The sequence below is a fragment of the Pseudomonas sp. ANT_J12 genome (assembly GCF_008370045.1).
Classification (GTDB): Bacteria; Pseudomonadota; Gammaproteobacteria; order Pseudomonadales; family Pseudomonadaceae; genus Aquipseudomonas.
This window is the reverse complement of sequence record NZ_VOBN01000015.1, coordinates 1-56559: the sequence shown is the minus strand read 5'-3', so window position 1 is coordinate 56559 and position 56559 is coordinate 1. Positions and strand designations below refer to the sequence as shown.

The 56559-nt window shown below is 60.4% G+C and carries 54 protein-coding genes (1 of these 54 only partly in view); 31 read left to right on the top strand and 23 right to left on the bottom strand.

Annotation, left to right across the window (positions count from 1 at the left end; translation table 11 throughout):
* Together FQ192_RS24785 and FQ192_RS24780 are read right to left on the bottom strand one after the other, a co-directional pair.
* On the bottom strand, positions 1–205 hold the start of the coding sequence (locus FQ192_RS24785) for a C13 family peptidase (RefSeq protein WP_149660902.1). It extends 1514 nt beyond the left edge of the window; only the first 205 of its 1719 coding nucleotides appear in the window; it begins with the start codon at positions 203–205; the stop codon falls past the left edge of the window.
* Between the two features lie 102 nt (positions 206–307).
* Positions 308–763, bottom strand: a complete 456-nt coding sequence (locus FQ192_RS24780; RefSeq protein WP_149660901.1) for a MaoC family dehydratase — start codon at positions 761–763, stop codon at positions 308–310.
* 198 nt (positions 764–961) lie between these two features.
* Between FQ192_RS24780 and FQ192_RS24775 the strand changes: the two genes are divergently transcribed.
* The 5 genes from FQ192_RS24775 to FQ192_RS24755 all read left to right on the top strand — a co-directional run bounded on the left by FQ192_RS24775 (position 962) and on the right by FQ192_RS24755 (position 3642).
* Complete coding sequence (locus tag FQ192_RS24775; RefSeq protein WP_149660900.1) at positions 962–1324, top strand: CidA/LrgA family protein; 363 nt, start codon at positions 962–964, stop codon at positions 1322–1324.
* Positions 1321–2037: an LrgB family protein gene (locus FQ192_RS24770; protein WP_149660899.1), complete on the top strand. Its 717-nt coding sequence runs from the start codon at positions 1321–1323 to the stop codon at positions 2035–2037. Before FQ192_RS24775 ends, FQ192_RS24770 begins: the two co-directional genes overlap by 4 nt.
* 10 nt (positions 2038–2047) lie before the next feature.
* Entirely contained in the window at positions 2048–2638 is a 591-nt protein-coding gene (locus FQ192_RS24765; protein WP_149660898.1) for an LON peptidase substrate-binding domain-containing protein, read from the top strand.
* Positions 2639–2751: 113 nt separating this feature from the next.
* On the top strand, positions 2752–2967 hold the full coding sequence (locus FQ192_RS24760) for a hypothetical protein (RefSeq protein ID WP_149660897.1): 216 nt from the start codon (positions 2752–2754) through the stop codon (positions 2965–2967).
* A 96-nt stretch (positions 2968–3063) separates the two neighbouring features.
* Positions 3064–3642, top strand: coding sequence for a hypothetical protein (locus FQ192_RS24755; protein WP_149660896.1), 579 nt, complete (start codon positions 3064–3066; stop codon positions 3640–3642).
* Between the two features lie 166 nt (positions 3643–3808).
* On the opposite strand, the gene FQ192_RS24750 is transcribed toward FQ192_RS24755, so the two are convergent.
* The 3 genes from FQ192_RS24750 to FQ192_RS24740 form a co-directional block, all read right to left on the bottom strand.
* Entirely contained in the window at positions 3809–4375 is a 567-nt protein-coding gene (locus FQ192_RS24750; protein ID WP_149660895.1) for a hypothetical protein, read from the bottom strand.
* 432 nt (positions 4376–4807) lie between these two features.
* The gene (locus FQ192_RS24745; protein WP_149660894.1) at positions 4808–6124 is read right to left on the bottom strand and encodes a bifunctional DedA family/phosphatase PAP2 family protein; all 1317 of its coding nucleotides are present in this window, start codon (positions 6122–6124) and stop codon (positions 4808–4810) included.
* Positions 6125–6193: 69 nt separating this feature from the next.
* Entirely contained in the window at positions 6194–6889 is a 696-nt protein-coding gene (locus tag FQ192_RS24740; RefSeq protein ID WP_149660893.1) for a DNA-3-methyladenine glycosylase, read from the bottom strand.
* A 176-nt stretch (positions 6890–7065) separates the two neighbouring features.
* On the opposite strand from FQ192_RS24740, the gene FQ192_RS24735 reads away from it, so the two are divergent.
* The 13 genes from FQ192_RS24735 to FQ192_RS24675 all read left to right on the top strand — a co-directional run bounded on the left by FQ192_RS24735 (position 7066) and on the right by FQ192_RS24675 (position 19646).
* Complete coding sequence (locus FQ192_RS24735) at positions 7066–8337, top strand: glutamate-5-semialdehyde dehydrogenase (protein WP_149660892.1); 1272 nt, start codon at positions 7066–7068, stop codon at positions 8335–8337.
* A 1-nt stretch (position 8338) separates the two neighbouring features.
* Complete coding sequence (gene nadD / locus FQ192_RS24730; protein ID WP_149660891.1) at positions 8339–9028, top strand: nicotinate-nucleotide adenylyltransferase; 690 nt, start codon at positions 8339–8341, stop codon at positions 9026–9028.
* Positions 9029–9102: 74 nt separating this feature from the next.
* Positions 9103–9597 carry a ribosome silencing factor gene (gene rsfS, locus FQ192_RS24725; RefSeq protein ID WP_149660890.1) on the top strand — a complete coding sequence of 165 codons (495 nt, stop codon included), beginning with the start codon at positions 9103–9105 and terminating at the stop codon, positions 9595–9597.
* Between the two features lie 9 nt (positions 9598–9606).
* Positions 9607–10074 (top strand): 23S rRNA (pseudouridine(1915)-N(3))-methyltransferase RlmH, encoded by a 468-nt coding sequence (rlmH, locus tag FQ192_RS24720; protein WP_007937439.1) that lies wholly within the window; start codon positions 9607–9609, stop codon positions 10072–10074.
* A gap of 10 nt (positions 10075–10084) precedes the next feature.
* Positions 10085–11980 (top strand): penicillin-binding protein 2, encoded by a 1896-nt coding sequence (gene mrdA, locus FQ192_RS24715; RefSeq protein WP_149660889.1) that lies wholly within the window; start codon positions 10085–10087, stop codon positions 11978–11980.
* A 31-nt stretch (positions 11981–12011) separates the two neighbouring features.
* Positions 12012–13115, top strand: coding sequence for a rod shape-determining protein RodA (gene rodA / locus FQ192_RS24710; protein ID WP_166656017.1), 1104 nt, complete (start codon positions 12012–12014; stop codon positions 13113–13115).
* A gap of 17 nt (positions 13116–13132) precedes the next feature.
* Positions 13133–14140 carry a lytic murein transglycosylase B gene (gene mltB, locus FQ192_RS24705; RefSeq protein WP_149660888.1) on the top strand — a complete coding sequence of 336 codons (1008 nt, stop codon included), beginning with the start codon at positions 13133–13135 and terminating at the stop codon, positions 14138–14140.
* On the top strand, positions 14140–15153 hold the full coding sequence (locus FQ192_RS24700; RefSeq protein WP_149660887.1) for a septal ring lytic transglycosylase RlpA family protein: 1014 nt from the start codon (positions 14140–14142) through the stop codon (positions 15151–15153). Before mltB ends, FQ192_RS24700 begins: the two co-directional genes overlap by 1 nt.
* Positions 15154–15334: 181 nt before the next feature.
* Positions 15335–16492 carry a D-alanyl-D-alanine carboxypeptidase family protein gene (locus FQ192_RS24695; RefSeq protein WP_149660886.1) on the top strand — a complete coding sequence of 386 codons (1158 nt, stop codon included), beginning with the start codon at positions 15335–15337 and terminating at the stop codon, positions 16490–16492.
* Between the two features lie 80 nt (positions 16493–16572).
* Positions 16573–16848: a DUF493 domain-containing protein gene (locus FQ192_RS24690; protein ID WP_133837585.1), complete on the top strand. Its 276-nt coding sequence runs from the start codon at positions 16573–16575 to the stop codon at positions 16846–16848.
* The gene (gene lipB / locus FQ192_RS24685; RefSeq protein ID WP_149660885.1) at positions 16848–17495 is read left to right on the top strand and encodes a lipoyl(octanoyl) transferase LipB; all 648 of its coding nucleotides are present in this window, start codon (positions 16848–16850) and stop codon (positions 17493–17495) included. The genes FQ192_RS24690 and lipB overlap by 1 nt, the downstream gene beginning before the upstream one ends.
* 1 nt (position 17496) lies before the next feature.
* Positions 17497–18522, top strand: a complete 1026-nt coding sequence (lipA, locus tag FQ192_RS24680) for a lipoyl synthase (protein WP_123404565.1) — start codon at positions 17497–17499, stop codon at positions 18520–18522.
* A 173-nt stretch (positions 18523–18695) separates the two neighbouring features.
* Positions 18696–19646 carry an LD-carboxypeptidase gene (locus FQ192_RS24675; protein WP_149660884.1) on the top strand — a complete coding sequence of 317 codons (951 nt, stop codon included), beginning with the start codon at positions 18696–18698 and terminating at the stop codon, positions 19644–19646.
* 89 nt (positions 19647–19735) lie between these two features.
* Here FQ192_RS24675 and FQ192_RS24670 read toward each other — a convergent pair whose 3' ends face one another.
* From FQ192_RS24670 to leuS, 5 genes are all read right to left on the bottom strand, one after another.
* Positions 19736–21058, bottom strand: coding sequence for a lytic murein transglycosylase (locus FQ192_RS24670; protein WP_149660883.1), 1323 nt, complete (start codon positions 21056–21058; stop codon positions 19736–19738).
* A gap of 61 nt (positions 21059–21119) precedes the next feature.
* Positions 21120–21284, bottom strand: coding sequence for an alternative ribosome rescue factor ArfA (arfA, locus tag FQ192_RS24665; RefSeq protein ID WP_094470475.1), 165 nt, complete (start codon positions 21282–21284; stop codon positions 21120–21122).
* Positions 21285–21496: 212 nt separating this feature from the next.
* Positions 21497–22534: a DNA polymerase III subunit delta gene (gene holA / locus FQ192_RS24660; protein ID WP_149660977.1), complete on the bottom strand. Its 1038-nt coding sequence runs from the start codon at positions 22532–22534 to the stop codon at positions 21497–21499.
* 39 nt (positions 22535–22573) lie between these two features.
* Complete coding sequence (gene lptE / locus FQ192_RS24655) at positions 22574–23179, bottom strand: LPS assembly lipoprotein LptE (RefSeq protein WP_149660882.1); 606 nt, start codon at positions 23177–23179, stop codon at positions 22574–22576.
* 87 nt (positions 23180–23266) lie between these two features.
* The gene (gene leuS / locus FQ192_RS24650; protein ID WP_149660881.1) at positions 23267–25873 is read right to left on the bottom strand and encodes a leucine--tRNA ligase; all 2607 of its coding nucleotides are present in this window, start codon (positions 25871–25873) and stop codon (positions 23267–23269) included.
* A 281-nt stretch (positions 25874–26154) separates the two neighbouring features.
* Here leuS and FQ192_RS24645 point away from each other — a divergent pair, with 281 nt between their 5' ends.
* Together FQ192_RS24645 and FQ192_RS24640 are read left to right on the top strand one after the other, a co-directional pair.
* A complete protein-coding gene (locus FQ192_RS24645) occupies positions 26155–26475 on the top strand; it encodes a hypothetical protein (RefSeq protein ID WP_149660880.1) in 321 nt (106 codons plus the stop codon).
* A gap of 105 nt (positions 26476–26580) precedes the next feature.
* Complete coding sequence (locus FQ192_RS24640) at positions 26581–27342, top strand: YdcF family protein (protein ID WP_149660879.1); 762 nt, start codon at positions 26581–26583, stop codon at positions 27340–27342.
* A 142-nt stretch (positions 27343–27484) separates the two neighbouring features.
* On the opposite strand, the gene lnt is transcribed toward FQ192_RS24640, so the two are convergent.
* The 5 genes from lnt to miaB all read right to left on the bottom strand — a co-directional run bounded on the left by lnt (position 27485) and on the right by miaB (position 32939).
* A complete protein-coding gene (lnt, locus tag FQ192_RS24630; RefSeq protein WP_149660877.1) occupies positions 27485–29008 on the bottom strand; it encodes an apolipoprotein N-acyltransferase in 1524 nt (507 codons plus the stop codon).
* An 8-nt stretch (positions 29009–29016) separates the two neighbouring features.
* Positions 29017–29856 (bottom strand): HlyC/CorC family transporter, encoded by an 840-nt coding sequence (locus tag FQ192_RS24625; protein WP_133837594.1) that lies wholly within the window; start codon positions 29854–29856, stop codon positions 29017–29019.
* A 5-nt stretch (positions 29857–29861) separates the two neighbouring features.
* A complete protein-coding gene (ybeY, locus tag FQ192_RS24620) occupies positions 29862–30356 on the bottom strand; it encodes an rRNA maturation RNase YbeY (RefSeq protein ID WP_149660876.1) in 495 nt (164 codons plus the stop codon).
* Positions 30349–31353: a PhoH family protein gene (locus FQ192_RS24615; RefSeq protein ID WP_133837596.1), complete on the bottom strand. Its 1005-nt coding sequence runs from the start codon at positions 31351–31353 to the stop codon at positions 30349–30351. Before FQ192_RS24615 ends, ybeY begins: the two co-directional genes overlap by 8 nt.
* Before the next feature lie 257 nt (positions 31354–31610).
* The gene (miaB, locus tag FQ192_RS24610) at positions 31611–32939 is read right to left on the bottom strand and encodes a tRNA (N6-isopentenyl adenosine(37)-C2)-methylthiotransferase MiaB (RefSeq protein ID WP_178129224.1); all 1329 of its coding nucleotides are present in this window, start codon (positions 32937–32939) and stop codon (positions 31611–31613) included.
* Between the two features lie 135 nt (positions 32940–33074).
* Here miaB and FQ192_RS24605 point away from each other — a divergent pair, with 135 nt between their 5' ends.
* From FQ192_RS24605 to FQ192_RS24590, 4 genes are all read left to right on the top strand, one after another.
* Entirely contained in the window at positions 33075–33404 is a 330-nt protein-coding gene (locus tag FQ192_RS24605; RefSeq protein WP_007894425.1) for a DUF1820 family protein, read from the top strand.
* A gap of 292 nt (positions 33405–33696) precedes the next feature.
* Positions 33697–35754, top strand: coding sequence for an FAD-dependent oxidoreductase (locus FQ192_RS24600; RefSeq protein WP_149660874.1), 2058 nt, complete (start codon positions 33697–33699; stop codon positions 35752–35754).
* 36 nt (positions 35755–35790) lie between these two features.
* Complete coding sequence (locus FQ192_RS24595; protein ID WP_149660873.1) at positions 35791–36561, top strand: transporter substrate-binding domain-containing protein; 771 nt, start codon at positions 35791–35793, stop codon at positions 36559–36561.
* A gap of 67 nt (positions 36562–36628) precedes the next feature.
* A complete protein-coding gene (locus FQ192_RS24590) occupies positions 36629–37741 on the top strand; it encodes a succinylglutamate desuccinylase/aspartoacylase family protein (protein ID WP_149660872.1) in 1113 nt (370 codons plus the stop codon).
* Positions 37742–37748: 7 nt separating this feature from the next.
* Here the strand turns inward: FQ192_RS24590 and FQ192_RS24585 are convergent, their stop codons facing one another.
* From FQ192_RS24585 to FQ192_RS24570, 4 genes are all read right to left on the bottom strand, one after another.
* Positions 37749–38303 (bottom strand): tetratricopeptide repeat protein, encoded by a 555-nt coding sequence (locus tag FQ192_RS24585; protein WP_133837601.1) that lies wholly within the window; start codon positions 38301–38303, stop codon positions 37749–37751.
* 224 nt (positions 38304–38527) lie between these two features.
* Complete coding sequence (hemL, locus tag FQ192_RS24580; protein WP_149660871.1) at positions 38528–39811, bottom strand: glutamate-1-semialdehyde 2,1-aminomutase; 1284 nt, start codon at positions 39809–39811, stop codon at positions 38528–38530.
* 15 nt (positions 39812–39826) lie between these two features.
* The gene (gene thiE / locus FQ192_RS24575; protein WP_149660870.1) at positions 39827–40450 is read right to left on the bottom strand and encodes a thiamine phosphate synthase; all 624 of its coding nucleotides are present in this window, start codon (positions 40448–40450) and stop codon (positions 39827–39829) included.
* A 32-nt stretch (positions 40451–40482) separates the two neighbouring features.
* Positions 40483–41280, bottom strand: a complete 798-nt coding sequence (locus tag FQ192_RS24570; RefSeq protein WP_054052463.1) for a hydroxymethylpyrimidine/phosphomethylpyrimidine kinase — start codon at positions 41278–41280, stop codon at positions 40483–40485.
* A 428-nt stretch (positions 41281–41708) separates the two neighbouring features.
* Between FQ192_RS24570 and FQ192_RS24560 the strand changes: the two genes are divergently transcribed.
* The 4 genes from FQ192_RS24560 to FQ192_RS24545 all read left to right on the top strand — a co-directional run bounded on the left by FQ192_RS24560 (position 41709) and on the right by FQ192_RS24545 (position 48168).
* A complete protein-coding gene (locus FQ192_RS24560; RefSeq protein ID WP_149660868.1) occupies positions 41709–44078 on the top strand; it encodes a hybrid sensor histidine kinase/response regulator in 2370 nt (789 codons plus the stop codon).
* An 88-nt stretch (positions 44079–44166) separates the two neighbouring features.
* Positions 44167–45816: an acyl-CoA dehydrogenase family protein gene (locus FQ192_RS24555; RefSeq protein WP_149660867.1), complete on the top strand. Its 1650-nt coding sequence runs from the start codon at positions 44167–44169 to the stop codon at positions 45814–45816.
* A gap of 94 nt (positions 45817–45910) precedes the next feature.
* Complete coding sequence (gene amn, locus FQ192_RS24550; RefSeq protein ID WP_178129222.1) at positions 45911–47410, top strand: AMP nucleosidase; 1500 nt, start codon at positions 45911–45913, stop codon at positions 47408–47410.
* Positions 47411–47532: 122 nt separating this feature from the next.
* Positions 47533–48168, top strand: coding sequence for a pseudouridine synthase (locus tag FQ192_RS24545; RefSeq protein WP_149660866.1), 636 nt, complete (start codon positions 47533–47535; stop codon positions 48166–48168).
* Here the strand turns inward: FQ192_RS24545 and FQ192_RS24540 are convergent.
* Together FQ192_RS24540 and FQ192_RS24530 are read right to left on the bottom strand one after the other, a co-directional pair.
* Complete coding sequence (locus FQ192_RS24540) at positions 48163–48369, bottom strand: DUF2788 domain-containing protein (protein WP_133837610.1); 207 nt, start codon at positions 48367–48369, stop codon at positions 48163–48165. The genes FQ192_RS24545 and FQ192_RS24540 overlap by 6 nt on opposite strands.
* Before the next feature lie 238 nt (positions 48370–48607).
* Positions 48608–49087, bottom strand: coding sequence for an Lrp/AsnC family transcriptional regulator (locus FQ192_RS24530; RefSeq protein WP_007937367.1), 480 nt, complete (start codon positions 49085–49087; stop codon positions 48608–48610).
* A gap of 415 nt (positions 49088–49502) precedes the next feature.
* Here FQ192_RS24530 and FQ192_RS24525 point away from each other — a divergent pair, with 415 nt between their 5' ends.
* Entirely contained in the window at positions 49503–50561 is a 1059-nt protein-coding gene (locus tag FQ192_RS24525; RefSeq protein ID WP_149660864.1) for a DUF6515 family protein, read from the top strand.
* A gap of 84 nt (positions 50562–50645) precedes the next feature.
* Here FQ192_RS24525 and FQ192_RS24520 read toward each other — a convergent pair whose 3' ends face one another.
* Complete coding sequence (locus FQ192_RS24520; protein WP_149660863.1) at positions 50646–51539, bottom strand: cation diffusion facilitator family transporter; 894 nt, start codon at positions 51537–51539, stop codon at positions 50646–50648.
* Between the two features lie 15 nt (positions 51540–51554).
* Entirely contained in the window at positions 51555–51974 is a 420-nt protein-coding gene (locus FQ192_RS24515; protein WP_092277683.1) for a polyribonucleotide nucleotidyltransferase, read from the bottom strand.
* 109 nt (positions 51975–52083) lie between these two features.
* On the opposite strand from FQ192_RS24515, the gene hrpB reads away from it, so the two are divergent.
* On the top strand, positions 52084–54585 hold the full coding sequence (gene hrpB, locus FQ192_RS24510; protein ID WP_149660862.1) for an ATP-dependent helicase HrpB: 2502 nt from the start codon (positions 52084–52086) through the stop codon (positions 54583–54585).
* 194 nt (positions 54586–54779) lie between these two features.
* Positions 54780–56249, top strand: coding sequence for a site-specific integrase (locus FQ192_RS24505; protein WP_149660861.1), 1470 nt, complete (start codon positions 54780–54782; stop codon positions 56247–56249).
* The last annotated feature ends 310 nt before the right edge of the window (positions 56250–56559 follow it).

The window sequence follows — 56559 nt, the reverse complement described above, 5'->3', positions numbered from 1 at the left end:
CATGCCACTGGCCTTTGTCGAACTGGCCGGCGTACCAACTGCCGCTCGGGTAGTCGATGCGACCCTGGCCCTGCAACAACCCGTTGACCAGATCCCCCCGATAGCGTCCGCCGTCCGGCAGGCGGGCGTCAGGGGACAACAGCGATTCACCATCGCCGCAAGCGGTGAGCATCAGGGTCAAAGCAAGGAGTGCAAGTGAGCGCATAGCGGGATCCGGGCAATTAGGCGACCGAGTATGCCGCAGCTATGTGTCGTATATATAGAGAAGGTCGCGAAACAGCGTGTGCTGCTTCGCATCCGGGATGGTTTACACGAAACAGAGGGACAGCGGTTCGGCGATGTACGCCGGTTTGTCCGAGCCTTCTATCTCAAGGGTAGCGGTGGCCTTGAGCAGCCATTGACCGGGTTTTTTCTCGGTGACTTCGTTCATGTCGACCTTGAGTCGGACCCGTGAATTGACTTTCACCGGCTGGATGAAACGCACGCTGTCCAGGCCATAGTTGACCACCATCTTCGCGCCTTGCGGCAGGATCAGGATGTCTTCCATCAGTTTGGGAATCAGCGACAGCGACAGGAAACCGTGGGCAATGGTGCTGCCAAATGGCGTTTGCGCGGCTTTGACCGGGTCGACGTGAATGAACTGATAATCCCCGGTGGCTTCAGCGAACAGGTTGATGCGCTCCTGATCGATGGTGAGCCATTCGGAACGTCCAAGTTCCTTGCCGACATAATCTTTGAGCTCTGCAACGGGAACATAGGGCATTGAGACTCTCCTTGGGTTCATCGGTTTTATTGGTTTTGAGTTGGGGGGATTTGACCTCCCTGCGAACCACTTTAGATCAACATGGCAAATTGCTCCGGTCAACTGACCATGCTTTTGGCGAATGCCGGTCTATAGCGTCGGCGTGCTTATAATGCCCGGCCCCTTTTTGCAGGGGACAACGCGTGGGGAGATTGCGGGATGTTGTTACGTGGCCTGACCTGGCTGGTGCTGTTCCAATTGCTGGGCACAGCCATCAACCACCTGATGTTGCCGGTGCTGCCGGGGCCGATTATTGGCCTGTTGCTGATGCTGGTGTTTTTGATTTGTCGTGGCGAGGTCGGTGAACCGCTGAACCTGGCCGCCAGCAGTTTGCTGCGTTATCTACCGTTGCTGCTGGTGCCGCCGGCGGTGGGCGTGATGGTGTATGCCAAGGACATTGCCGCCGACTTCTGGGCCATCGCCGGCGCGCTGGTGTTGTCGTTGGTGCTGTCGATGGCCTTCGTCGGGGTGCTGATGCAGCGCCTGCTCAAGCGCCATGCCCATCGCGGAGACCGCCCATGATCCTCGATTGGCAGGGCGCCCTCGATTCGGTGATCCACCACCCGTTGTTCGGTATAGGCATCACCCTGGGCGCCTATCAACTGGTACTCGCGGCGTTCGAGAAAACCCGCTGGATCTTCCTGCAGCCGGTGCTGGTTTCGATGCTGCTGGTGATCGGCATTCTGGTGGGCTGCGGCCTGACCTACGCCGAGTACCGCAAGAGCACCGAGATCCTCAGCATTCTGCTCGGTCCCGCCACCGTTGCTCTGGCGGTGCCGCTGTACCTGAATCTGCGACGGATTCGGCAGTTATTCTGGCCGATATTTACTACGCTGGTGATAGGCGGCGTGGTCGCCACGGGCATGGGCGTGTTGCTGGGCTGGTGGTTCGGCGCCGAACACATGATCCTGATGACCATGGCGCCCAAATCCGTGACCTCGCCGATCGCCATGCTGGTGGCCGAGCAGATCGGTGGTGTCGCGGCGCTGGCGGCGGTGTTCGTGTTGATTACTGGCGTGATCGGTGCGATTTTCGGCCCGGGTCTTTTGACGAGGCTCGGTGTCCATAGCCCTGAAGCCCGGGGCATGGCCTTGGGGCTGACCGCCCACGCGGTCGGTACGTCGGTGGCGTTGCAGGAAAGTGAAGAATGCGGCGCCTTCGCGGCGCTGGCGATGAGTCTGATGGGCGTGGCCACGGCGGTGTTCCTGCCGTTGGCGGTGTCGATGGTGGTGTAAGGAAATGTCTATGAGCTTGCCGCTTTTTCCGCTGAACACGGTGCTGTTCCCTGGTTGCATCCTCGACTTGCAGATTTTCGAGGCGCGCTACCTGGACATGATCAGCCGCTGCATGAAACAGGGCAGTGGCTTCGGCGTGGTGTGCATCCTCGACGGCGAGGAGGTTGGCATCGCCCCGGCGGGTTATGCGCTGGTGGGCTGCGAAGCCTTGATCACCGACTTCAAGCAGCAGGACAACGGCCTGTTGGGCATTCGCGTGCAGGGTGGCCGGCGGTTCCACGTCTTGCGCTCGGAAGTGCAGCGCGATCACCTGACTCTTGCCGAGGTCGAGTGGCTGGAAGACGAGCCGGAACAACCGTTGCAGGACGAAGATGCCGACCTCGTCGCATTGCTCAAAGCCCTGGCCGAGCACCCGATGGTCGAGGCGCTGAATATGGGCACCGAAGCCACCGGCCAGCAATCACTGGCCAATCAGTTGGCGTATTTGCTGCCGTTTGCCGAAGTGGACAAGATCGACCTGTTGCAACTCGACGATCCGCAACAACGCCTGGATGCGATTCAGGCGTTGCTGGATGAGTTGCAGGGCGAGTTGTTCGCCTAGTGGTATTTTGTATTAACTTGAATGCTTTGCCAGTATTGTTCACGCGTCATCCTTCCCTTAGTTTGAACTCACTCACAGGGAGTGAGTAACTCATTAATAACAAGGAAGTGGTGATGATTATTTATGAAGATGAATGGGCGTTCTGGGATGATATCGCAGGTCGCTACTTGTTAAAGCATGCGGCGAGTGATCACAACTCCAAACATATTATTGAAGGCGCCGGCTTTTATGCCGACTCGATGGTGCTGGAACGCCGCAAGCGCAAACGTGCCAAGTTGCCAGTCGTAAGCCTGAACGATGATGCAGGTTCTATAACGGTTGCGGGTTAAAACACTTCGATTCTAATTTGAGCCTATGTCCCCTTGGCTTCGGCGATGCGCGGCAAGAGCAAGGTGGCGTCAAAATTAATATGTGTGGGTGGTTGTATGTCGTTGGAAAACAGTAACAGTGCTTTCATGGCTAATCTTTATGTCGACGGATTGCCGTTAGTCCTTAATCAGCAGCGTCTGAAGCGGAGACTGCGGGACCCCCGCATCACCCGGCGTGAACGCCTGGACGTTGAAGTGGCGTTGACAGACCGCAGTGGTACCAGTTTTGTGACATTGGCTGATCATGAAGATGACAAACCTTTGTTGTTCAAGTTTTCTTTGCAGGACGACAAGTACATCGTGACGGCCGTGTTGCGAGGAATGTTTGACGGGTGGCGTTTAAAGATTGAGGCCGGCACCTTTCATTTGTCAGTGAGCGATAACGCGGCAGCTGATTTGTTTTCAATACGCAAGCATGGTGTGGAAAGAGCGAAGTTTGAACACCTCAGCGCGGGCCCCTCTTATGTGCAAATCGTCAGTGAGCGGAGGGGGCGACCCTTGTATAAGGCTGACGAGGCGGGGAAAAAATACTTCATGGATGTGGACCCCAATGCCACGGTGCATGACGCGTTGAACAATACGCCCGTCGCGTTTGTTCTCAAGATTGTCGATAAAACCGTGCCCATTACAGAGTGAATGTACGCCATCGGCTGTGACGGTCGATGGCTTTTTTGACGGGGCCTTTCGTTCTAAAACGCGGAAAGAAATGACAGTGGCCGACCGTTTTTGGTCGGCCTGGTCTTGCCATCCAATACCAATGGATCACAGCGCCATTTCTGTCAGCGCTGTGATCCGGACCGCCTTATTGGATTTCGTCACGCAGTGGGGCGACATTGCGCTCGATAATGCTGAGTACAAATTCCGCCTCTTTGCCGTCGATGCGCGAAGGCAGATCGGTGAAATGCTCAAGTACTGGAGTATTGAGTACGGCCTTGATGTTGACTTCCTTGGAATGGCTGAACAACTCAATCGGTGCTGCGTCTTTGATCAAATCCGTCAGCAGTACTTTCCGTCGGCCCTGCCTCAAATGAAAGCGGGTTGGCGAATCGCTGCTGTAGGCGATCAGGCTGCGGGCGGCATATTCCATGCTGAAGGCATTACCGCGGAAGCTGATCGGGTCGCGAATGAAGATAGTGTAGTTTTCGCTTCCACGGCGAAAATAGAGTTCCAGTGGTTCGACGGTGCCGTAGTCTGCAGTAGTAATCATTTTACGGATATCTTCTCGGCCCAGATAATCCGTCAATTCGGCGCGACGTTCAGGTGTGAGCGTCTTATCGGTCAGAAGATATTCCAGCTTGTGTTGCATGAGAACCAGCGGTTTTCCTGCCAGGGAAAGTGTCGCCAGAAAAGAGTTCTTGATATCAGCCATATTGCAATCCTTGCATTGGGTTGGTGGGGTGTCTGATTGACGGCGGGAAGTTTGGTTGTGGTCGTGGTTTATGGCAACTAGATGTCTGTTTTAAAGTGTTTCTATGTGGATTAAATGTTTGGCAGTTTTATTTTGTATTAAGCCAGTACTGGGTGGGGCAGGAGGGCGATATGTCAACGGGTCTTTGTTTGCTCACAGGAGGGGAGTATGCCTGATGACGAAATTTGGAAGTTGTGATGACAGAGTGTGGCGATACTTAAATAAAGTTTTTGGGGGGCATATCTGCAACTTTCACGTGCAGGAAGCGGCTATAAAATGAACGTTATGAGCGGCAGGCGTGGATGAGTTTCGAATCGGCATTGTGCGGCGATATCGACAGCCTGGCACCCACGCACAAATAACGGCGCAGTGCCAAGCCGTTCGCGCTATATGTTAATACGCATACCGCAACATCATATGCGGCAGATGCCGCAACGCAAAAAAGGCAAACAACGCCAGCAGCGACGGCAGCACCAGCCACCAGACCTTGGGTGGCATGGGGTTGAGCGGCGTCTGGCGTTGGCTCAGCCACAGGCTCGCCGCGCAGACACCGGCCGCCAGCATCGCGCCGGCCAGCACGTCCGTCGGCCAATGCGCGCCCAAATAGACCCGCGACAACGCAATCGCCAATGCCGGCAGGCACCCCAATAGCAGCCAGGTCAGGCGCATGCGTGGCGGTTGTCCGCGTCCGGCCAGGACGGCGATGGCCAGGAACAGCGCGAAGGAGCCGGAGGCGTGGCCGCTGGGCATGCTGTAACTGGTCAGTGGGTCGCTCAACACTTCCGGACGCACCCGGGCGAAAAACTGCTTGGTTACGGTGTTGCCCAGCGCGGTAAACAGCAACGCGCCGCCCGCGAAAATCGCCTGGCGCCATTGTCGGGTGAGCAACAGCAAACCCGTCAGCAGGGCGCTGAACACCAACATGTTGCGGAACTCGCCGATCAACGTGAAGGTGACCGCCACCTCATCCAGCATCGGGTTGCGGTGTTCCTGCACCAGGGTCATCAAGCCCTGGTCGAGGGCGGTCAGGTGCGGATAGCCGATAAACAGCCCGATCAAAATCACCAGGCCCAGGCCGGCAATGTAGGCGGTGGCGTGGCGATGGCGACGCAAGCTGCTGGTGACGCTCAAGCCGATCATCACTGCGATGCTGCCGGCGACAATGCCCGCTTCCGGCCAGAAACCCTCCGGCAAGGGCAGGCGAATCGCCGCGCCCGTGGCCCAGCCGGGCAGCAGATAAGCAATGCTCCAGCCGGCGGCGGCCAACAGGCTGACGGCGGCGAAGCGCGGGAAAGGCATGTCGAACATCCCGGCGACCATCGGCAGCATCGGTCGCAATGGGCCGATGAAGCGTCCGACCAGCAGGCTGGCAATTCCGTAGCGCTGGAAGTAAGACTCCGCCCCGGCGATCCATTCCGGGTGATGGCGCAGGCCGGGCAGGCGCCGGATGTTCTGATGGAAATGGCGTCCCAGGAAGTACGACACCCCGTCACCCAGCAAACCGCCGAGAAACCCCAGCAACAGCGTTTCGCCCAGCGACAACGCACCGCTGCCGGCCAGTACCGCCACGGCAAACAGCAGGACGGTGCCCGGTACGATCAACCCGGCAATCGCCAGGCATTCCACGCAGGCCACTATAAACACCGCGGCGGCCAGCCACTGTGGATTGACCGTCAACCACCCGGTGATGCTATCGAGCCATGGGCCCATACGTACAACTCCATCATTGTTCATAAACTCGTAGGCGCAGCCTTCGGCAGCTACTACGGGGAATTGGGTTCACAGCAAAAAATAATCGCGACCTTCGACTTGCCCTCGGCGCAGCGGGTTCCGCGTGCAGTACGGCGCATACGCCGCATCGACGAAGCGGTACATCAGGTGTTCGTCACGGCCATGGGGAATGCCCAGGCGCGTGGTTTGAATGATGTGGGCGGGGGCGGGGCCGATGTCTTGCACCAGCAGCACTTCATGATCAAAGCGCTTGGCGTCCCAGACCGGCACCTTCAGCCCCAGCGATTTGCACAGCAAGGTCTGGCCGGCGCAGAGTTTTTGCGAAGGGCGAGGGCGACCCTGGGCGTCGGGGTTGTTCAGCAGCATCTGCGCCAGGCTCGCCGGTCCGCTCAACTCATCGACCCACGGGTAGGCGGATTTGATCAGCACTGCGTTGCCCGGGCCCTGGGCGCTGAAGTTCAGGGAATCACCGCCTCGGGCGTAATACATATAGATGTGGCCGCCATCCAGAAACAAAGCCTTACGCTTTTCTGTGTAGCCGAGGGACGCGTGGCTGCCTTTTTCTTCGCAGTAATAGGCTTCGGTCTCGATGATCCGGGCGCTGAGCCACAGGTCGCCGACCCGGTGACGGATGACTTTGCCGAGTAAATCCCGGGCCAGGACTTGCGCGTCGCGGTCAAAAAAAGCATCCGGCAGCGCCGTGGGCAGGGCCGAAAGGGAAGCGCGAACAGTCAGGTTGGACATGATGAACGGCGTTTATCAGGGCTGATTGAGCGGCGATGATAACAATTTGCAGCTTAATCACGGCTGAACGTCGGCAAATTGCCCTCCATTTCGACCATCCGCCTGTCACCGCTGTTAGTCCTAGGACGCGACAGCTATAATCTGCCGCTTTCATCTTTGCCAAGATCCCATCAGACATGACTGAGTCCGTCCTCGACTACATGACCCGCCTGGGTCGCGCTGCCCGCGAAGCGTCGCGCATCATCGGCCGTGCCAGCACTGCGCAGAAAAACCGCGCCTTGCAGGCTGCCGCCAATGCGCTGGACGCCGCGCGTGCCGAGTTGACGGCCGCCAATGAGCTGGATCTGGCCGCCGGTCGGGCGAATGGGCTTGAAGCTGCGTTGCTGGAACGCCTGGCACTGACCCCGGCACGCATCGACGGCATGATCGTCGGCCTGCGCCAGGTCGCGGCCCTGCCGGACCCGGTCGGCGCCATCCGCGACATGAGCTTCCGCCCGTCGGGCATTCAGGTCGGCAAGATGCGCGTGCCGCTGGGCGTGATCGGGATCATCTACGAGTCCCGGCCCAACGTGACCATCGACGCCGCCAGCCTGTGCCTGAAATCCGGTAACGCAACCATCCTGCGCGGCGGCTCCGAAGCGATTCATTCCAACCGTGCCATTGCGGCCTGCATCCAGCGCGGCCTGGCCGAGGCCGAGCTGCCGGCCGCCGTGGTGCAAGTGGTCGAGACCACCGACCGTGCTGCCGTTGGCGCTCTGATCACCATGCCGGAGTACGTGGACGTCATCGTGCCACGCGGTGGCAAGGGCCTGATCGAACGGGTCAGCCGTGACGCCCGCGTGCCGGTGATCAAGCACCTGGACGGCATTTGCCACGTCTACGTCAGTGCCCACGCCGATCTGCCGAAAGCCCAGCGCATCGCCTTCAATGCCAAGACTTACCGTTATGGCATCTGCGGCGCGATGGAAACGCTGCTGGTGGATCAAAGCGTTGCCAAAGATTTCCTGCCGTCGATGGCGGCCCAGTTCCGCGAAAAAGGCGTCGAGCTGCGTGGTTGCGAACGCACCCGGTCGATCATCGAGGCCGTTGCCGCGACTGAAGACGACTGGTCCACCGAATACCTGGCGCCGATTCTGTCGATCCGCGTGGTCGACGGGCTGGCTCAGGCCATCGAGCACATCAACAAATACGGCTCCCATCACACCGATTCCATCGTCAGTGAAAACCTGGCGGACACCCGGCGTTTCGTGGCGGAAGTCGACTCGTCGTCGGTGATGATCAACACCCCGACCTGCTTCGCCGATGGCTTTGAATACGGATTGGGTGCCGAGATTGGCATTTCTACTGATAAGCTGCACGCCCGCGGCCCGGTGGGCCTCGAAGGTCTGACCTGCGAGAAGTACATCGTGGTCGGTGATGGCCAGTTGCGCGGACAGGAGTCGGTCTGACTTGGGCGACCTCGACCCGTCAGCCCCGATCACTGCCGGCGAGGCTGGGCCTCGACGCATTGGCGTGCTGGGCGGCACCTTCGACCCGGTGCACATCGGCCATTTGCGCGGTGCACTGGAAGTCGCCGAATCCCTTGGGCTCGATGAGCTGCGTCTGACACCCAGTGCCAGACCGCCCCATCGGGACACGCCGCAGGTGTCGGCCAAGGATCGCCTGGCGATGGTCGAGTGCGCGGTGGCTGGTGTGGCGCCGTTGGTGGTGGACGCCCGCGAATTGCAGCGGGACAAACCGTCCTACACTATCGATACCCTGGAATTGATGCGTGCCGAAATGGCCGCGGACACCCAGGTTTTTCTACTTTTGGGCTGGGACGCATTTTGCGGCCTGCCCACTTGGCACCGCTGGGAAGAGTTGCTCCAGCATTGCCACATCCTGGTGCTGCAACGCCCGGATGCCGACAGCGAACCGCCGGATGCCTTGCGCAATCTGTTGGCGGCACGCTCGGTGAGCGACCCGCTGGCCCTCAAAGGGCCGAGCGGACAGATTGCATTCGTCTGGCAGACGCCGCTCGCGGTATCCGCCACCCAGATCCGTCAACTGCTGGCCAGCGGTAAGTCGGTACGTTTCCTGGTGCCCGACGCGGTCCTGGCCTACATCGATGCGCACGGTCTGTACCGTGCGTCGAACTGAAAAAAAGGGCAGGTTTCAAGGCACGAAATGACGTGTATTGAAACGCCCGAACATATGAGCAAAACGAGTTTTATATGACGAACAAAGACGTAACTAAAGTAAAGCGCAAAGGCACGTTCAAGAGCGCCCCTCTGCCTGAGCCGGTCCTCACCACCGAGCCGCTGAAGGGTGATGAGCTGGTCAAGATTGCCGTAGCTGCCCTGGAAGACGTGAAAGGCCAGGACATCCAGGTCATCGACGTTCGCGAAAAGCAGAGCATCACCGACTACATGATCATCGCTACCGGTACCTCCAACCGCCAGATCGGCGCGATGCTGGACAAGGTTCGCGAAGCCGTCAAAGCCCTGGGCGTCAAGCCACTGGGTGAAGAAGGCAAGGGTGACAGCGACTGGGTCCTGCTGGATATGGACGACGTGATCGTGCACATGATGACCGCTTCGGCGCGTCAGTTTTACGACCTCGAGCGTCTGTGGTCCGGTGCCGAGCAGAGCCGTGCGCTGAACGCGGCTCACCACAGCCCGGAAAACACCCACGAGCATTTCATCAAGCTCAACAAAGACCAGCTGTAAGGGATTGCTGTGCGACTGCGACTGATCGCCGTCGGTTCACGCATGCCCAAGTGGGTGGAAGAAGGCTGGCATGAATATGCCAAGCGTCTTCCGTCCGAGCTGGCGCTGGAACTGGTGGAAATACCGCTCAACACCCGTGGCAAGAACGCCGACGTGGCGCGCTTCATCCGTCAGGAAGGCGAAGCCATGCTGGCCAAGGTCGGGCCAAACGAGCGGGTTGTCACCCTCGAAGTCCACGGCAAGCCCTGGAGCACCGAGCAACTGGCGGTCGAACTCGATCGCTGGCGGCTGGATTCGCGCACGGTGAATTTCATGGTCGGCGGCCCCGAGGGGCTGGCGCCGGAAGTCTGTGCCCGGGCCGATCAGCGTTGGTCGTTGTCGCCGTTGACGTTGCCGCACCCGCTGGTGCGGATTCTGATCGGCGAACAGTTGTATCGTGCCTGGACAGTCCTGTCCGGCCACCCTTACCACAAGTAGTTCTGCCCTCATGTCCCAGCCGATCCGCATCAAGGACCACGAAAAAGACGCCCGTCTGGTGCGTGGCCGCGTCGTGTTCGGGGCAATTGCGGTGGTGGCGCTGATCTGCGTGCTGATCGCGCGGCTGTATTTCCTTCAGGTCATCCAGTACGAGTACCACTCGACCCTGTCGGAAAACAACCGCGTCCACGTGCAGCCGATTCCGCCGACTCGCGGGTTGATCTTCGACCGTAATGGCGTGGTGGTGGCCGATAACCGGCCCAGCTTCAGTTTGAGCATGACCCGCGAGCGCTCCGGCGACTGGCAGCAAGTGCTCGACGTGATCGTCCAGGTGCTGGAACTGACCCCCGAGGACCGGGTGATCTTCGAGAAGCGCATGAAGCAGGGGCGCCGGCCATTCGAGCCGGTGCCGATCCTGTTCGAGCTGACCGAAGAGCAGATCGCCCGGATCGCGGTGAACCAGTTCCGGCTGCCGGGTGTTGAGGTGGTCGCGCAGTTGGTGCGGCATTACCCTCAGGGCGCGCACTTCGCGCACTCCGTGGGTTACATGGGCCGGATCAACGAGAAAGAGCTCAAAACCCTGGACCCGGTGGGTTACAGCGGTACTCATCAAATTGGCAAGACCGGCATCGAACGCTTCTACGAGCCCGAACTGCACGGCCAGGTGGGTTACGAAGAAGTCGAGACCAACGCTCGGGGCCGCGTATTGCGCGTGCTCAAGCGTACCGATCCGATTCCCGGCAAGGACATCGTCCTGAGCCTGGACATCAAATTGCAGGAAGCCGCCGAAGCGGCACTCGGCGGTCGCCGTGGTGCGGTGGTGGCGCTGGACCCGAACACCGGCGAAGTCCTGGCCATGGTCAGTGCGCCGAGCTTCGACCCGAATCTGTTCGTCACCGGCATCAGCTTCAAGGCCTATGCCGAGTTGCGCGATTCCATCGATCGGCCGCTGTTCAACCGCGTGCTGCGCGGGCTGTACCCGCCGGGCTCGACGATCAAGCCTGCGGTGGCGATTGCCGGCCTCGATTCTGGCGTGGTCACGGCGTCGACCCGCGTGTTCGACCCCGGCTACTACATGCTGCCCAACTACGATCACAAATACCGCAACTGGAACCGTACCGGCGACGGCTACGTCGACCTGGACACGGCGATCATGCGTTCCAACGACACCTACTTCTATGACCTGGCCCACAAGCTGGGCATCGACCGCTTGTCCTCGTACCTGGGCAAGTTCGGCATTGGCCAGAAGGTCTCGCTGGACATGTTTGAAGAGTCGCCGGGGCTGATGCCGTCCCGGGAGTGGAAGCGTGCGACCCGGCGTCAGGCCTGGTTCCCGGGCGAAACCCTGATCCTGGGGATCGGCCAGGGCTACATGCAATCCACGCCGCTGCAACTGGCGCAAGCCACGGCGCTGGTGGCCAACAAAGGCGTGTGGAACCGTCCGCACCTGGCCAAGACCGTCGAAGGTGAAAAGCCCAAGGATGAAAATCCGATGCCGGACATCATCCTGCGCGACCCGTCGGACTGGACCAAGGTCAACCACGGCATGCAGCAAGTAATGCACGGCGCACGCGGTACCGCGCGCAAAGCGGCAATCGGTGCGCAATACCGGATCGCCGGCAAAAGCGGTACGGCCCAGGTGGTCGCGATCAAGCAAGGCGAGAAGTACGACCGCTCCAAGGTGCAGGAGCGTCACCGCGACCACGCCTTGTTCGTCGGCTTCGCGCCGGCCGACAACCCGAAAATCGTGGTGTCGGTGATGGTCGAGAACGGCGAGTCCGGCTCCGGCGTCGCCGCACCGGTGGTACGTCAAGTCATGGATGCCTGGCTCCTGGACCAGGATGGACGACTCAAACCTGAGTACGCCGGCCCTATCAGTGCGGAGGCTACGGCCCGTGAAGAGTAATTTCGATCGCATCCTCTCCAGTGAGGACGTGATGCGTCGCCGAGCGACGCTGTTGCAACGTCTGCACATTGATGGCCCATTGCTGATTCTGCTGCTGACCCTCGCCGCTGGCAGCCTGTTCGTGCTGTATTCGGCCAGTGGCAAGAGCTGGGACCTGCTGGCCAAGCAAGCCACTTCATTCGGCATCGGCCTGGTGTCGATGATCGTCATCGCCCAGTTCGAGCCGCGGTTCATGGCCCGTTGGGTGCCGATCGGTTACGTGCTCGGCGTGTTGTTGCTGGTGGTGGTGGACGTCATGGGCCACAACGCCATGGGCGCCACGCGCTGGATCAACATTCCCGGGGTGATCCGCTTCCAGCCTTCGGAATTCATGAAGATCCTGATGCCGGCGACCATCGCCTGGTACCTGTCCAAACGTACGTTGCCGCCGCAGCTCAAGCATGTGGGCGTCAGTCTGTTCCTGATCGGCTTGCCGTTTATCCTGATCGTGCGTCAGCCCGACCTTGGGACTTCGCTGCTGATCCTTGCGGGCGGTGCGTTCGTGCTGTTCATGGGCGGCCTGCGCTGGCGCTGGATCCTCAGCGTGATTGCCGCGGCGGTGCCGGTGGCGGTGGCGATGTGGTTCTTCATCATGCACGACTACCAGAAGCAGCGAATCCTGACCTTCCTCGACCCGGAAAGCGATCCGCTGGGCACTGGCTGGAACATCATCCAGTCCAAGGCCGCCATCGGTTCCGGCGGCGTGTTTGGCAAGGGCTGGCTGCTGGGCACCCAGTCGCACCTGGACTTCCTGCCGGAAAGCCACACCGACTTCATTATTGCGGTGCTGGGCGAAGAATTCGGCCTGGTGGGCATTTGTGCACTGCTGCTGATTTACCTGTTGTTGATCGGTCGCGGGCTGGTAATTACCGCCCAGGCCCAGACTTTGTTCGGCAAATTGCTCGCGGGCAGCCTGACCATGACGTTTTTTGTTTACGTTTTCGTCAACATCGGTATGGTCAGTGGCCTGTTGCCGGTTGTGGGGGTGCCGTTGCCGTTCATTAGCTACGGAGGAACTTCGCTGGTGACGCTGCTGTCAGCGTTTGGGGTTTTGATGTCGATCCATACCCATCGTAAGTGGATCGCACAGGTTTGAATAAGGTGAAGATTTCAATGCAAGCAATGCATGGCTGGGCGACTCGATACGCGCCGTGGGTCGGCCTGGTAGGCATCCTTGGTACTGCGCAAGCGCAGGCCGGCGATTACGAAGGTTCACCCCAGGTGGCCGAATTCGTCGGTGAAATGACCCGCGACTACGGCTTTGCCGGTGAACAGCTGATGGGCGTGTTCCGCGAAGCCGCGCGCAAGCAGGCGATCCTGGACGCCATTTCCAAACCCGCCGAACGGGTTAAACAGTGGAACGAATATCGCCCGATGTTCATCACCGACGCGCGTATCGCCCGTGGTGTGGACTTCTGGCGCCAGCACGAGGCGGTATTGGCCCGTGCCGAGCAGGAATACGGCGTGCCGGCCCAGGTGATTGTCTCGATCATCGGCGTTGAAACCTTTTTCGGCCGCAATACCGGCAATTACCGGGTGATCGACGCGTTGTCGACCCTGGGTTTCGACTATCCTCCCCGTGCCGAATTCTTCCGCAAGGAATTGCGTGAGTTCCTGCTGTTGGCCCGGGAGGAGCAGGTCGATCCGTTGACCCTCAAGGGTTCCTACGCCGGCGCCATGGGCTTGCCGCAGTTCATGCCGAGCAGTTTCCGCGCCTATGCGGTGGACTTCGACGGGGATGGCCACATTAATATCTGGACCAATCCGGACGATGCCATTGGCAGCGTTGCCAGCTATTTCAAGCGTCACGGCTGGGTCGCTGGCGAGCCAGTGGTCAGCCGCGCCGATGTGCGTGGCGATCAGGTGGACGAGGGTTTGACCACCGGCATCGAGCCGACGAAAACCGTCGGGGAGTTGCGGGCGTTGGGGTGGTCGAGTCATGATGCGCTGCGCGATGATATGCCGGTCACCGCTTTCCGCCTGGAAGGTGACAATGGCCCCGAGTACTGGATGGGCCTGAAGAATTTTTACGCGATCACGCGTTATAACCGCAGCGTGATGTACGCCATGGCCGTACATCAACTGTCTGAACAGCTGGTCCAAGCACGGGGCGTCAAGTAATGCGGGCATTGCCTATGAATAAACCCCTGAAGCTGATGGCGTACGTCGCGTTGGCGGCGCTGGTCGCCAGTTGTACGACCAGCCGCGCGCCGACCCAGAAGTCCTCCAACACCGCCGTGCGCGCTACGCCGGGGCTGGACATCAACCGTGCGCACAAAGACGGCGCGCCATGGTGGGACGTCGACGTGTCGCGCATCCCGGATGCCACGCCGACCCTGCACAGCGGGCCTTATAAAGCCAACCCGTACACCGTGCTGGGCAAGACCTATTTCCCGCTGCAGGACTCCAAGACCTACGTCGCCTCGGGCACGGCGTCCTGGTACGGCACCAAGTTCCACGGCCAGAACACCGCCAATGGCGAGGTGTATGACCTGTATGGCATGAGTGCCGCCCACAAGACGTTACCGCTGCCAAGTTACGTTCGGGTGACCAACCTGGACAACAACAAGAGCGTGGTCCTGCGGGTCAACGACCGTGGGCCGTTCTACTCGGATCGCATCATCGACTTGTCCTACGCCGCCGCCAAAAAGCTCGGTTATGCCGAAATCGGCACGGCGCGGGTCAAGGTCGAAGGGATCGATCCGCAACAGTGGTGGGCCGCCAAAGGCCGTCCGGCGCCTTTGATGCTCAACGAGCCGCAAGTAGCGCAAAATGCCGCGCCGACCATTACCGCCTCGGCGGGGACGGTCGAACAATGGACACCACCGCCGCAGCAACACGCGTCGGACACAGTGCCTGTACCGGTTGCCGCAAAAAAAAACGCTTCTGCACCAGCCTCTGGCCAGTATCTGCAGGTGGGCGCGTTCGCCAACCCGGACGCTGCAGAACTCCTGAGATCGAAGCTCAGCGGGATGGTGAGCGCTCCGGTGTTCATCAGCTCGATCGTGCGCAACCAACAGACACTGCATCGGGTACGCCTGGGGCCGATCGGTTCGCAGGGTGAAATCCAGCAAGTGCAGAACAGTGTGCGACTGGCCAATCTCGGTTCACCGAGCCTGGTCACCGCCGAGTAACACGCAGTACTGGATTGAAGGTTCGCTTGCGGTTTGGGGGGAGGACCTGGTTGTTGGCTCGTTAAGAACAAAAGCCCGGCAAGGGTTCTGAGTGAGCAACTGAACACGCGATGGCCCGTTAGAAAGCCATCTGATTAAGTTTTGCCTTCGGGCAGTTTCCATTAGCGATTTCGAGAGACGGATGAACATCACCACCTTTGCCAAACGCCTGTGCCTGTTAGTCCCGCTGTTCATCACGCCTGCCGCTTTTGCGGTAGAAATGATGCCGTCGCCACCGCAACTGGCCGCCAAATCCTACGTGCTCATGGACGCCAGCAGCGGCAACGTGCTGGTCGAGAACAACGGTGACCAGCGCCTGCCACCCGCCAGCCTGACCAAACTGATGACCGCGTACATTGCGACGCTGGAAATCCGTCGTGGCCAGATCGGCGAAAACGACCCGGTGACCGTCAGCGAAAACGCCTGGCGCACCGGCGGTTCGCGGATGTTCATCAAGGTTGGCTCGCAGGTAACTGTCAGTGACCTGCTGCACGGCATCATCATCCAGTCGGGTAACGACGCCAGTGTTGCGCTCTCCGAGCACATCGCCGGCAGCGAAGACGCGTTCGCCGACATGATGAACAAGACGGCCGGCGACCTGGGCATGACCAACAGCCACTTCATGAACCCGACCGGTCTGCCGAACCCGGAGCACTACTCGTCGGCTCACGACATGTCGCTGCTGGCTCGCGCGATCATCCACGAAGACCCGGCTCACTATGCGATCTACTCGCAGAAAGAGTTTTTCTGGAACGGCATCAAGCAGCCTAACCGCAACCTGCTGCTGTGGCGCGACAAGACTGTCGATGGCCTGAAAACCGGTCACACCGACGAAGCCGGCTACTGCATGGTGTCCTCGGCCGTGCGTGATGGCATGCGCCTGATCGCCGTGGTGTTCGGCACCAACAGCGAAGTGGCCCGCGCCTCCGAAACCCAGAAACTGCTGACCTACGGTTTCCGCTTCTTCGAAACCCAGACCTTCTATCAGAAAGGCGCCGAGCTGGCTCAGGCCCCTGTCTGGAAAGGCACCACCAATCAAGTCAAGGCCGGCCTGGCTGAAGACCTGACCATGACCCTGCCCAAGGGCCAGCTGAAAAAGCTCGCCGCCAGCATGACCATGAACCCGCAACTGGTTGCACCTATCGCCAAGGGCGACGTGATCGGTAAAGTCGAAGTGAAACTGGACGACAAGGTGGTGCACAGCGCTGACCTGATCGCCCTGGACGCGGTCGACGAGGGTGGTATCTTCCGCCGCATGTGGGATAGCATCCGTCTATTCTTCTACGGCTTGTTCAACTGAATTAGTGTGGACTTGCATGGCCCCGATCCAATCCGGAGCGGGGCCATGTCCGTTGCCACGGCTTACGAGGCCGTTACGCCATGACAGATACCGAAGTAAAGGCGCCAAAGATCGAATTCCCTGCAAAGGATTACCCGATCAAAGTGATCGGCGACACCATTGTGGACATCAAGCAAAAGATCATCGATATCGTGGCCAAGCACGCGACGATCAACGATGAGAAAGTGGACGAACGCCAGAGCAGCAACGGCAAGTACACCACGATCCAGCTACACATCATCGCCACCGGTCAAGACCAGCTGTACGACATCAACAGCGAACTGCGGGCTACCGGTTTCGTGCACATGGTGCTGTGATGCCGGGCACGCTGGGCTTTCGCGAGCTCGGCCAGATGGCTTACGAGCCGGTCTGGCATGCCATGCAGCGCTTCACCAACGAACGCGGCACTGACGCCGCGGACGAGATCTGGCTGGTGGAACACCCGCCGGTGTTCACCCAGGGCCAGGCCGGCAAGGCCGAGCACCTGTTGCTGCCGGGAGATATCCCGGTGGTGCAGGTCGATCGCGGCGGGCAGGTGACTTATCACGGTCCCGGCCAGTTGGTGGCCTATCTGTTGCTGGATGTGCGCAAACTGGGTTTCGGCGTGCGTGACCTGGTCACCCGCATGGAACACTGCCTGATCGAGTTGCTGGCCAGCTACGGCGTCACTGCCGCAGCCAAGCCGGACGCGCCGGGTGTCTACGTCGACGGGGCAAAAATTGCTTCGCTGGGTCTGCGCATCCGCCATGGTTGCTCCTTCCATGGCCTGGCCCTGAACGTGGACATGAACCTGGAACCGTTTCGACGGATTAATCCCTGCGGCTACGCCGGGCTGGCGATGACCCAGCTGAGCGATCACGTAGGATCGATTGAATTTGCCGAGGTAAGTGCCCGGCTGCGCGCGCAGCTCGTCAAACACCTCGACTATGCTGAGCAGACGACCCTAACGGGCGGAATCGACTGATATGACTACTGATGCAGTGCAAACCATGATCCCGACGCTGGATGTCACCGAGCGTCCGGCCCCGCGTGCCAAGGTAGAAGCCGGCGTCAAGCTGCGCGGCGCCGAGAAGGTTGCACGCATCCCGGTAAAGATCATTCCGACCACCGAACTGCCGAAGAAACCTGACTGGATCCGCGTGCGCATCCCGGTGTCCCCGGAAGTCGACCGCATCAAGGCCCTGCTGCGCAAACACAAGCTGCACAGCGTCTGCGAAGAAGCATCCTGCCCGAACCTGGGCGAGTGCTTCTCCGGCGGCACCGCCACGTTCATGATCATGGGCGACATCTGCACCCGTCGTTGCCCGTTCTGCGACGTCGGCCACGGCCGTCCGAAGCCACTGGACACCAACGAGCCGCAAAGCCTGGCCATCGCCATCGCCGACCTGAAACTCAAGTACGTGGTGATCACCTCGGTTGACCGCGACGACCTGCGTGACGGCGGTGCCCAGCACTTTGCCGACTGCATCCGCGAGATCCGCAAGCTGTCGCCGAACGTGCAGCTCGAAACCCTGGTCCCGGACTACCGTGGCCGCATGGACGTGGCGCTGGAAATCACCGCCGCCGAGCCGCCGGATGTGTTCAACCACAACCTGGAAACCGTGCCGCGCCTGTACAAGGCTGCGCGTCCGGGTTCGGATTACCAGTGGTCGCTGACCCTGCTGCAACGCTTCAAGCAGATGATGCCGCACATTCCGACCAAATCCGGCCTGATGCTGGGCCTGGGCGAAACCGACGAAGAAGTCATCGAAGTCATGAAGCGCATGCGCGAACACGACATCGACATGCTGACCCTCGGCCAATACCTGCAACCGTCGCGCAGCCACTTGCCGGTGCAGCGTTTCGTGCACCCGGACGTGTTCGCCTGGTTCGCCGAGGAAGGCTACAAGATGGGCTTCAAGAACGTCGCGTCCGGCCCGTTGGTGCGTTCCTCGTACCACGCCGACGAGCAGGCGAAGCTGGTCAAGGCCGAGCTGATCGCCTCCTTGTGATGCGCGGCTGAACGACAAAAACGCCCGCACGGCTTCGGCCATGCGGGCGTTTTTTTGCCTGGCCTACGTCCACGGTGGTCTTTTCCCGCACAGCGCGGCGCGATCGACCCCCTTCTGTTTATGCCCGTTCCTGACTACTGTGTGCTGAAGATTTCACGCTGGGAGATTCATGGATGACCGTTCGACCGATCCACACCCTTTTTCCTCACGCCCCTGTGCCGGCCTTGCCGTCGGAAGGGCTGATCGGCGTGATTGCGCCCGCCGGCCCCGCCACCCTGGACACTGATAAGGCTGTGCAATGGATGCGCGCCCGGGGTTATGCGCTGCGGGTGTTTCCCGGTGTTTACCAGCAAGACGGCTACCTGGCCGGCAGCGACGAGGTGCGACTCAACGATTTGCATGGGGCGTTCGCCGACCCTGAAGTCGACGCGATCATTTGCCTGCGCGGCGGTTACGGTACGCCGCGTTTGCTCGATCGCCTCGACTTCGACTTGCTGCGTGCCAACGCCAAGCCTTTCATCGGCTACAGCGACATCACCGCGTTGCATCTGGCCATCAGCCGTCATGCAGGCTTCGTGACCTTTCATGGGCCGTTGCTCAACGCGGATTTGCTGGGGGACAAGCAAAAGCCTACCGAGGCTTCGTTCTTCAACATGCTGCGCGGGCAACTGAAGGCCGGCAGCGTGCTCACGCACCCGGTGGCCTACCCGTTGAGCACTATCGAGCCTGGCATCGCTCATGGGCGCTTGCTGGGGGGCAATCTGTCGATGATTGCCGCAACCATGGGCACGCCGTACGAAATCGAGGCCGAAGGCGCCATTCTGTTCATCGAGGACATCAACGAGCCGCTGTACCGCATCGACCGGCTGCTGACCCATCTGCGCCTGGCCGGCACGCTCGGCAAGCTGCGCGGGGTGTTGGTCGGGGATGTGGCGGGGGTGGAGGCTGCTGCGTTGGCGCGGCTGCTCAAGCAGACCTTTGAACCGTTGCGGATTCCGGTGCTGGCCGGATGGCGCAGCGGGCATTGCGACCCGAACCTGACGCTGCCCATGGGGGCGCTGGTCAAGCTGGATGCGGGGAACAAGGTGTTGGTGTTGGAGCAGGATGTGGTGGTCAAGCGTTAGAGCGTGGTCGTCAGTTAGTCAGTCTTCGCGGGCAAGCCTCGCCCCTACAGAGCGCAACACTGTAGGAGCAAAGCTTGCCCGCGATGCTTTTAACGGCTACGCAAACCTTCCAACAATTTGTGCGTCGGATAGCCGTCCGCCGGCCAGCCAAACGACTGCTGGGCGCTGCGGATCGCCTTACGGGTATTGGCACCGATGATGCCATCGGCAGTGCCCGCCTCGTAGTTCTGCGCACTCAGCAGGTTTTGCAGTTCGATACGCTCGCTGCGGCTCAGCGGCAAATCGTCTTTTGGCCAGGTGCCGTTGATCAGGCCTGCGCCGTTGAAGCGTTCGGACAGCAGACTCACCGCCAAGGCATACGATGACGAGTTGTTGTACTTGAGGATTGCGCGGAAGTTGTCGAGGACCAGGAACGCCGGGCCGCGATAACCGGCCGGGAGCAGCAGGGCGGCCGACAAGTGTTCGGCGCCCGCCGGAACCTGCGCGCCATTGGGCAGGGTCACGCCCAGTTGCAGCCATTCGGCCACGCTTTTGCGCATCGTGCCGTCAGCCAGGACGTAATTGAAGTTGCCAGGCAGTTGCGCTTCGAAGCCCCACGGCTGGCCTTTCTGCCAGCCGGAGCTTTGCAGGTAATGCGCGGTCGAGGCCAGGGCGTCGGCCGGGCTGCCCCAGATATCGCGGCGACCGTCACCATCGAAATCCACGGCGTGGGTGTTGTAGGTGGTCGGAATGAACTGGGTCTGACCCATGGCACCGGCCCAGGAGCCGAGCATTTTCTCCGGCGTGATATCGCCCTGTTGCAGGATCTGCAGGGCGGCGATCAGTTGCGCATGGGCAAAGCCCGGGCGCCGGCCTTCATAGGCCAGGGTCGCCAGGGAATTGATCACCGACTTGGTGCCCTGGAATTGCCCGAAGTTACTTTCCATGCCCCACACCGCGACGAGTGCCTGACGGTCGACGCCGTAGCGCTGCTCGATGCTTTGCAGGATGTCGGCATACTGGCTGACCAGCGCCTGGCCTTTGCGCACCCGCAGTGGCGACAGCGCGCCGTCGAGGTATTCCCACACCGGGCGGGAGAATTCCGGTTGGCTACGGTCGGCGCGGATCACGCTGTCGTCGAAGCTGACATTGGCGAAGGCACGGTCGAACAGATCGGCGCGAATACCGGCGGCCAGGGCGTCCTTGCGAAAACCCGCCTGCCATTCGGCGAAGGTCTGGGTCGGCTGGATGTCTAGGTTGTCACCGCTCGGCACCACGGGCGGAATCACCGCGGGGGCGGTCGCGACGGGGACGGTCTGAAGCGGTTGGGCGTCGGCGGCGGTCGGTTTTTCTGCGCAGGCGACAAGCAAGATGAGGCTGGAGGCAGCGATCAATTGGCGTAAGTGCCAACGACGGGAAAGACAAAGGGGCATGCACAGGTCCAGGGAATACGAATCAGGTGCAGACCTTAACATGGAGAAGGGGGGCTGTGCTTCAAGCGGCCAGAAAGTAAGAAGCCTCCCAGCTATTAGACTGGAAGGCTTCGCGGCGGTAGCTGCCTTTGCCCTTGCCGGCTCGTTCCTGACGGCTGCGGAACAGTGGCTGGGCGATGATGGATTTGGCCTTGTTCGGGCCATTTTTAGATGGCTTTTTGCTCATGATCGGATCTCACAGATAGGTGGGTTTTGCGGGGGAAATAATCTGCCGAAGTTGGGGTTCTGTCCAGCCCCTTGTGGCGAGGGGGCTTGCCCCCGTTCGGCTGCGAAGCAGTCGCAAAACCTGCGTCCGCCTAGTACCTGGAAAAACTCGGTTGCAAATCTCAGGGCCGCTTCGCGCCCCAACGGGGGCAAGCCCCCTCGCCACAAGAAGCCTTACTCTGCGGGCAAGTTCAGGCGCTGCCCAGCCATCAACAACGACAACCGACTCAAACTCATCCACGGCGAACCCGCTGCTTGCCCTTTGATCTGCGCATCAATGCGCTGCGCTTCCAGCAACAACTGCGCCCAGCGTTGCGCCGAGTAGCGTTGCAGGGCTTTGCTCATCAGTGGTTTGCGCTTGTCCCAGACCGGCGGCCGGGCCGAGCTGAAGGCTTTGTCCAGCGGCACACCCTGGCTGTATTGCAGCGCCAGACTGGCCAGCAGGCGCAGCTCCCGGGCCAGGGCCCAGAGAATCACCGGCGGCTCGACACCCTCGCCGCGCAGCCCTTCGAGCATGCGCAAGGCGTGGGCGGCTTCGCCGTTGAGGATCGCATCGGTCAGGCCGAACACGTCAAAGCGCGCACTGTCGGCCACGGCCGCCTGCACGGTTTCGACGGTGATCTGGCCACTCTCGGCCATCAGCTTGAGCTTTTCGATTTCCTGGGCCGCGGCCAACAGGTTGCCCTCGACCCGGGCAGCGATCAGTTCGACCGCGTCCTGGCTGGCAGACAGCCCAGCCTGGGACAAGCGCTGGCGAATCCAGCTCGGCAACTGATTGGCATCCACCGGCCAGATCTGCACGAACTGGGTCTGCGCACCTTCAACCAGCGCCTTGCCCCATTTGGTCTTTTGCGCGGCGCCATCGAGCTTGGGCAGGCTGATCAGCAAGATCGTGTCTTCGGCCGGGCGCGAGCAGTATTCAATGAACGCGGCGGCGCCTTTGTCACCCGGCTTGCCGGAGGGCAGGCGCAGTTCCAATAGGCGCTTTTCGGCGAACAACGACATGCTCGCACCGGCCTGCAGCAGCGTTCCCCAATCGAAACTGGCGTCGGCGGCAAAGACCTGGCGTTCATCGAAACCTTGCTGGCGAGCTGCCGCGCGAATGGCGTCAGCTGCTTCCTGGCACAGCAACGGGTCATCACCACTGATGATGTAGACCGGCGCGAGGGCACCTTGCAGGTGTTTGGCGAGTTGAGCGGGGGCGAGTTTCATAAGAGAGGGCAAACGGGGCGCCTGGGCGCCCCGTAAGTCTTATTGCTGCGGGATTTCGACTGGCGACTGGCGCGGGGTTTCCGCTTCAGCCTTCTGTGCTGCGTTCAGTGCATCGGCTTCAGCCTTGGCACGGGCATTGGCAGTATTTTGCAGCTGCTCCAGCTGGGTCGGCGTGATCTGCTGCAGGCGCAGCATCATGCGTTGAACCAGTTCACGACGGGTTTCTACGCGGGCAGTGGCCGCTTCCTGATCGGAACCCACCAGGTTGTTGCCGTCGTGGATGAAGATTTTCTGCACTTCAAGCTTGTCGCTCATCAGGGCCAGGTCATGCTCGCCACGGATGTCGTAGTTCAGCACGGTGGTCACCTGATACTCACCCGTACGACCGGCACCGGCGTAGCTGAGGATGCGCTGGCTTTCCTGCTCGTCCGTCAGGATCAGCTTGTACGGTGCACCGGTATAAACCTTGACGCCGCTGCTCGACAGCACCTGACGCAGTTGCGTCACGGTTTCGCCATAGGCGTTGCGGGCGCTCAGGTCGAGTTCCTTGATCGCCAGTTCGGTGGTGCCAGTGCCGCGCAGCTGGAAACCGCAGGCGCTCAACAGGACTGCGAGGCCCATCACCAGCAGATTGCGTTTGATCATCTTGTTGCTCCCCTTGAAACCATGTGGGCCGACCGTGCGGCCCGAAAGGTTTAACTCGGCGCCAGGCTCACCTGGCGCCTGATCCAATTAGCTGGCGACGATATTGACCAGTTTCCCGGGCACTACGATCACTTTACGAATAGTCAGGCCATCGACAAAACGCAGTACGTTTTCGTTGGCCCGTGCGGCGGCTTCGACTTCTTCGCGAGTCGCGCTGGCCGGCATTTCAATCTGGCCGCGCAGCTTGCCGTTGACCTGAATCACCAGTTGCAGGCTGTCCTGTACCAGGGCGCTCTCATCCAGCACCGGCCAGCTTGCGTCGATCACCGGGTCGGCGTGACCCAGTTGATTCCACAGCTCGTGGCTGATGTGCGGAGTGATCGGTGCCAGCAGCAGGACCACGGTTTCCAGGCCTTCGTGAATCAGCGCGCGATCCTGTGCGGTGCCTTGCGGGGCTTTTTCCAGCACGTTCATCAGCGTCATCACCTGGGCGATGGCGGTGTTGAATTTGTGGTTCTGGCCGACGTCGTGGCTGGCTTGCTTGATCGCCTGGTGGATCGAACGGCGAATGGCTTTCTGCTCGTCGTTCAGGCCGGCGACGTTCAGTTTGCCCGGCAAGCCCTGAGTGACGTGTGCTTGCGCCAGACGCCAGACGCGCTTGAGGAAGCGGTGCGAACCTTCAACGCCGGAGTCCGACCATTCCGCGCTCATGTCGGGCGGCGAGGCGAACATCATGAACAGGCGGCAAGTGTCTGCGCCGAACTGGACGATCATCGACTGTGGGTCGACGCCGTTGTTCTTGGACTTGGCCATCTTCTCGGTGCCGCCGATTTCCACCGGCAGGCCGTCAGCGATCAGCTTGGCGCTGATCACCTTGGCCTTGCTGTCGCGCTCGAGTTCCACGTCCGCCGGGTTGAACCAGGTGAAAGCACCATTGGCTTCGCGACGATAGTAAGTCTCGGCGATCACCATGCCCTGGGTCAGCAGGTTCTTGAACGGCTCGTTGGAGCTCACCAGGCCTTCGTCACGCATCAGCTTGTGGAAGAAGCGCGCGTACAGCAGGTGAAGAATCGCGTGTTCGATACCGCCGATGTACTGATCCACCGGCAACCAGTGGTCGGCCGCGGATTTTTTCACCAGACCGCCTTGATAGTGCGGCGAGGCGTAGCGGGCGTAGTACCACGAGGACTCGACGAAGGTGTCCATGGTGTCGGTTTCACGCTTGGCCGGTGCACCACATTTCGGGCAGCTGCACTCGTAGAACTCGGGCATGCGTGCCAGTGGCGAACCGGCGCCGTCCGGCACCACGTCTTCCGGCAGGACGACCGGCAGTTGATCTTCCGGGACCGGCACATCACCGCAGGTTTCGCAGTGGATGATCGGGATCGGGCAGCCCCAGTAGCGCTGGCGGCTGATGCCCCAGTCGCGCAGGCGGAACTGGGTGCGCGAGGCACCGAGGTTTTTCTTGATCAGCGCGACTTCCATGGCGTCGAAGGCGCCTTCGAAGTCGAGGCCGTCGAACTCGCCGGAATTGATCAGCGTGCCGTGCTCGCCGTAGGCGTCTTGCCATGGCGCCGGGTTGGTGTCGCCCGAACTGGTGCGCACCACGGATTTGATCGGCAGGTTGTACTTGGTGGCGAACTCGAAATCACGTTCGTCGTGGGCCGGGACTGCCATCACGGCGCCGTCGCCGTAATGCATCAGCACATAGTTGGCGACCCACACCGGGAGTTTCTCACCGGTCAGCGGGTGCTCGACGAACAGCGAGGTCGGCAGGCCTTTTTTCTCTTGGGTGGCGACGTCGGCTTCAGCGACGCTGCCGCCCTTGCATTCAGCGATGAACGCTTGCAGCTCGGGACTGTTCTTTGCGGCCAGGGTGGCCAGCGGGTGTTCGGCGGCGACCGCTACGTAGGTCGCGCCCATCAGGGTGTCCGGGCGGGTAGTGAAGACTTTCAGCACGCCGCTTTCGCCGATCGAGTCGACGTTGTACGGGAACTGCACTTCCATGCCCCGGGACTTGCCGATCCAGTTGCGCTGCATGGTCTTGACCTGTTCAGGCCAGCCCGGCAGATCGTCGAGGCTCGACAGCAGCTCATCCGCGTAGGCGGTGATCTTGAAGTAGTACATCGGGATTTCGCGCTTTTCGATCAGCGCGCCGGAACGCCAGCCGCGCCCGTCGATCACCTGTTCGTTGGCCAGGACGGTCTGGTCGACCGGGTCCCAGTTCACGGTGCCGCTCTTTTTGTAGATCACGCCTTTTTCGAACAGGCGCGTGAACAGCCATTGTTCCCAGCGGTAGTAATCGGGCTTGCAGGTGGTCACTTCGCGGGACCAGTCCACCGCCAGGCCCAGGCTGCGCAGCTGGGTTTTCATGTAGGCGATGTTTTCGTAGGTCCACTTGGCGGGCGCTACGTTGTTCTTCATCGCGGCGTTTTCCGCCGGCATGCCGAAGGCGTCCCAACCCATGGGTTGCAGAACGTTCTTGCCTTGCATGCGCTGGTAGCGGGAGATCACGTCGCCGATGGTGTAGTTGCGCACGTGCCCCATGTGTAGCTTGCCGCTGGGGTAAGGGAACATCGACAGGCAGTAGAACGTCTCCTTGCCTGGCTGTTCACTGACGTCAAAGGACTTTTGCTCGTCCCAGAACGACTGGGCGGCGGCTTCGATTTCACGGGGCTGATATTGTTCGTGCATGGCTACTTTTGAACTGAATAGGGGTGGCCTAATCCTCTTCAATGCAACCCTGGACGGTGATCGCGCCAAATCGGCGGTTCGGTGTCCAGGCGAGCTGGAAGTGGAGTTACAGGAAGCGCCGTAGCATACATGACCGCACTCTATCGAGGGAAACCCTGATTACAGGCAAAAAGTCGCCCCAAACCTGCCGCGAGGGCCGTTGGTCGCAGGGTTCAGCCGGTTTGTTGATGGAAGCTAAGCTCCTAATTGGGGAGTGAGTCTTATCTTCAATGAGGTGAGGGATGGTTGAGTCACGACATAAAGTTACAAAACCGGAGCTGTATGAGCGACTGATCGATCGTCTGGGGATGGCTCTGGACGCGGCAAAAACCGCCGGTCGGTTGCGAGATGAACGTCCCCTGGAGCTGGAGTTGCGTGGCCTGAGCCCCGCAGAGTTTGCACTGGTCAAGGCGTATCTGGATCGCAGTGAACGTGAAACACAGGGATGCTTGTCTGAAGCAGTGAAGCAACTCGACGCACCACGTTCGGCCAAGATCATCTGGCTCAAGGACAAAACACTCGGCAGGGACGCGGTAAAGGTCCGGTCCCTGCAATTCAAGTAAGGGCACTTGAAGCCATGACGCATGGTTTTTTCAGCATAGTCCTTCCGCATTAGTTGTCGCATGGCGTCAACCCACTTAGGCTTCGGGCATCTCTGGAGATGCTCGATGCCTTTTCGTTATTTCGTGAAACAACTTCTGTTGCCTCCCGGCATCCTTTTGCTGCTGCTCGCGCTTGCCTGGTGGTTGCGCCGCTCAAGGCCACGCCTGGCCGGATTTTGCTTTGCCCTGGGGCTTGGCGGGTTCTGGCTGATGAGCTTGCCGGTGGTGGTGCAATGGAGCGCCAAGGCCCTGGAACGGGAGCCGGCACTGGCCCTGAATGAATGGGCGACCTTGGGTCAGCGCGCCGATGCGATTGTGGTGCTGGGTTCCGGGCGTGAGCGGGGCGACCTCGCCTGGGGCGCCGACCAACCAACCGGCGTGGGCCTGGAGCGTCAGCGTTATGCCGCGCGGTTGGCCAAGGCCTCGGGCCTGCCGATCCTCACCAGCGGCGGCTTGCATTACGGCACGCCGCCCACCGAAGCCAAGTTGATGGCGGATTCGCTGCTCGACGATTTCGGCGTAACCGTGCGCTGGCAGGAAGGGCGTAGCCGCACCACTTGGGAAAATGCGCAGTTCAGTGCCGAGGTGTTGCTGCCGCAAGGGATCAAGCGCGTGGTGGTGGTGACGCAGGCCTGGCACATGCCGCGGGCGGTCTGGAGTTTCAAACAGGCGGGATTTGAAGTGGTGCCCGCGCCAGTGGGGTTCTTGGGCGTAGACAATGCCCGGCCGCTGGGCGGCTGGATGCCGGAATTCAAATCGATCTGGCAGAGTGGGCAGTTGTTGAATGAGGCGGTGGGGCAGGTCGGGTATTCGATGTTCTACCGCTGAACACTGTGGCGAGGGGGCTTGCCCCCGTTCGGCTGCGAAGCAGTCGCAAACCTACTGACGCGGTGTTCCAAACATCGGGTAGATGGGGGCGCTTCGCACCCCAACGGGGGCAAGCCCCCTCGCCACAAAAGCTCGCCAGATTTCAGACGGTCTTGGCCATCCGGCTGGCGATCAAAGCCCAGCCAAACAACAACACACACACAATGATCAACGGCCACGAACGCCATTCCAGGTACGGCGTCAGGTTGTGCATCGGCACCACCTCGCCATACAGAATCCCGCGTTCGAACTGCGGAAGCTGGGTCGTGATCTGCCCGAAGGGGTTGATCAGGCCGGTCACGCCATTGTTGGTGGCGCGGATCATCCAGCGGCCGGCCTCCAGTGCGCGCATCTGCGCCATCTGCAAATGTTGCAGCGGGCCGATAGAGGTACCGAACCAGGTGTCGTTACTAATCGTCAGCAATAGATCGCTACGGGCGGCGAGGCCGGCGGCAAACTCCGGGTAGACCACTTCATAGCAAATGAACGGCGCGATCTGATAACCCTTGGCTTGCAGCATCGCCTGATCGGCAGGCCCGCGGGCAAAGTCCGACATCGGCAGGTCGAAGAAGGCGATCAGTCCACGCAAAATATCCTGCAACGGCACGTACTCGCCAAACGGCACCAGTTTCTGCTTGAGGTACGTGCCGTCGCCTTCGCCGACCACGGTGATGCCGTTGAAGAAGCGTCGTTCGTGCCGCACTTCCTGGCGAATCGGTACGCCGGTAATCAGCGCAGTCTTACGCTCGGCGGCGAAGTTTCCCATCATGTTCAGGTAGCCCTCGGCGGACTCCTTGAGCACCGGGACGGCGGTTTCCGGCCAGATCAGCAGGTCGACGCGCTTGGAACTGAAGCTCATGTCGCGGTACAGCGCCAGCTGCGAGTTGAGCTGCGCCGGGTCCCACTTCATGCTTTGTTCGATGTTGCCCTGAATGGCGGCGACGCTCAGGGGCGGACCGGCCGGGGTGGTCCAGGCATGTTCCTTGAGCAACAGGCCCGCGACCCATGGCCCGGCCAGCAACACCACGCCCGCCGCGATGAAGCCTGTGCGACCCGTGCGAATCAGTCGTGGAGCGTTCCAGATCAACGCGGCTGTCAGCGCCAGGGTAAAGGAAATCAACCACATCCCGCCGACCGGCGCGAGCCCGGCCAACGGGCCGTCGAGCTGGCTGTAACCGGAATAGAGCCACGGGAAACCGGTGAGGAACCAGCCACGAAAGGCTTCCTGGCCGACCCACAACGCGGCAAACGCCAACGCATCGGCCAGCGGTGCTTCGTTACGGCGCAACCAGCGCGCCCAGATCCAGGCCGGCAGGGCGAAGAACCAGGCAATCGCCGCGGTGAAGATCAGCATCAGGAAACCGGCCAGCAACACCGACGCCCCACCGAAATGGTGGATGCTGTAGTAGATCCAGCTGGTGCCGGCGCCAAACAGGCCGAAACCGAAACACCAGCCACGGCCCAGGGCCTGACGGGGGTTCAGTTCTCGCAAACCGGCATAGAAGAAACCGACCGCCAGCAACGCCAACGGCCAGATATCGAACGGCGCCAACGCCAGGGTGGTGATTGCACCGGCCACCACGGCCAGCAGATTACCGGGCCAGCCGGGACGGGTCAGACGGTGCATTTCAATCCTTAGCGTGCAATTGGAGTCAGGCGCAGCAAGTGAATCCGACGGCTGTCAGCATTCAGGATACGGAAGCGATACGGCCCGATTTCAGTGATTTCGTTGCGTTTTGGCAAGTGCCCGAACGCGCTCATCACCAGGCCGCCCACCGTGTCGAACTCATCGTCGGAGTACTGGCTGTCGAAGAACTCGTTGAAGTTCTCGATCGGCGTCAGGGCCTTGATCAGGAAGTCACCGCTGGGCAGTGGCTTGATGTAGCTGTCCTCTTCGACGTCGTGCTCGTCTTCGATGTCGCCGACGATTTGTTCCAGCACGTCTTCGATGGTCACCAGACCCGCCACGCCGCCGTATTCGTCGATGACGATGGCCATGTGATTGTGGTTGGCGCGGAACTCACGCAGCAGCACATTCAGGCGCTTGGACTCCGGCACGAACGTGGCCGGGCGCAGCAGGTCCTTGATGTTGAAGCTGTCGCCGTTCTCCTTGAGGATCAACGGCAGCAAGTCCTTGGCCAGCAACACGCCCATCACGTCATCGTGGCTTTCGCCGATCACCGGGTAGCGGGAGTGGGCCGAGTCGACCACGGCGGGCAGGAACTCGCGAGGTGTCTGGGTCGCCTTGATGCTGATCATCTGCGAGCGCGGGACCATGATGTCCCGAACTTGCAGGTCAGCCACCTGGATGGCGCCTTCGACGATGGCCAGCGCTTCGCTGTCCAGCAGTTTGTTTTGGTGTGCGTCGCGCAGCAGCTCCAGCAGCTCCTGGCGGTTCTTCGGCTCGTGGGCAAAAGCCTGGGTGAGCTTACCCAGCCATGACTTCTGCCCGTTGCTCGATCGATCTTCGCTCATAGCGATTACTCTGAATCCTTTGTTGTAACAATAGGGGATGTTTCGGTTTCGTCGTCCGCGTAAGGGTCGGGATAACCCAACTCGGCAAGCAACGTTCGTTCCAGTGCTTCCATTTCCTCGGCTTCCTCGTCATCTATATGGTCGTAACCAAGCAGATGCAAGCAGCCGTGAATGACCAGATGCGCCCAATGGGCCTTTGGTTCCTTGCCTTGTTCCGCGGCTTCGCGCTCGACCACCGCCACGCAGATCACCAGATCGCCCAGCAGGGGAATGTCGAGAAACTCGTCGGGCACGTCGGCCGGGAACGACAAAACGTTGGTCGCGTAGTCTTTCTGCCGCCAGGTGAAGTTCAGTTCGCGGGCTTCTTCTTCGTCGACCAAACGGATGGTCATTTCAGAATCGGCAGTGCGCTGGCGCAGGGCCAGTTCGCACCATTGGCGGAACTCGGCTTCGCTGGGGACAGGCGCTTCGGTGGCCTGTTGCAGATCAAGCTCAAGCATCGTGGCGTTTATCCTTTGGCGCTTCATCGGCCACGCGATTCTCGAAGCGCTCGTAGGCTTCGACGATGCGTTGCACCAATGGATGGCGCACCACGTCCTTGGGCATGAAATGGGTGAAGCTGATGCCCGGCACGTCTTTCAGGACTTCGATCACATGGTGCAGCCCGGATTTGGTGCCTTTGGGCAGGTCGACCTGGGTGATGTCACCGGTGATGACCGCCGTGGAGCCGAAGCCGATGCGGGTCAGGAACATCTTCATCTGCTCGACGGTGGTGTTCTGGCTTTCGTCGAGGATGATGAAACTGTTGTTCAGCGTGCGACCGCGCATGTAAGCCAGCGGTGCGACTTCGATCACCTGGCGCTCGATCAGCTTGGCCACGTGTTCGAAGCCGAGCATTTCGTAGAGCGCGTCGTACAGCGGGCGCAGGTACGGATCGATTTTCTGCGACAGGTCGCCGGGCAGGAAGCCAAGCTTTTCGCCAGCCTCAACCGCCGGGCGCACCAGCAGGATGCGGCGAATCTGCTCGCGTTCCAGCGCGTCTACCGCGCAGGCAACGGCCAGATAGGTCTTGCCGGTACCGGCCGGGCCGATGCCGAAATTGATGTCGTTACCGAGGATTTCCTTCACGTAGCGCAGCTGATTCAAGCCGCGAGGGCGAATCATGCCTTTCTTGGTGCGCAAGGCAACGGAGGGTTCGCCGGGGGAGACGTTGTCCAATTCTTCGACGGCCGATTCCTGCAGGAACAGGTGAACCGTATCCGGCGACAGCTCCGTACCCTTGGTTTCCCGGTACAGGCGGCGGATCAGGTTTTCCGCAGAAGTGGTGTGCTTGGGTTCGCCGATTAGCTCGAACTGGTTTCCGCGATTGCGGATCTCGATGGTCAGGCGTTGTTCGATCAAGCGCAGATGCTCGTCGAATTGCCCGCACAGATTGGCGAAGCGGCGAGCCTCAAAGGGCTCGAGGATAAAACGATGTGGTTCGATGGGTGCGTTCAAGGTCGTATTTAGCCGCCCTGGGGCAATTAAGATGAAATCAAGGATAACGCCAGTGGGCTGGGTACGAAAGCTCTTAAACAGACCAATGTCTAACGGACACTTCATACCTGTGGCGAGGGAGCTTGCTCCCGCTCGGCTGCGAAGCAGTCGCAAGCCAGTCACCTCAGTACAACCTGCAGATATTGGGAGCGCTTCGCACTCCAGCGGGAGCAAGCTCCCTCGCCACAAAAAGCCCGCAGTCACGGGCATTCAGGTGATTATTGGATCAGCGAGCCCCGCAACGAGTGCGGCTGTGCCGCATCAATATGCACGTCGGCGAACTGGCCAATCAGGGTTGGATTGTCGCAGCGGAAGTTGACGATCCGGTTATTCTCGGTCCGGCCTTGCAGCTCGCCGGGGTCTTTTTTCGAGTAATCGGTCACCAGAATCCGCTGGACCGAGCCGACCATTTGTCGGCTGATCTCGAAACCTTGCTGATTCAAGCGATGTTGCAGCGCGTTCAGGCGTTCTTTTTTCAGTGCTTCCGGCGTCTCGTCGGCCAGGTCGGCGGCCGGAGTGCCCGGGCGCTGGCTGTAAACGAAGGAGTAGGAGAAGTCGAAACCGACGTCTTCGATCAGCTTCATGGTCTGTTGAAAGTCTTTCTCGGTCTCGCCCGGGAAGCCGACGATAAAGTCGGAACTGATGCAGATCCCCGGCACGGCGGCCCGCAGCTTGCGCAGTTTGGATTTGTATTCCAGCGCGGTGTGGTTGCGCTTCATCGCCGACAGAATGCGGTCGGAGCCCGATTGCACTGGCAAATGCAGGTGTTTCACCAGTTCTGGCACATCGGCGTGGGCCTGAATCAGGCTGTCGGAGAACTCCAGCGGGTGCGACGTGGTGTAGCGAATCCGGTCGATGCCATCGACGGCGGCCACCACGCGGATCAACTCGGCCAGATCCGCCAGGCGCCCATCGTGGGTGGTGCCGCGATAACCGTTGACGTTCTGCCCCAGCAGGGTCACTTCGCGCACGCCGTTTTCGGCCAGGTGAATGATCTCGGCGATCACGTCGTCGAACGGCCGGCTGACTTCTTCACCCCGGGTGTAGGGCACCACGCAGAACGTGCAGTACTTGCTGCAACCTTCCATCACCGACACGTAAGCGCTCGGGCCATCGATGCGCGGCTCGGGCAAATGGTCGAATTTTTCGATTTCCGGGAACGAGACGTCGACTTGCGGCAGCTTGGTGGCGCGGGCAGCGTCGATCATTTTCGGCAGGCGGTGCAGGGTCTGCGGGCCGAAGACCACGTCCACATACGGTGCGCGGTCGCGGATGGCCGCGCCTTCCTGGCTGGCCACGCAACCGCCGACGGCGATCACCATGTCCGGGTTGGCCAGTTTCAGTTCGCGCCAGCGACCGAGCTGGGAATACACCCGGTCCTGGGCGCGTTCGCGGATCGAGCAGGTGTTGAGCAGGATCACGTCGGCATCTTCGGCGCGAGCGGTGACTTCCAGGGCCTGATGTTCACCCAGCAGATCGACCATGCGCGAGCTGTCGTACTCGTTCATCTGGCAACCGTGGGTTTCGATGTAAAGCTTCTTGGCCATGGACAGAGTCATCACGTGATTCAAAGAACCGCGCATTATAGGGAACATGTCCCAAGGTTCCTACCGTTGTGCGTCCGGTGGCTATGCTATAGTTCGCGCCCTCATTTTTATCCCCCAATGTGTTGCCCGCCCACCATGACCAAACGTGAAGCCCCAATCTACAAGGTGATTTTCCTCAACCAGGGCCAGGTGTACGAAATGTATGCCAAGCAGATCTATCAAAGTGATCTGTGGGGCTTCCTGGAAGTGGAAGAGTTCGTCTTTGGCGAGCGCACGCAAGTGGTCGTCGATCCGAGCGAAGAGAAACTCAAGGCTCAGTTCGAGGGCGTGGTGCGCAGTTTCGTGCCGATGCATTCGATCGTGCGCATCGACGAAGTCGAGCGCCTCGGTACGCCGAAAATCAGCGAAGCCCGCGGCGCGGTCGGCAATGTGATGCCGTTTCCGATGCCGATGCCTGAAAAATAGCTTTCGCCTCGACTTTGTGTCGTCTGATTTCAGTGTGTAGGACGCTTCTGATATTTATCCGGCGTATTGACTGCTTGTCGGAAAAATATCAGGTTGTGGTCATGCAGTGAATGCCATGAGTCCAACCATAAAAAACCGCAAACTGAAAACCGTTTACGGTCAATTGCCCGGTTGCGTCAAAAGTTTTTTGGCGATGCCCAACGTTGAACGCAAGTTGCCACTCGGCGGCTAATCAAGCACTGCCTATTTATAAAACAATTATTGGCGGACTTATTGGTTCGGGGGTAGCTCTGTGCGCGATTCTCGTTATGACATTCTTTTCGAGCCGGTCCAGATTGGCCCCGTTCGTACGCGTAACCGTTTTTACCAGGTGCCCCACTGCAATGGCATGGGGCATGTGCATCCCTCGGCAATGGCTCGCATGCGTGGAATAAAAGCCGAGGGGGGCTGGGGGGTGGTCTGCACGGAGGAATGCGAGATCAGTCCCCTGAGCGAATTCTCCCCTTATATAGAGGCGCGTCTGTGGGATGAGCGTGACATCCCGGCGCTGGCCCGCATGTGCGAGGCGGTCCATCAGCATGGTTCATTGGCCGGTGTTGAACTGGCTTTCAACGGCTACTCCGCCCCCAATCGATACAGTCGCGAAATCCCGTGGGCGCCGTCAAACACGCCGGTGCGCGGCTATGACCCCGTACAGGCCAGGGCCATGAGCCGGGCCGATATCCAGCAACTGCGCCAGATGCACCGGGCTGCTGCGTTGCGGGCGCGTCAGGCGGGTTTCGACATTGTCTACGTATACGCGGGCCACGACCTCGGCCTGCCGTTTCATTTCCTGACCCCGCGCAACAATCGCCGCACCGATGAATACGGCGGAGTGCTGAAGAACCGTGTGCGTCTGTTGCGCGAATTGATTGAAGACACCCGGGACGCGGTGGGTGATCGTTGTGCGGTGGCCGTGCGCCTGGCGGTGGATGAACAAGCCGCCGGCGGCCTGTCCCGGGAGGGCGAAGGCGCTGAAATCTTCTCGATACTGGCAGATTTGCCCGACCTGTGGGACGTCAATGTCGCCGACTGGGCCAACGACAGTGTGACCTCGCGCTTTGCCAGCGAGGGCTATCAAGAGACATTGTTGCTGGGGCTCAAGGCGCTGACCCGCAAGCCGCTGGTGGGGGTTGGTCGATTCACCTCGCCTGACACCATGGTGTCGCTGGTGCGCCGCGGGGTGCTGGACCTGATCGGTGCAGCGCGCCCCTCCATTGCCGACCCCTTTCTGCCGAAGAAAATCGAAGAAGGGCGGATGGACGAAATCCGTGAGTGCATCGGCTGCAATATCTGCGTCAGTGGTGATCACACCAGCACACCGTTGCGCTGCACCCAGAACCCGACCATGGGCGAAGAGTGGCGGCGGGGCTGGCATCCTGAGTCGGTGGCGCGTGTGGGCCATCCCGGCCGGGCGCTGGTGATCGGGGCGGGGCCTGCCGGGCTTGAATGCGCGCGGGTGCTAGGCCTGCGGGGCATGGACGTGGCGCTGGTAGAAAGCTCGCGCAACCTGGGCGGTCGCGTGACGCTTGAGTCCAGGCTCCCGGGGTTGGCGAGCTGGTCACGGGTGGTCGACTATCGCCTCGACGCGCTGAATCGGCTGGCCTCAGTGGACATCTACCGCGAGAGCCGGCTGAACGCCCAGGATGTGCTGGACTTTGCCGCCGAGCACGTCTTCATCGCAACCGGATCTCACTGGCGCCGGGACGGTCTGGGTCGGGCTTTGCGCCAGGTCCTGCCGGGTTTGTCCGGCATCCCCGTGCTGACTCCGGATGATGTGCTGGCTGGCGCCATCCCGCCGTCCCCCGTGCTGTTGTTCGACGACGATCACTATTACCTCGGCAGCGTACTGGCCGAGCATCTGGTGGATCGGGGGGTGGAAGTGATCTTCGTCACCCCGGCGGCGGACGTGGCGACATGGACCCACAACACCCTCGAGCAGCACCGCATCCAGCGTCGCCTGCTGGAGCTGAATATCACCATCATCGCGTCCCACACGCTGTGCAGCGTCACGCCCGATGGTGTGATGGCGGGCTGTGTCTATACCGGCCGACCGCGTGTGATTCCGGCGGCCTCGTTGCTGTTGGTGACTTCCCGGGAGCCCGATCAAGCGCTGTACCAGGCGCTCCATGATGCGCCGCAAGTGTGGCGGGATGTCGGTATTCAAACCGTAGAGTTGGTCGGTGACTGTCTGGCGCCAGGCACGATTGCGGCGGCCGTGTATGGCGGGCATCGGCTGGGGCGAGAGTTCGATGCGCCCGCCGCTTCATTAACGATGCGTCGAGAGGTTCCGTATCTGGACGTGTTGTAACGCAGTCCTGTTCTTCTAATAACAAGGAATAGAACAATGAAAAAAATAATCCTGTTGTTATTGCTATTGGTCGTTGTGTTATTCAGCGTTTCACTCTTTGCCAAAGATTATGAAGTCATACGATTCGGTGCTGACCCCAACTACGCACCCTTCGCTTATAAGGATGAGACTGGCAAGTTGGTCGGTTTCGAGATTGATATCGGCAATGGTATCTGCGCGCATCTGGAAGTTCGTTGCCAGTGGGTTGAAATCGACTCTGATGGCCTGATCCCCAGTCTTCTGGCCGGAAAGATCGACGCGATATTGGCGTCCATGAGCATTACTGCGGCGCGGCTGAAGGTTATCGATTTCTCCTCGGAGGTTTTTTCCAGTCCCACTGCCATGGTGTTCAGGAAGGGCGAAAACCTTGAAGAACCCAAGGGCCAGTCCGTTGGCTATTTGCAGGGCACCACCCAGGAAATCTATGCCAGGCAGGTATTGGCCAAGGCGGGCATGAAAGTGTTGGCTTACCCGGATCAGGAGCAGGCCTACGCCGATCTGGTCGCAGGTCGCTTGCAAGCCTCTTTGCAGGATGCGCAGCAGGCTCAGAGCGGCTTCCTGAGTTCGCCCCGGGGTGCCGGTTTTGTCCTGGGGCCGCTGATTGAAAGCGAGCTGATGCCGTCGACAAGCGGTATCGGCATCGCCAAAGGCAATGCCACCTTGAAAACCATGCTGGATCGGGGGTTGGCCGCCCTGCATGCCGACGGCACCTATGTGCGGTTGCAAGACACGTACTTCGACGGCGTGGATATGTTCAGCGGCAACTAACCGACTTTTTGACCTGGCCGGGGCGGTGTTGGCAGTGCGTTCCCGGTTCCGGCCGACGGGAGATCCGATGCAGACCAAACAACATCAATTGATAGCGGCGGTTCCGGGAACGGCGCGGCAGATTCACAGCTTCCATTACGGCCCGGCGCACGCGGACGGCAAGATCTATATCCAATCGTCCCTGCACGCCGACGAACTGCCGGGGATGCTGGTGCTGTGGCATCTCAAGCGACGGTTGGAAGAATTGGAAGCCGCCAATCTACTGCGCAAACCAATCGTGCTGGTGCCGGTCGCCAATCCGGCAGGGCTGGAGCAAGTGCTGATGGACGTCCCCCAAGGGCGTTTCGATAACGACAGCCGAGAAAACTTCAATCGGTTCTTTCTGGATGTCAGCCAGCAAGTGGGCGATGCAGTGATGACCGGGTTGACCGACAGCCTCGACGACAATCTGGGGCTGATCCGTTCGACCCTGTTGCAGGTATTGGCCAGCCAGATCCCCACGACCCAGCTGCAATCCTTGCGTCTGGTTCTGCAAACCCTGGCCTGCGATGCCGATATCGTGCTGGACCTGCATTGCGACTTTGAGGCCGTACAGCATCTGTACCTGTCACCGGACTTCTGGACCCAGGTCGAACCCTTGGCCAGGTATCTGGGGGCCAAGGCCTGCTTTATGGCAAAAGACGCAGGCGGGCGCTCGTTCGATGAGAGTTTCACGCTGTTCTGGTCGCAGATGCAGGCACGTTTCCCTGGGCGCTTTGCGAGGCCGGGGTTTGCGGTGACGGTAGAGTTGCGGGGAGTGGCTGACGTAAGCCATGAGCTGGCGGGGCAGGACTGCCAGGGTTTGATCAATTACTTGACCCACGTTGGCGCGATCGACGCTGACGCACCACCTTTACCGAAGTTGCTCAACCGGCCGACGCCGCTGGCGGGTGTCGAACCGCTGATAAGTCCAGTTGGCGGGCTGATCGTGTTTTGTGTGCAGGTTGGTGATTATCTGGCGGCCGGGCAGGTGGTGGCTGAGATCATCGATCCGGTCAGCGACCGTGTCACGACGGTGGCTTGTGTCCGGGAAGGGCTGCTGTATGTGCGTTCGTTACGGCGAATGGCCACGGCGGGCATGACGATCGCCCATGTTGCTGGCGTCGAGGCGTATCGGCAAGGCGATCTGTTATCGCCTTGAGGGGGGATCAGGGCAGCGGCGAGAAAGGCGTCCGCCCATCGGCGCTCTGCAATTCCATCAGGTATTTACGGAAGATTTGCCCCAGCACCTGCGTGGCGACTTCCAGATCTTCGCGGGGCATTTTCTCGGCGACTTCATCGGCGGTGTCCAACGCATCTTCTGCGCCGTTGACCGCGGCCATTTTCAGCACGATATAGGCCTGAACGTTATTGGCCGGCACGCCTTCGCCGTGGAAGAACATGGTGCCGAGTTTGAATTGCGCCTGGGCGTGGCCTTGCAGCGAGGCCTTTTCGAAGAATTTAAGCGCTTTATCGAGGTCACGCGGCGTATTTTTGCCGTCGTAGTAGAACTCGCCCAACTCGTATTGCGCTTGCGCATCCCCTTCATCCGACGCTTTCTGGCAGGCGGCCAGCGCTTGCGTCAGGTCTTGCGGCTGAGTATTGAGGGTGCAGCGACCCATCGCTGGGATCAACAACGAGTTGCCGCCTGCTTGTGCGAGCGCGAGCAGGGGCTGAAGGAGCAACAGGCAGCCCAATGCAAGGGTGCGGCCGGTGCGGTTCATGGGAATCGACTTACCTCTGAAGGGCGCGCGGACCCATCGAGGGATCCAATAAGCGCGCATTATGAAATAAGCAGGGCCAACCTTACAAAGTCTTTACTCGTTTTTCTGCTGCGCGGGGAATATATCGCCTACTTTGCGGGAGATTATTGGCACAAGGGTAGGAAAAGACGCAGGAATGTAGGTAAAAGCTGACGCTGGCAATCGCCAACGTCAGCGGAACAGCGTTATTTCAGTGCGGCGAAGGCGCGTTCGGCAGCATCCAAAGTCAGTTTCAACTCGGTTTCGCCGTGGGCAATCGAGGTGAAGCCGGCTTCGAAGGCACTCGGCGCCAGGTATACGCCACCTTCCAGCATCAAGTGGAAGAAGCGCTTGAACAGGTTGGCGTCGCTGGACATCACGTCATCGAAGGTCACGATGTCGTCGGCACCGCTGAAGTACAGGCCGAACATACCGCCCGCCTGGGTGGTCACGAATGGGATGCCCGCCGCATCGGCGCGCTGTTGCAGGCCATCGAGCAGGCGGCTGGTGTAGTCGCTCAGTTCGGCGTGGAAGCCCGGACGGCTGATCAGGCGCAGGGTGGTCAGGCCGGCGGCCATGGCCAGCGGGTTACCCGACAAGGTGCCTGCCTGATACACCGGGCCCAGTGGCGCGATGTGCGACATGATTTCGCGCTTGCCGCCGAAGCAGCCGACCGGCATGCCGCCGCCGATGATCTTGCCGAAGGTGCTCAGGTCCGGGGTCACGCCGAAGTGCGCCTGGGCACCGCCGAGTGCCACGCGGAAACCGGTCATCACTTCGTCGAAGATCAGCACCACGCCGTGCTTGTCGCACAGGGTCCGCAAGCCTTCGAGGAAACCCGGTGCCGGCGGTACGCAGTTCATGTTGCCGGCCACCGGCTCGACGATGATGCATGCCACGGTCTGGCCGACTTCGGCGAGCATGACTTCCACGGCGTCAATGTCGTTGAACGGCAGGGTCAGGGTGTGTTTCGCGAAGTCAGCAGGGACACCCGCCGAACTCGGTACGCCTTGGGTCAGCAGACCGGAGCCGGCCTTGACCAGCAGGCTGTCGGAGTGGCCGTGGTAGCAGCCTTCGAACTTGATGATCGCGTCGCGGCCGGTGAAACCACGGGCCAGGCGGATCGCGCTCATGGTCGCTTCGGTGCCGGAGCTGACCATGCGCACCATTTCCATCGACGGCACGATCGAGCAGACCAGGTCGGCCATCTCGGTTTCCATCGCGGTCGGTGCGCCGTAGGACAAGCCGTGTTCCAGCTGTTTACGCACGGCGTCGAGCACGTCCGGGTGGCTGTGGCCGAGGATCATCGGGCCCCAGGAGCCAACGTAATCCACATAACGCTTGTCGTCTTCGTCAGTGACGTAGGCGCCTTCAGCGTGTTTGAAGAACAGCGGTGTGCCGCCAACGCTCTTGAACGCGCGAACCGGGGAATTCACGCCACCGGGAATGTGTTTCTGGGCATCGGCAAACAGGGTTTCGGAACGAGACATGATCGGGCTCTCTAATCAGACTTTCAGTAATTCATTGAAGGCGCGGGCGCGGCGGGTGACTTCAGCCGTGCTCTCGGCGCCAAACAGGCCATGTACCACCGCCAGCAGATCGACGCCGTGGGCCACCAGCGGCGCGGCGTTGTCCAGGGTGATGCCGCCGATCGCGCAGATCGGCAGGTGCAGTTTGCTGCGGGCCTGGTCGAGCAAGTCGAGGCTGCAGGTGGGGGCACCGGGTTTGGTGTTGGAGTTGAAGAAGCGGCCGAAGGCGACGTAACTCGCGCCTTCCTTGGCCGCTTGTTCGGCGAGTTCGAGTTGCGCGTGGCAGGTCGAACCGATGATGGCCTGGCGACCGAGCAAGGCGCGGGCCGGGGTCAGCGGGCCGTCGGTCTGGCCCAGGTGCACGCCGACGTTCAGGCGCGCAGCCAGTTCGGCGTCGTCATTGATGATCAACTGGGTCTTGTAGCGATCACACAAATCCCGCAGGGCTTGGGCCTCACGCAGGCGGCGGGCCTCGTCGCTGCTCTTGTCGCGGTATTGCAGCAGGACGACGCCACCTTCCAGCGCCGCCTCCACGTACGAAAGAAATTTACCGGCCAGCAACTGGCTATCGGTAATGGCGTACAGGCCACGTAGTTTCATCGGACAAGCCTCGGCGCTTCACGCATCAAAAGTCAGGAACAGAAATCCAGCGGCAGGCGGCGCGGCACGAACTGGCCTTTGCCCAGTTGCTCGGCATCGCGCAGGGTACGCCACGTGTAGTTAAGCGCGGTCTGCACGGCACTGGCGAGGTTTTCGCCCTGGGCCAGACGACCGGCCAACGCGCTGGCCAGGGTGCAACCGGAACCGTGATAGCTGCCGGGCAAACGCTGACAGGTAAAGGTTTCGCGACGACCGTCGCGGCTGTACAGACGGTTGTGGATTTCGTGTTCATCGCCATGGCCGCCGGTGATCAGCAGGTGTTTGACGAACGGCAGGAGTTTTTCCGCGCATTCGTCCGCGGTGCCGTCGGGCAGTTCGGCGAGGATGCGCGCTTCGGGAAGGTTCGGGGTGGCGATGATGGACAGAGGCAGCAGGCGTTCGCGCATGGCGTAGCCGACTTCGTCCTTGCCCAGGCGTCCGCCGCCACCGGCGCGCAGCACCGGGTCGCAGACCACCGGCAAATGCGGGTGCGCCGAGAGCAGTTCGACCACGGTGTCGACCATTTCCAGGGAACCGAGCATGCCCAGTTTCACGGCCGCGACTTCGGAGTCGTTGAGCACGGCGTTGGCCTGGGCCAACACCCACTCACGGTCGAGGACGCGGAAATCCGTGACGTTGACCGTGTCTTGCACGGTCAGGGCGGTGACGGCCGGGGCCGCATGACAACCCTGGGCGAGCAGGGCTTCGATATCTGCCTGCAAGCCGGCGCCACCACTTGGGTCGTGGCCGGAGAGACAGAGGACAACGGGGCGAGAGCTGTAGATATTCATGGTGCGCGAGCTTACCACCAATGCTGTTTTTTCGGGTGCAGTGACACCAGGAATTGCCGATACAGTGTGGCGAGGGGGCTTGCCCCCGTTCGGCTGCGAAGCAGTCGCAAACCTGCAGAAGCGGTGTTCCAGGCAGAAGGCAAATGGGAGCGCTTCGCACCCCAACGGCGGCAAGCCCCCTCGCCACAAAGGTTCAGTGGCTCGGGATCATTGTCATATTCTGACCAGACCAACAGCTCTATCTCAATACCCTGCGCTGGAACGCCCGTGCTAGAGCCTCTACCGGAAAAATTTCAATGGTGCTCAATGGCCATCAACGGCTATGCTAGAGTGGATCCAAACCAATAACAGGTAATACCGGTTTTACGTCTACTCAAAAGGAATGGGGGGCTTCCTGACAGGACCGGACAGGCCACGCTGGGGCTTAAATGCGCTATTTGCTGATGTTGCTGTTGTGCTTGCCCCTCCTGGCGAGCGCCGTTGAATTTGACGAGTTCACCCAGAGCCTTCCCCTGGGTCGAACCCTGCAGGTGTACGAAGACGCGGGCGGTCAGGCGAGCATCGCCGATGTCCGTGCGCAAGCCGCCGCCGGCAACTTCAAGACCCACGATAAAGCCACCCTCAACGCCGGTTATTCGCGTTCGGTGTTCTGGCTGAAAATCGACCTGCACTACCGTCCGACCAATCCGCAGACGCAACGGACCTGGTTGCTGGAACTGGCCTATCCGCCCCTCGATCACCTTGATCTGTATTTGCCCGATGCCGCTGGCGACTATCAACTGATCCGACGCACCGGCGATGCGCTGCCGTTTGCCAGTCGCGAAATCCGTCAGAACAACTACCTGTTCAACCTGAATTTCAAACCCGACCAGGCGCAAACCGTGTACCTGCGGTTGCAAAGCGAAGGCTCGATCCAGGCGCCGGTGACCTTGTGGTCGAGCACCGCGTACCTCGAAGAGCAACCGGTGCGCCTGTATGTGTTGGGCCTGATCTACGGCGTATTGCTGGGGATGGTGGTCTACAACCTGTTCATCTTCCTCAGCGTGCGCGACACCAGTTACCTCTATTACATCTTCTACATCGCCTCGTTCGGCTTGTATCAGCTGTCGGTGAACGGCGCGGCGGTGGAGTATTTCTGGCCGGACAACCCGTGGTGGGCCAACGCCGCGACGCCGTTCTTCATCGGTTGCGCCGGGCTGTTCGGCAGCCAGTTCGCCCGCAGCTTCCTGCAAACCAAGGAACACAGCCGCTGGCTTGATCGCGTGCTGTTGGCGCTGATCGCGTTTGGCGCGGTGGTGGTCGGCTTGTCGCTGATGACCAGTTACGCTCTGGCCCTGCGCCTGGCCACGACCCTCGCGCTGCTGTTTACCGTGGTGATTTTTGCCGCCGGGATCTTCGCCTGGGCCCGGGGCCTGCGGGTGGCGCGTTATTTCATCATTGCCTGGTCGGCGTTTTTGCTCGGCGGCATCGTCAATACCCTGATGGTGCTCGGTTACCTGCCGAACGTGTTCCTGACCATGTATGCCAGCCAGATCGGCTCGGCCATCGAAGTCGCGCTGCTGTCCCTGGCCCTGGCGGATCGCATCAACGCCATGCGTGAGCAGCAGGCGCAGACCCTGTTCGATGCCGGGCAAAAGCTGGAAGTGCTCAACCAGCAACTGGCCCGCAGCAACAAGCTCAAGGACGAATTCCTCGCGACCCTGACCCACGAACTGCGCACGCCGATGAACGGGGTGATCGGTTCGCTGGAATTGATGCAGACCGTCGAGATGGACCCGGAGCTGGAGCAATACCAGCAAACCGCCGCCGGTTCGGCGCGGGACATGATGCGCATGGTCAACGGCATCCTCACCCTTACCGAGTTGCAGGCCGGCAAGCTCAAGGCTTACCCGGAAGCTTTCAGCTTGCGCGGCGCGGTCGAGGCCTTGCGTGTGCAGTTCGAAGGCAATGCGTCCGGCAAGTCGCTGGACCTCAAGGTCGAGGTCACGCCGGGGCTGCCCGATCGCCTGCTCGGCGACCGCAGCAAACTGATGCAATGCCTGGAATGCCTGCTGGACAACGCGATCAAGTTCACTCGGGTCGGCGGTGTTGCGCTGCGAGTGACCGGCCAGACGATGGAGGAGGGGCGGTTGGCGCTGTCCTTTGCGGTGATCGACACCGGCATTGGCTTCACCGATTTGGGAGAAGCGACGATGTATCAGCGCTTCTTCCAGCTCGACGGCTCGATGACCCGCGAATACGGTGGTTTGGGGGTTGGCCTGGCGATCTGCCGGCAATTGGTCGAATTGCTCGGCGGGCGCCTGACCCACCGCTCCGAACCTGGACGCGGCAGCCGCTTCCAGCTCGATATCGAAGTCGCGTTGCCGCCGGTCGAGCGCACGCCAACGCCATCGACGACCCGTGACCTCCCGCGTCTGCGGCAGCCCCAGGACTGCACGGTGCTGCTGGTGGATGACAACAGCATCAATCAACTGGTCATGCGCGGGATGTTGCTCAAGCTCGGGTTCCGGGTGCGATCCGCCGACAGCGGCGCGGCCGCGCTCGACCATTTGCAGCGCGAAACCTTCGATGCAGTGGTGCTCGATTGTCAGCTGCCGGCTCAGGACGGTGCTTCCCTCTGCTGCCAGATCCGTGGCTTGCCGGGGTGTGCCGAGTTGCCGGTGTTCATGGTGGCGCTGAATGTTGATCGGGAAGGCCGCACAGCCGGCGCCGTGATCGATTACCTGAGCAAACCGGTGAAGTTCGAGGACTTGCAGGCCGCGTTATACCGGCGAGTACTTTGTTACGAACTAGGGTGAAAGCGCCGGTAATTGGGCGGATATGACACTTTGATCATCCAAGGGCCGGTGCTTAACTGGATTCCTGGCTGACCAAAGGAGCCCCGTCATGAACCTGCATCAGTTCGCCGAAACCCACGAAGTCACCAACCAGCCACCGTCTCTGGACGGCACCAACCTGTATCGCATCGACCTGCCGTTGCAGGAGTGGTCGCGACGCTTTGGCGCCGGTTGGGCCGAATCACGGATCGACGCGTATGGCGCGCTGGCCGGTGGGCCGCTGATGGAGGCCGGGTTCCTGGCCAATCAGAACAAACCGGTGTTCGTCAGCCATGACCGTTATGGTCATCGCATCGATCTGGTGGAGTTTCACCCGGCCTATCACGAACTGATGCGCACGGCGGTCGAGCACGGTTTGACCTCGTTGCCCTGGGCGCATCCGCAATCCGGCGCCCACGTTGCGCGCGCCTCCATGAGTTACCTGCACAGCCAGGCCGAGGCCGGCAGCGGTTGCCCGCTGACCATGACCTTCGCCAGCGTCCCGGCGATGCGCCTGCAACCGAGTCTGGCCGAGCAGTGGCTACCGAAAATCCTCGCCACCGAATATGACCCACGCAACGTCGGCATGGCCCACAAGGCCGGCGTCACCATCGGCATGGCCATGACCGAGAAACAGGGCGGCACCGACGTGCGGGCCAACACCACCAAGGCTTATCCGTTGGGCGCCAGCGGTCCGGGCCAGGCCTATGAACTGGTGGGGCACAAGTGGTTCTGTTCGGCGCCAATGTGCGATGCGTTCCTGACCTTGGCCCAGACCGACAAGGGCCTGACCTGTTTCCTGCTGCCACGCCATCGCCCAGACGACACGCGCAATCAGTTCTACATCCAGCGCCTGAAAAACAAACTCGGCAATTGCTCCAACGCGTCCAGCGAAGTCGAGTTCCGTGGCGCCCTGGCGTGGATGATCGGCGAGGAAGGCCGGGGCGTGCCGACCATCATCGAAATGGTCGCCATGACCCGCTTCGATTGCATGGTCGGTTCCAGCGCCCTGATGCGCCAGGCTCTGACCCAGGCCAGCCATCACTGCGCCCACCGCACGGTCGGCGGCAAGCTGCTCAGCGAACAACCGTTGATGCAGAACGTACTGGCCGACCTGGCCCTGGAAAGCGAAGCCGCTTTGGCGCTCAGCTTGCGCTTGGGCAAGGCGCTGGATCATCTGGATGACAGCCATGAAGCCAAATTCGCCCGGCTGGTAACGGCGGTGGGCAAATACTGGATCTGCAAACGTGCCCCCGGAATGATCAACGAAGCCGCCGAATGCATGGGCGGTGCCGGGTATGTCGAAGAAAGCATCCTGCCGCGTTTGTATCGGGAGGCGCCGGTGAACTCGACGTGGGAAGGTTCCGGCAACGTGCAATGCCTCGACGTGCTGCGGGCCTTGTCGAAAGAGCCAGGCGTGCTGGATGTGCTGTTCAGCGAGTTGGGCGATGGCCACGGTGACAAACGCCTGGCCGCGCACATCAGCCAATTGCAGGCGGCGTTCAAGGACACCAGCGACATTCAATACCGCGCCCGGCAGCTGACTGAAGACATTGCGCTGGGCTTGCAGGCCAGGTTGTTGCTGGAGGCGGGGAATGCGGCGGTCAGTGACGGGTTTATCGCCAGTCGGCTGGGTCAGGCGGGAAGGGTGTATGGCGCGTTGCCGCGTGGGCTGGACGTGGAAGCAATCGTGGCGCGCTCGACCCCGCAAGGCTTTTGATAATCCAATCAAAGGCACACCGATACCCTGTGGTTGGAGAGGGTGGGTCGCCATCCTCACGCCACTGTTCCCGTGAAGCGACGATGCAGGCAAGATGAAGGTCTGCATGTCAGAACACAGGAAGCTGATCGTGACCGAAGCGTTTATTGTTGTTCAAACCGCCGAACAAGCCGTCGACCGGCTCGCCGCCCTGCATGAGCAGGCCACCTCTGCGCTGAATCAGGCGCTCAAGCGTTACCTCAAGGATCGTATCGAACCGGACGCCGAACAGCGGGCGATGTTTCGTTATCCCGAGCTGCGCCTGACCTACCTCTGCCAGGGCGAAGTGCCACAAACCACCCGCGCCTACGCCAAGGTTCAGTTGCCGGGGACCTACAGCGTCACCGTCACCCACCCGGCGGCGTTCCGTAAATACCTGCTGGAACAACTGGTGCCGCTGATGCACGACTTCACCGTCACGGTGGAAGTCGGCGTCAGCCAGCAGAACATTCCGTATCCGTACGTAGTCGAGCAAGGCGATGAACTGGCCGGTTCCGGCGTCACCGCAGCCACGCTCGCGCGGGTGTTCCCGAGTACCGACCTGTCCGCCGCCACCGACGGCATCGCCGATGGCCTGTACGACTGGGAAAACACCGATCCGCTGCCCTTGGCGCTGTTCGATGCGGCGCGGGTGGATTTCTCCCTGCGCCGGCTGGTGCATTACACCGGCAGCGACTGGCGGCATGTGCAGCCGTGGATCCTGCTGACCAACTACCATCGTTACGTTGACCAATTCATCGTGCATGGCCTGGAGCAATTGCGCAGCGATCCGCGTTTCGTGCGTATGGTCTTGCCCGGCAATGTGATCATTGAAAAAAGCATGGACCACGGCGAAGCTTCCGCAATTGCGGCGGGCGTGGTCTGGCACCGCTACCAGATGCCGGCCTATCACCTGATCGCCAGCGATGGCCACGGCGTGACGCTGGTGAACATTGGCGTCGGCCCGTCCAACGCCAAGAACATCACCGACCACCTGGCCGTGCTGCGTCCGCATTGCTGGCTGATGATCGGCCACTGTGGCGGCCTGCGTCAGTCCCAGACCATTGGCGACTACGTGCTGGCTCACGCCTACATGCGTCGCGACGGGATTCTCGACCGGGTGGTGCCGCCGAACATTCCGATCCCGGCCCTGGCCGAAGTGCAGATGGCCTTGCAGCAAGCGGCGGCCAACATCACCGGCGAGAAGGGCGATGAGCTGAAGAAACGCCTGCGCACCGGCACCGTGCTGACTTACGACGACCGGAACTGGGAATTGCGCTGGGCGCAGGAACGACCGCTGATCAACCTGTCCCGCGCCGTGGCCGTGGACATGGAAAGCGGCACCATCGCCGCCCAGGGTTATCGCCTGCGGGTGCCGTATGGCACGTTGCTCTGCGTCTCGGACAAACCGCTGCACAGCGAAATCAAGCTGCCGGGTTCGGCCAACGCTTTCTATGAACGCGCGGTCAGCCAGCACTTGAAGATCGGCATCGAGGCGGTGGATCTGTTGCGCACCGAACTCAACTCGTTGCACTCGCGCAAACTGCGCAGCTTCGACGAGCCGCCGTTCCGATAACAGTTGTCATGGCCATTTAGCGGTTGGGGCAGGGCGTGCCATCGATTATTTCCACTGCTGTGGCAATAATCGATGGCACGCCCTAGCATTAGCAGCCCTGACCGTTAGATGTTCCTTTCCCCATGTCGCGTCCTCCACGTCCCGTTTCCCGCCGCCCTGGCGCGAATACCTCGTCATCCGCCCCGCGCCGTGCCGCCAAAGCGCCACCGGCCGAGCCGAAACTGATTCTGTTCAACAAACCGTTCGATGTGCTGACGCAATTCAGCGACGCAGAAGGGCGGGCGACGCTCAAGGATTACATCGAGATTCCCGGCATTTACCCGGCAGGACGACTGGACCGCGACAGCGAAGGTTTGCTGCTGCTGACCAACGACGGCCAGCTTCAGGCGCGAATCGCCGACCCGAAACACAAACTGGCCAAGACCTATTGGGTGCAAGTGGAAGGCGAGCCGAACGCCGAGCAGTTGCAACGCCTGCGCGATGGCGTCGAGCTGAACGACGGCATGACCTTGCCCGCCGAAGCGCGGCAGTTGGAAGAGCCGGAGCTGTGGCCGCGCAATCCGCCGGTGCGCTTTCGCAAAAGCGTGCCGACCTGTTGGCTGGAATTGGTGATTCGTGAAGGGCGCAACCGTCAGGTGCGGCGCATGACCGCGGCGGTCGGCTTGCCGACGTTGCGTCTGGTGCGGGTCAGGATTGGCGACTGGACGATCGAAGGGCTCGATCAGGGCCAGTGGAAGGAAGTACCGGCGCGGTTATGAGCTGGTTTCGATGTAGGCGATGACCACGCTTTTAATGATGAACGCGAAGATCCCCAGGCCCAGCACGAAGAACAGAATCATGGTGCCGAACTTGCCAGCCTTGGATTTCTTCGCCAGGTCCCAGACGATGAAACCCATGAAAATAATCAGGATGCTGACCAAGCCAGTCATCATCCACTCTTCGAATACTGCAGGATCCATCGAACATCTCCAGCGCGGGCGAGGCTAAAAGGGCGGGGGCGAGTATACGGCACGGCGAGTGAGGCGGGCATTGACCTGCGGCAGTGTGTCGCGGTTATTCGTCGCCCCGGACACTGATCGTTCCCACGCTCTGCGTGGGAATGCAGCCAGTGACGCTCTGCGTCACGATTCAAGAGCGGAACGCGGAGCGTCCCGGGAGGCATTCACACGCGGAGCGTGGGAACGATCCGCAACTCGATCAACTGCGCAGATGCGTCAACGGTAATTCGGTGCTGTTCAACACCTGATTCAACACAAAACTCGACCGCACGCTGGTCACCCCTTCAATTCGGGTCAGATGCCCCAGCAGCAGTTTCTGGTAGTGATCCATGTCCGGCACCACCACCTTGAGCTGATAGTCCGCATCCATCCCCGTCACCAGGCTGCATTCCAGCACCTGCGGCAAGGTACGGATAGCTGCTTCGAAATTCTCGAAACGTTCAGGCGTGTGGCGGTCCATGCCGATCAGCACGTAGGCCGTGAGGCTCAGGCCAAGCATCTTGCGGTCCAACAGGGCCACCTGGCGGGAGATGTAGCCGTCGTCTTCCAGCTGTTTGACGCGGCGCGAGCACGGCGAAGGCGACAGGCCGATGCGTTCGGCCAGTTCCTGGTTGGAGATGCGCGCGTCACGCTGCAATTCCGCCAAAATGCTCAGGTCGTAACGGTCGAGTTTGCTCATCAATCAGTCCTTTGTCGTAACTATTGCGGCGGATTATCTATCCAGGGTTAAAAATTGCGCAAGTGATGTTTAATTGAGCAATCTTCGCAATCCTCTGCCAGCGCCCCAGGCCTATTCTTATTAACAGAATCACTGCTCGGACAAACAGTCCACAGCGACTCGCCCAATCAGGCCAGTCGCGGCCGCCACCCCCACCGGGGATGTGCCGGCCTCCGAGCTACACACTGTCCAGAAGACGGCGTGAGGTGAGCCGACGTCATAAGCGTCGAGCACGGACGAAGTTCTCAAAGGGAGGCCGACGGGTCTCCCTTTTTTATTGCTCAATAAATAAGTTGCGTGACTGATAACCTGTTGCAGAACCGGCCTGTGCTTTCCCAGTCTCATGTACAAGCCCTAACCCGCAGTGAGGAAGAGCATGAAGTCGCGCATCTGGCGTTTGGCCGGTGTTGGTTTGCTGTGTGTAAGTGTCAGCGCGCAATCGCTCGCCGATGATCAGGAAAGCCGCAGCCCCCATGGCGGGCAGCGCGGGCCGGAGCATCAGGGTAATAATCAGGGGCATGGCGGCGACAATCAGAACCAGCCCCGGCCGCAAAACAACCCGCAACAAAATCAGCCGCGTCCGCAGAACAACGAGATCATTCGCGGCGACAACAGTCGTCAGTTCGAGCACAACGGCCAGAACCGCAACGACGGCCAATGGCAGAACCGTCAGCCGCACGACGCCAACACCCAGGTTCGTCCGGCGCCACCGCCGCCGCAACTCCCGGCCAATAGCCTGCCGATCCAGGGCCGGCCCGACACCGTGCGCCAGACCCAGCAGCCGCGCTACGGCAACTATCAGGACATCCCGCGCCGCAACGATAACAACCAGCACTGGCAGAACGGCAATCAGGGCCCGCGTCCCGATGACCATCGCTGGGAAGGTCGCCCGAACGGGCACGGCAATGGTTGGGGCCCAGGCCCGCAGTATCGTCCCGGTCAGATGGTCGATCGCTTCCCGGACCGCAACTTCCGTGTGCCGTACCGTGGCCAGGATTACTTCTACTCCGGCGGCTACTGGTATCGCCCACAAGGTCCGCGTTACGTAGTGGTTCAGCCGCCACGCGGGATTCGTGTGCATTACATGCCCGACTACGCCCGTGAAGTGTGGATCGGCGGCGCGCTGTTGTTCCTCGCGGCCGGTTCCTACTATGCCTACGAAGAAAGCACTCAGGATTACGTAGTGGTCGAGCCGCCGACAGGCGCGCCGCAACCGCAACCGACCAGCAACGGCATTGACGTCACCGCGTATCCGGCCAACGGCCAATCCCCGGAGCAAGTCGCCCAGGACGGTTACGAGTGCTCGCAATACGCGGTGCAGCAAAGCGGCTTCAATCCGCAAACCGCGACGTACCAGCCTGATCCGTCAGTCGTGCAAGCCTACCGCCAGGCCCAGGGCAACTGCCTGAGCAGTCGCGGTTATCAAGTGGAATAAAAGCAGCTGCAAGTTTCAAGCTTTAAGCGGCAAGCTTGGAGCTTGCAGCTTGCAGCTTGCAGCTTGCAGCTTGCAGCTTGCAGCTTAAAGCTTACCGCTTGCAGCTGCTCTTATCGGGTCAGCGTGCACCAGCACTTCGGCTCGCGGGTAGGCGGCGTGGATGGCGTCGGCGGCTTGATCGCTGATGCCGTGCGCGACTGACAACGTCAGCTCCCCCGGCAATTCCAGGTGCAACTGCACAAACCAGTGGTTTCCGGAAATCCGCGTGCGCAAATCATGCGCCCCCAGCACTCCCGGTACGCCGCACGCCAGCTCCAGCATGTGCTGGCTGACATCCGCCGGCAGTTCTTCATCCATTAGCACCGCAAAACTTTCCCGGGCGATCTGCACCGCGCTCCAGAGGATATACACCGCAATCCCCAGGCCGAACCACGCGTCCAGTTGATGCCAGCCGAACCCGGCCAGTACCAGCGCCACCAGGATGCTGCCATTGAGCATCAGGTCAGAACGGTAATGCAGCGAGTCGGCGCGCACGGCGTTGGAGCCGGTGGCCTTGATCACCCGATGCTGCAACATCAGCAACGCCACGGTCAGTGCGAGGGAGAAAATAATCACCCCGATGCTGATCCACGGCGCGCCCACCGGTTCCGGATGCTTGAGTCGCTCAATCGCCTGCAACGAAATCAATACCGCACTGCCACCAATAAACAACGCCTGGGCCATGCCCGATAGCGATTCAGCCTTGCCGTGGCCGTAGCGATGATCGTCATCCGCCGGGCGCAAGGCGTAATGCACCGCCAGCAGGTTGAGCAGCGAGGTGATGCCGTCGAGGGCCGAGTCGGTCAACCCGGCGAGCATGCTCACCGAACCGCTCAGCCACCAGGCAATGGCTTTGGCAATGATCAGCGTGCAAGCCACCGCCACGGAGGCGCGGGTCGCCAACCGCAGCAGGCGAGCGTGTTCGAGACTGGTGGTCATGGGTGAAGCGCTTCCTTATGCGGCAGGTTGCAGGCCGAACATGGCCAGTTGCTGGGTGCTGCCCTTGTGCTGGATCAGGCGTGGGTCGTCGAGCGGGAAGCTGCGGCCCAGTTCGGTTTCCAGAATGGTCTGCAACTTGCGGTTATCGACCTGACCGTCCGGACCGATCGCTTCCTTGAGTTTTTCCGGCGCTACCTGGGCGGTCTTGCCCGGTTCGAAGTAAATCGCGCCAGTGGCGAAGTCCACGGCGAAGGCGATCAAGCCAGGGATGACGTAGAACAACAGGCCCACGGCATCGAGCACCGCGATGGCCGGGTCGATCTTGCCGTCGATCTGGCCGCGACGGTCCGGGTAGAAAATCGATCCGCAGGCAGTCACTTGGGTCAGCAGGGTGGCGACCAGAACACCGCCAATCAGGCGAAAGGGGATACGCATATGAAATCTCCTGGGTCATTTGAAAACGAATGGGCGTCTGTATGAATTAGGACTGTGATTAACGCCAAGCAGTTCGCCGTTATACTCGCCGCTCTGTTTGGGAGCCAGCATGATTTCTTTGCCGATTGATGAAGTTTTACCCGCCCTGCGTGAAGCCTTGGCGACACGCCACGAAGCCGTGCTCGAAGCACCGCCCGGCGCCGGTAAAACCACCCGCGTGCCATTGGCCTTGCTCAACGAGGCGTGGCTGGCGGGGCAGACCATTCTGATGCTCGAACCACGGCGACTGGCGGCGCGGGCGGCGGCGGAGCGTTTGGCTAGCGAGCTGGGTGAAAAGGTGGGTGAAACCGTTGGCTATCGCATTCGTCTCGACAGCAAAGTCGGCCCCAACACCCGCATTGAAGTAGTGACGGAAGGCATTCTTACCCGGCGCTTGCAGGATGATCCGGCGCTGGATGGCGTGGGGCTGCTGATCTTTGACGAGTTCCACGAGCGTAGCTTGGATGCGGATCTGGCGCTGGCCCTGAGCCTCAATGGCCGCGAGCTGTTTCGCGAAGACCAGCCACTGAAAATCCTCTTGATGTCGGCCACCCTGGAAGGCGAACGTCTGGCCGGCTTGCTCGATGACGCGCCGATCCTGCGCAGCGAAGGGCGCATGTACCCGGTGGCGATGCGCTGGGGCCGGCCGTTCCAGCCTGGCGAATTTATCGAACCACGGCTGGTGCAAACCATCCTCGAAGCCTTGAACGATGCAACCGGCAGCGTGCTGGTGTTCCTGCCGGGGCAGGCGGAGATCCGGCGGGTGCATCAGCAACTGGCCGATGCCTTGGGCAATAGCACACAGGTGCTGCTTTGCCCGTTGCATGGTGAGCTTGATCTGGCCGCGCAACGCGCCGCGATTGACCCGGCACCGGCAGGTTTTCGCAAAGTGGTGCTGGCGACCAACATCGCCGAGACCAGCCTGACCATCGACGGCGTGCGCGTGGTGATCGATGCCGGGTTGGCGCGGGTACCGCGTTTCGATCCCGGCAGCGGCATGACCCGCCTCGATACTCAGCGCATCTCCCGCGCCAGCGCCACGCAGCGTGCAGGTCGGGCCGGGCGTCTGGAACCGGGCGTGTGTTATCGCCTGTGGTCGCAGGATCAGCATGAACAACTGGCGGCGTACGCCAGTGCGGAAATTCTTTCGGCGGACCTCGCCGGGTTGGCGTTGCAGCTCGGGCGTTGGGGCGTGACACCGGGTCAATTGGTCTGGCTCGACGTGCCGCCCGCTGCGGCTTATGCACAGGCTCAGGATTTGCTCGACCGTCTCGGCGCATTGGACGGCGAAGCGTTGACCCGTCACGGTCAAGCCATGGCTCAATTGCCGGCGCATCCTCGGATCGCGCATTTGCTGCTGCGCGGTCAGGCGCTCGGTCTGGCGGACATGGCGTGCGATGTCGCCGCACTGCTGGGCGAGCGCGATATTTTGCGTGGCGCTGGCGCCGACCTGCACAGCCGATTGGTGCTGTTGTCCGGTGAAGAGCGCGCCGCGCGCGGGGCTCAGGGCGGGGTACAACGAGCCCGGCAACTGGCACGGCAGTATCGCGGCTACTTGCGCGGTAAAGCCTCGGAGCCAGTCAGCGATCCCGATCATCCACGCTGGCTCGGCGCATTGCTGGCGCTGGCCTACCCGGACCGGGTTGCGCAACAGCGACGGGCCGGTGGCGCGGAATATCGGCTGGCCAATGGCCGGGCGGCGCTGTTCGCCGAGGCCGACAGTTTGATGAAGCAGCCCTGGCTGGTAATCGCCGACCTCGGCAGTCGTCAGGGCCAGCGTGAAGAGCGGATTTATCTGGCGGCGGATTTCGATCCGGCGCTGTTCGACTCAGTGCTGGCCGAGCAAGTGCGCTGCGTCGATCAACTGGATTGGGATGAGCGCGAAGGCGTGCTGCGGGCCGAGCGCCAGCGCAAGGTCGGTGAATTGATCCTCAGCCGCGAACCCTTGACCGGCCTCGACGAAAGCGCGCGCAGCCAGGCGCTGGTCAATCTGGTGCGGCGCAAAGGTCTGGAGTTGTTGCCCTGGACTCCGGAGCTGCGTCAGTGGCAGGCGCGGGTGGCGTTGTTGCGCCAGTTGGATCTCGCAGGCAAGGGCGAGAGCGAATGGCCGGATGTCAGTGACGCCGCGCTGTTGAAGAATCTTGAACACTGGTTGATGCCGTACCTGGGCAAAGTCTCGCGGCTCAGTCATTTCGCCAATCTGGACCTGTCGAGCATCGTGCATAACCTGCTGCCGTGGCCATTGCCCCAGCGGCTGGACGAACTGGCGCCGCATCATTTGAGCGTGCCGTCCGGGTCATCGATTCGTCTGGACTACAGCGAGCAGCCACCGATTCTGGCGGTGCGTTTGCAGGAACTGTTCGGCCTGGCCGAGACCCCGCGCATCGCCGGTGGGCGGCAGGTGGTCAAGCTGCACCTGTTGTCCCCGGCGCGGCGGCCGGTGCAGGTGACCCAGGACCTGGCGAACTTCTGGCGCAGCACCTATGCCGAGGTGAAGAAGGATTTGAAGGGGCGGTATCCGAAACTATTCCATAAGTTGGACCCTTGGGTTGAATCGCTTAACAAAAAGTGATTGACGCTTTTCACTAGAGAGCTCTCCCATAACGAGCACCATTGACAGAGTTGATGGTGCTCGCATAAGACACATACCTCTCGGGCACGTTGCGTGCGCCTTGTAAATCAAGGGGGCTGGACAATCTGCAACGACTTGGGAGGCATCGCGACACCCCAACCTTTAACGTGAACTCACCATATTCGAGGTGAGCCATGTCTTACACCAATCCAAATCTTGAAGGCCGTCTGATAATCATCTCCCTCGCGCGTGATGCTTTCGCTGATCTCTACACGCGAGAAATCCCTGGCGCTGTTTGCTCAATGCTTGAAGGGGGGGCTTCGGAGGTTGTATATAAGGTTAATGAAGGCGGCGCTGAAGATACGCACGATCTCTACCACGTCCCATTCCTGCTTCATCCAAATGGCGAGCCTTGGCATGAAGCAAACTCATACCTTCTCTGGTGTATGCGCGACAAATCCCCTTTAGAGAGGCGAACTGATGAGGTGCGGCGTCGTGGCAGTAAATTACTCGACTACCTTTTGTTCTGTGAGACCAATAACTTGGATTGGCTGGACTTTTCTGGTTCGCGCCCCCCTCTTCGCCCGACCTATAAATATTTCAATAATTTAGTGATTGCCGGAAAACGAAGTGGTGGTGTAATAAATCAATATACCTCGGTGGTATATCACTTTTACAAATATGTATCGCAATATTGGCATCCACTCGATATAAGGCGAGTGGATACGGTTAAGCAAGTTAAATTCCTTGTTCAGACCCCGCGAGGCGCCCAAGTAATTGATGTTATGAAGCGTAGTCAGACTCGACGCACGCCTTCTAGTAACGCAATTCAAAATGGTTTTGTTAGAGACGGTGGCGACGACTTAAGACCACTTACCAATATTGAGCTTCGTCTGCTGTTGGAAACAATTAATGGGGGGGGATTTTGGTCTACAGTTGAGAGATTGATACTGCTCACTTCCTTGATGACCGGTGCGCGCAAGCAAACAGTTTTAACGATGCGTCTAAAACATTTAAAAGCTTTCGAAGAAACCAAGCTGTTATCGGAAGGAGCCTATAAATTGCACGCAGGACCATCGACTGGTATCGATACAAAAAATGATAAAGCACAGACTCTATATTTCCCCAAACAGCTTGCTGAAGAATTGATCGTGCTGGCCAGCAGCCCAGCGATGAAAAAGCGGCAGACCATATTCTTGAACGAATTACGAGTGCTCTTTCCTGATCAGTCATTTGAGGAGGATGACGTTTACTTGTTTTTATCTGATCAATGTAATAGCTACTATATGGCAAAATCTGATCCTAGATATTTTATGACTAAATCACCTCAAACAGGTCAGGTGACGGAGACGATAAAGCGTAAGTTACTAAAAAGTATAACAGCAGGTTTCCCCAACGATTTTTCTTACCACTGGTTACGAGCAACTTTTGCTTACCAACTATATCAGCGTCTTCAGGTTTTAATCCGAGAAGGGCTAATGCATATGGGTGACGATATAGCTTTCATACAAAAGCGAATGCATCATGAGTCGCGGCAAACTACTGAGGGGTATTTGAAGTTGTTTAAAATGACGCATGAGAAAATATGTGCCCAGGAGTTGTGGGAAAAAAAGCTATTTAACGGTAGTTACGATGTGCTGATAGTGGATAGCCGCCATGTGTGAATTGGCGAAAATGGAGCTCCGTGAGACAAACGTTATTACACTTGTGGATGCTATGCAGCCAATCCTCGAACCTGAGTTGTTGCGCTTACAGCTGTCAAAAAAAATAAGGAAAAAACCGATCGATATAGGTAGTTTGGCATATTTCGCACGAGGGAAAAACCTTAATAGTCATGATGATTGTGGGTATCCGCTCCATGAACCCCACATTCCAAGCGGATAGCTGACGGCTGATGCTGTGCTCCCGATTTCCATCAGGAGTCCATCACCATGATGCGTCCCAATGCCAGCGTTGAAAAAGTGTACCTCTACC

Coding starts and splice junctions, on each gene's coding strand:
- FQ192_RS24780 (WP_149660901.1), bottom strand. CDS start 763: ATGCCCTATGTTCCCGTTGCAGAGCTCAAAGATTATGTCGGCAAGGAA.
- FQ192_RS24775 (WP_149660900.1), top strand. CDS start 962: ATGTTGTTACGTGGCCTGACCTGGCTGGTGCTGTTCCAATTGCTGGGC.
- FQ192_RS24770 (WP_149660899.1), top strand. CDS start 1,321: ATGATCCTCGATTGGCAGGGCGCCCTCGATTCGGTGATCCACCACCCG.
- FQ192_RS24765 (WP_149660898.1), top strand. CDS start 2,048: ATGAGCTTGCCGCTTTTTCCGCTGAACACGGTGCTGTTCCCTGGTTGC.
- FQ192_RS24760 (WP_149660897.1), top strand. CDS start 2,752: ATGATTATTTATGAAGATGAATGGGCGTTCTGGGATGATATCGCAGGT.
- FQ192_RS24755 (WP_149660896.1), top strand. CDS start 3,064: ATGTCGTTGGAAAACAGTAACAGTGCTTTCATGGCTAATCTTTATGTC.
- FQ192_RS24750 (WP_149660895.1), bottom strand. CDS start 4,375: ATGGCTGATATCAAGAACTCTTTTCTGGCGACACTTTCCCTGGCAGGA.
- FQ192_RS24745 (WP_149660894.1), bottom strand. CDS start 6,124: ATGGGCCCATGGCTCGATAGCATCACCGGGTGGTTGACGGTCAATCCA.
- FQ192_RS24740 (WP_149660893.1), bottom strand. CDS start 6,889: ATGTCCAACCTGACTGTTCGCGCTTCCCTTTCGGCCCTGCCCACGGCG.
- FQ192_RS24735 (WP_149660892.1), top strand. CDS start 7,066: ATGACTGAGTCCGTCCTCGACTACATGACCCGCCTGGGTCGCGCTGCC.
- rsfS (WP_149660890.1), top strand. CDS start 9,103: ATGACGAACAAAGACGTAACTAAAGTAAAGCGCAAAGGCACGTTCAAG.
- mrdA (WP_149660889.1), top strand. CDS start 10,085: ATGTCCCAGCCGATCCGCATCAAGGACCACGAAAAAGACGCCCGTCTG.
- rodA (WP_166656017.1), top strand. CDS start 12,012: ATGCGTCGCCGAGCGACGCTGTTGCAACGTCTGCACATTGATGGCCCA.
- mltB (WP_149660888.1), top strand. CDS start 13,133: ATGCAAGCAATGCATGGCTGGGCGACTCGATACGCGCCGTGGGTCGGC.
- FQ192_RS24700 (WP_149660887.1), top strand. CDS start 14,140: ATGCGGGCATTGCCTATGAATAAACCCCTGAAGCTGATGGCGTACGTC.
- FQ192_RS24695 (WP_149660886.1), top strand. CDS start 15,335: ATGAACATCACCACCTTTGCCAAACGCCTGTGCCTGTTAGTCCCGCTG.
- FQ192_RS24690 (WP_133837585.1), top strand. CDS start 16,573: ATGACAGATACCGAAGTAAAGGCGCCAAAGATCGAATTCCCTGCAAAG.
- lipB (WP_149660885.1), top strand. CDS start 16,848: ATGCCGGGCACGCTGGGCTTTCGCGAGCTCGGCCAGATGGCTTACGAG.
- lipA (WP_123404565.1), top strand. CDS start 17,497: ATGACTACTGATGCAGTGCAAACCATGATCCCGACGCTGGATGTCACC.
- FQ192_RS24675 (WP_149660884.1), top strand. CDS start 18,696: ATGACCGTTCGACCGATCCACACCCTTTTTCCTCACGCCCCTGTGCCG.
- FQ192_RS24670 (WP_149660883.1), bottom strand. CDS start 21,058: ATGCCCCTTTGTCTTTCCCGTCGTTGGCACTTACGCCAATTGATCGCT.
- arfA (WP_094470475.1), bottom strand. CDS start 21,284: ATGAGCAAAAAGCCATCTAAAAATGGCCCGAACAAGGCCAAATCCATC.
- holA (WP_149660977.1), bottom strand. CDS start 22,534: ATGAAACTCGCCCCCGCTCAACTCGCCAAACACCTGCAAGGTGCCCTC.
- lptE (WP_149660882.1), bottom strand. CDS start 23,179: ATGATCAAACGCAATCTGCTGGTGATGGGCCTCGCAGTCCTGTTGAGC.
- leuS (WP_149660881.1), bottom strand. CDS start 25,873: ATGCACGAACAATATCAGCCCCGTGAAATCGAAGCCGCCGCCCAGTCG.
- FQ192_RS24645 (WP_149660880.1), top strand. CDS start 26,155: ATGGTTGAGTCACGACATAAAGTTACAAAACCGGAGCTGTATGAGCGA.
- FQ192_RS24640 (WP_149660879.1), top strand. CDS start 26,581: ATGCCTTTTCGTTATTTCGTGAAACAACTTCTGTTGCCTCCCGGCATC.
- lnt (WP_149660877.1), bottom strand. CDS start 29,008: ATGCACCGTCTGACCCGTCCCGGCTGGCCCGGTAATCTGCTGGCCGTG.
- FQ192_RS24625 (WP_133837594.1), bottom strand. CDS start 29,856: ATGAGCGAAGATCGATCGAGCAACGGGCAGAAGTCATGGCTGGGTAAG.
- ybeY (WP_149660876.1), bottom strand. CDS start 30,356: ATGCTTGAGCTTGATCTGCAACAGGCCACCGAAGCGCCTGTCCCCAGC.
- miaB (WP_178129224.1), bottom strand. CDS start 32,939: ATGGCCAAGAAGCTTTACATCGAAACCCACGGTTGCCAGATGAACGAG.
- FQ192_RS24605 (WP_007894425.1), top strand. CDS start 33,075: ATGACCAAACGTGAAGCCCCAATCTACAAGGTGATTTTCCTCAACCAG.
- FQ192_RS24595 (WP_149660873.1), top strand. CDS start 35,791: ATGAAAAAAATAATCCTGTTGTTATTGCTATTGGTCGTTGTGTTATTC.
- FQ192_RS24590 (WP_149660872.1), top strand. CDS start 36,629: ATGCAGACCAAACAACATCAATTGATAGCGGCGGTTCCGGGAACGGCG.
- FQ192_RS24585 (WP_133837601.1), bottom strand. CDS start 38,303: ATGAACCGCACCGGCCGCACCCTTGCATTGGGCTGCCTGTTGCTCCTT.
- hemL (WP_149660871.1), bottom strand. CDS start 39,811: ATGTCTCGTTCCGAAACCCTGTTTGCCGATGCCCAGAAACACATTCCC.
- thiE (WP_149660870.1), bottom strand. CDS start 40,450: ATGAAACTACGTGGCCTGTACGCCATTACCGATAGCCAGTTGCTGGCC.
- FQ192_RS24570 (WP_054052463.1), bottom strand. CDS start 41,280: ATGAATATCTACAGCTCTCGCCCCGTTGTCCTCTGTCTCTCCGGCCAC.
- FQ192_RS24560 (WP_149660868.1), top strand. CDS start 41,709: ATGCGCTATTTGCTGATGTTGCTGTTGTGCTTGCCCCTCCTGGCGAGC.
- FQ192_RS24555 (WP_149660867.1), top strand. CDS start 44,167: ATGAACCTGCATCAGTTCGCCGAAACCCACGAAGTCACCAACCAGCCA.
- amn (WP_178129222.1), top strand. CDS start 45,911: ATGAAGGTCTGCATGTCAGAACACAGGAAGCTGATCGTGACCGAAGCG.
- FQ192_RS24545 (WP_149660866.1), top strand. CDS start 47,533: ATGTCGCGTCCTCCACGTCCCGTTTCCCGCCGCCCTGGCGCGAATACC.
- FQ192_RS24540 (WP_133837610.1), bottom strand. CDS start 48,369: ATGGATCCTGCAGTATTCGAAGAGTGGATGATGACTGGCTTGGTCAGC.
- FQ192_RS24530 (WP_007937367.1), bottom strand. CDS start 49,087: ATGAGCAAACTCGACCGTTACGACCTGAGCATTTTGGCGGAATTGCAG.
- FQ192_RS24525 (WP_149660864.1), top strand. CDS start 49,503: ATGAAGTCGCGCATCTGGCGTTTGGCCGGTGTTGGTTTGCTGTGTGTA.
- FQ192_RS24520 (WP_149660863.1), bottom strand. CDS start 51,539: ATGACCACCAGTCTCGAACACGCTCGCCTGCTGCGGTTGGCGACCCGC.
- FQ192_RS24515 (WP_092277683.1), bottom strand. CDS start 51,974: ATGCGTATCCCCTTTCGCCTGATTGGCGGTGTTCTGGTCGCCACCCTG.
- hrpB (WP_149660862.1), top strand. CDS start 52,084: ATGATTTCTTTGCCGATTGATGAAGTTTTACCCGCCCTGCGTGAAGCC.
- FQ192_RS24505 (WP_149660861.1), top strand. CDS start 54,780: ATGTCTTACACCAATCCAAATCTTGAAGGCCGTCTGATAATCATCTCC.